Origin of the sequence: Rhizobium sp. BK418, assembly GCF_004341105.1 — a bacterium.
GTDB lineage: Bacteria > Pseudomonadota > Alphaproteobacteria > Rhizobiales > Rhizobiaceae > Rhizobium.
Genome location: NZ_SLZK01000004.1, coordinates 57,672 through 115,342, shown reverse-complemented (window position 1 = coordinate 115,342; position 57,671 = coordinate 57,672). Strand labels below are relative to the sequence as shown.

Below are 57,671 nucleotides of genomic sequence, written 5' to 3'. Positions count from 1 at the left end.
GTGCGAAAGTCTCGATATCGCAGGCCGGCTACAATACGGTCGGCGATCTCCTGCGCAGCGACTGCCGCTCGATCCTGATTCCGTTCGTGGCAGCGGGAGAGACGGAACAGACCGTGCGCGCCGAACGACTGAAAGCGCTCGGTCTTGCCTATATCCTGCCGGAAAAGGGGCTGACACTCGAAGCCGTCAAGACTGCTATCGAAAAGGCGCTTGCCGCGCCACGGCGCCCAGCCGTTTCCCTCGATCTCGATGGAGCAAAAAAAACTGCAGCCATCATTCGCTCAATGATCGGCTGAAACCCTCGCCTATTCCAAAATTCATGTGATATAACACAATTTCCGGCGAGAATCGGCGTTTCGACATTAGTCCGCTCCGCCTTGTTTTCGTTGCGATATCGGCGGTCTGACTGCATGATCCTGTACTCGGAGATTTCCCCTTCCTCAGCATCAGGATCGCTGTATGGACTTTCCCCCACAGTCTGATGGTTAGCCATGGAAAAAAGCCTCGCGCGCTACATCTGGAAGAACACGCGGCTGCAGCAGCTTTGGATTCTGCTGGTCGTCGCAGCCTCCATGGTACCCTACTTCCTGTCCTTCGACCTGCCGAAGCAGATCGTCAACGGACCCATTCAGGGTGACGGCTTCGAAGGACCGGGCGCAAGACAGACGTTCATGCACATAGCCTACGACATCCCGCTGATCGGGCATGTCGAATTCTTCAAGGGCCTGGAACTCAACCGCTTGCAGATGCTGATGGCGCTGAGCCTCGTCTTCCTGGCGCTCGTCGTGCTGAACGGCCTCTTCAAATTCTACATCAACACCTACAAGGGCCGGCTCGGCGAGCGCATGTTGCGTCGCATCCGCTTCGAACTCATCGATCGCGTGCTGCGCTTTCCGCCCGCCCATTTCAAGCGGGTGAAATCCGCCGAGATCGCCACGATGATCAAGGACGAGGTGGAGCCGATGGGCGGCTTCACAGGCGACGCCTTCGTCTCGCCCGCCCTGCTCGGCGGCCAGGCGATCACCGCGCTTGCCTTCATCATCATCCAGAATTTCTGGCTGGGCATGATTGCGGCTGCAATCGTCGGCGTTCAGGCGGTGGTCATCCCCCGCATGCGCAAGCGCCTGCTGGAGCTCGGCCGTCAGCGCCAGCTGACTGCCCGCGAACTTTCTGGCCGCGTCGGCGAAATCGTCGACGGTATCGGCACGATCCATGGCAACGACACGTCAAACCTCGAGCGTGCCGATATCGCCACCCGCCTCGGCCGCATCTTCTCGATCCGATACGATCTCTACCAGTGGAAGTTCCTGGTGAAGTTCATCAACAACTTCCTCGCCCAGGTCACACCATTCCTCTTCTACGCAATAGGCGGTTATCTGGCGCTGCAGGGCCGGCTCGACATCGGTCAGCTCGTCGCCGTCATTTCGGCCTATAAGGACCTTCCCGGCCCACTGAAGGAACTGATCGATTGGGACCAGATGCGTCAGGACGTGCAGGTCAAGTATGCGCAGGTCTACGAGCAGTTCAATGTCGAGCCCTTGATCGATAGCCGCATCCAGGAGCTTGCGACGACGCCGATCGCGCCGCTGACCAGCGCGCTGGTCGTTACCAATCTTTCAGTCAGCGACGACAGCGGGGCACGCCTCGTCGACCATGTCTCGGTGGAGATCAAGCCGAACGAGACAGTAGCGATCGTCGGGCCGAACGGCAGCGGCGCGGAAGCTTTCGCGGAAGCGCTTGGGCGCCTCGTCTGGCCGGATTCCGGCCGCATCACCATCGACGGACAAGATCTTCTGGAGCTGCCGGAAGCGATCACCGGACGACGCATCTCCTATGCCTCCGCCGACAGTTATTTCTTCCACGGCACGCTTCGCGACAACCTGCTCTACGGGCTCAAGCATGCGCCGATGAAAGAACCGGAATATGACGGCAAGGCGGCTCAAGAATATAAATGGTACGTCACAGAATCGCAAAAGGCCGGTAATCCGACGCTCGACCTCAACAGCGACTGGGTGGACTACAAGGCAGCCGGCGCGAACGGACCTGAAGACTTGCTGAAGGCGATCCGGCCGGTGCTCGACGCGGTCATGATGTCGCAGGATATTCTGGATCTGGCGCTACGCTCCACCGTCAATACGGAGGTTCACACCGCGCTCGGCAGCCATATCGTGGAACTTCGAAGGTCACTGCGCGAGCGGCTCGCCAAGGAAAACCTCGACGCCATCGTCGTGCCTTTCGATTTCGACACTTATAACGCACAGGCGACCGTCGGCGAGAACCTGCTGTTCGGCACGATGAAGCGGCCGCTGATGAACAATCGCAGGCTTGCCGGCCATCCCTATTTTCAGCAACTCTTCCGCGACACCGGTCTGAGTACCGATCTCTATGCAATGGGTCTGGAGATTGCGGAGAACGCGGTGGAACTCTTCCACGACCTGCCGCCGGACCACCCTTTCTTCCAGCAGCTCACCTTCATGACGGCGGATGACATTCCGACCTACCAAGCGTTGCTGCAGAAGCTGCAGGGCAAGCGTTTCGAGGACGCGACGCCGGAAGACCGGGCAAGTATCATTCGCCTGAGTTTCGCCTATATCGAGCCACGACACCGATTCGGCCTCTTGACCCAGGCGCTGATGGACAAGATCGTCGATGCTCGCAAGCAGTTCCACGAGAACATTCCCAGCGACCTCGCCGAACTGATAGAACGTTATGACATCAACCGCTTCACGGCCTCCGCGAGCCTGATGGACAATGTGCTTTTCGGCCGCATCGCCTATCAGCAGGCCGATGCCTCGGACCGCATCCGCATCATCATGGGTGAGCTCTTCGATGCGCTCGATCTCTACGACGACGTACTGTCGATCGGGCTGGAGTTCGATGTGGGTTCCGGCGGCAAACGCCTGACGGGGGTGCAGCGACAGAAGCTCAATCTCGCTCGCGCCCTGCTCAAGCGCTCCGACTACTTCATCTTCAACCGGCCGATCCCGGCGCTCGACCAGCGCATCCAGGACCAGATCACCCACAACATCATTGAAGGCCTGCACCAGGAAGGCAAGCGCCCGGCGATCATCTGGGTACTGTCCAACGCCAAGCTTGCGGAAATCTTCGATCGTATTCTGCTCTTCGATCGCGGCGATCTTGCCGAGGCGGGCAACTATCCGGAACTTTCCGAGAAAAACGGGATGTTCAAGGAACTGTTATCGTAATATTCTATTGGGGCGGCAGAGACGGCGCCCGCAAGGCGTTTGGAGTTGGTTTAGCGCATGATCAAAGACCATGCGGTAGGAGGTTATAGCGCTCATGCTGTTAAGAGATGAAGTCGAAATGCTGCGGCGGGTGCCGATCTTCTCAAGGATTGCACCAGCAAAACTCAAGCTCTTGGCCTTCACCTCCGATCGTATGACCTACCGCGCTGGTCAAAACCTGTTTCGCCAGGGTGATGTCGGCGACGCTGCCTATGTCGTTCTGTCAGGCACGGCAGATATCATCGTTTCTTCGCCCGCCGGCGAGATCAAGGTCGCCGATGTCGAGGTCAATTCTATCGTCGGCGAAATCGCCATTCTCTGTGACGTCTCGCGAACAGCGACGGTGCGAGCCACCTCACCGCTCGAAGTGCTGCGCATCAGCAAGGAGCATTTCCTCAAGCTTCTGAGCGATTTCCCGGAAATGGCCGTGGAGATCATGCGCGTGCTCGCCGACCGCCTCAATCACACGACCGCCGAACTGACCGCCGCGCGCGCTGCCAAGCAGCCACAGATGGCGCAGTAAAGCCCAACATAACATCCCAAACAAAAGGCCCGCCAGGTTTCCCAGGCGGGCCTTTTCCGTGTGCCGCTGTGTGCGCTATTCGCGCTGTTCCAGCGCCCTGCTGAAGGCAAGCGCCGCCAGCGTGCAGATCGCGCCCGAGAGCAGGTAGTATCCGACGAAGGCCAGACCGAACTGGCTCGACAGACTGAGCGCCACCAGCGGTGCAAAGCCGGCGCCGACCAGCCAGGCAAGGTCGGAGGTGAACGCCGCCCCGGTATAGCGATAGCCGCGGCCGAAGCGCGACGAGATCGAGCCGGTCGCCTGACCGAAGGAAAGACCGAGTACGCCGAAGCCGATAATGACGTAGGCGTCATGCCCTGTATTATCGGCGCCGATCAGCAGCGGTCCGATGAAGCTGAAGATCGCAATCAGCACCGCACAGATCGCCAGCTGCGCGCGGCGGCCGATGCGGTCCGCGATCATGCCCGAGGCTATGATGGCGACGACGCCGACGATGGCACCGATAACCTGCACCACCATGAAGGCGCCGATCGGCCGATCGCTGTGAAGGCTCACCCAGCCAAGCGGGAAAATGGTGACGAGGTGGAACATGGCAAAGCTTGCCAGCGGCACGAAAGCGCCGATCAGAATATCGCGGCCGTGGACGCGCAGCACGTCGAGGATCGGCGCAGCTTCAAGCTCATGCTGTTCCAGCAGCGTACCGAATTCCTTGGTCATGACGAGACGAAGGCGGGCAAAGAGTGCGACGACGTTGATCGCGAAGGCGACGAAGAACGGATAACGCCAGCCCCACGACAGGAAATCTTCCGCAGAGAGGTTGGCGACGAAGTAGCCGAACAGGATGCTTGCCAGCGCGAAGCCGATCGGCGCGCCGAGCTGCGGGATCATCGCATACCAGCCGCGATGGTTCGGCGGCGCATTGAGTGCAAGCAGCGAGGCGAGACCGTCCCAAGCGCCGCCGAGCGCAAAACCCTGGCCGAGCCGGAAGAGCGCAAGCAGCGCGATCGACCAGTAGCCGATTTCATCAAAGCCCGGCAGGAAGGCGATTGACGCCGTCGAGCCACCGAGCAGGAAGAGAGCGATGGTCAGCTTCGTGCCGCGCCCATACAGGCGGTCGATGGTCATGAAAACGACCGAACCGACGGGGCGGGCAAGGAAAGCGAGCGAAAAGATCGCAAAGGAATAGAGCGTCCCCGTCAGCCGGTCCGGGGCGAAGGGAAAGACGAGCTGGGGAAAGACGAGTACGGATGCAAGGCCGTATACGAAGAAATCAAAAAACTCGGACATGCGACCGATCACCACGCCGACGGCGATGCTGCCGGGCGAAACCGGCTTGTCATCGTGGATGCGCCGCGCATCCCGTTCCAGCGATGACGATGATGGTCCTAAATGTGTGGCAGTAGCCATATGAAACGCCTCCCTCGTTCAAGATGCTTTTTACAAAGCACCTCGGAGCTGATCTTGTTCCATCTTTGCAGCTTATCAAGTCCTGATTGGGCAAATAGTTACGTCGAATTCCCAAAAATCAATGTGGCCGGAAAAATCGCGTGACGCATCAGCCAACCTATTACAGAGTTTTATTGGGCAAAGCTGTGCGTTTCGGATATAAAAAGGCGGCGTCGCCAAAATTCCTTCGACTTTTTGTCAGGATTCCGAGGCGTCGTGGACGCTGACTGCTCCCGCGGTGCAAAATGCATGTTGCACTGCGACCAAAGACCTCATATCGCTGCCCGTGCCAGTGCTTTAGTCGGCAATCGAACGAAACAAAAAGAGCTTAGAGACGTGCAAAAACTGTCAAAGTTTTCCCGCCTTCTATTAGTCTTGCCGCTGTTTTTTTTGGCAGGATGCAACATGGTGGTCATGTCGCCCTCTGGCGATATCGCCGTCCAGCAGCGCGACCTCATCGTCGTCTCCACGGTGTTGATGCTGTTGATCATCATACCAGTGATCTTCCTCACGCTGCTTTTCGCCTGGCGCTACCGGCGCTCAAATACGGCTGCGAACTACGCGCCCGAATGGCATCACTCCACGCGCCTTGAAATCGTGATCTGGGCAGCGCCTCTTGCCATCATCATTGCGCTCGGCGCGGTTACCTGGATCTCCACACATAAGCTTGATCCCTTCCGTCCGCTCGACCGTCTTGATGCCGACCGCGCCGTTCCGAGAGATACCAAGCCTTTGACTGTCGAGGTGGTGGCGCTCGACTGGAAGTGGCTGTTCTTCTACCCCGACCTCGGCATCGCGACCGTCAACGAACTCGCAGCCCCGGTCGACGTGCCGATCAATTTCAAGATCACGTCCTCTTCGGTGATGAACTCCTTCTTCATCCCTGCGCTCGCCGGCCAGATCTACGCCATGCCTGGCATGGAAACGAAGCTGCATGCCGTCATCAACAGGGAAGGCGAATTTGATGGTTTCTCCGCCAATTACAGCGGCGCAGGCTTCTCGAACATGCGCTTCAAGTTCCATGGCCTGAACCAGCAGGGTTTCGACGCCTGGGTGGCGCAGGTGAAGCAGCGGGGCACGATGCTGAACCGTGACGCCTATCTGAAGCTGGAAAAGCCAAGCGAGAGAGAACCGGTGCGTTATTATGCCAGCGCCGATGCCGACCTCTACAACGCGATCCTCAACCTGTGTGCCACGCCTGGAAAGATGTGCATGAACGAGATGATGCACATCGACATGATGGGCGGCGGCGGCAAGGAAAGCAAAGGAAACCGCGAAAAGCTGACCTACGACAACCGTTATACGGACGAAGGCGTTGTCGCCCCCGGCGCGACAGTGCCCGCTACCGGCGCTCCTTCCCGCGCCGAACCTCCTCGCGAGGGCGATGGCAATGGCGCGCAGCACGATATGCAGAACATGCCCGGAATGGACATGCAGCATGACGGCCATACCACGCCCGGCATGAGCAATGGCGGCGATGCGGCGCCGGCGCAGCTCAACAATGACAATTAACCTGGCGCTTTGCGTCGCAAGACATAATGAACGGGTTGTTCCATGTTTTCCAATCCTGACCTCCTGAAGTTCATCTTCGGCCGGTTGACCCTAGACGCGATCCCCTATCACGAGCCGATCCTGGTCGTGACCTTCATCGGCGTCGTCATCGGCGCCATCGCGGTGCTCGGTATCATCACCTATTTCAAGTTCTGGGGTCCGCTTTGGCGCGACTGGATCTGCAGCGTCGATCACAAGAAGATCGGCATCATGTATGTGATCCTGGCCGTCATCATGCTTTTGCGTGGCTTTTCCGACGCTCTTCTGATGCGCGGCCAGCAGGCGATCGCCTTCAATGGCAATGAGGGCTATCTGCCGCCGCACCATTACGACCAGATCTTCACGGCGCATGGCGTCATCATGATCTTCTTCGTGGCGATGCCCTTCGTCACCGGCCTCATGAACTTCGTGGTGCCGCTGCAGATCGGCGCGCGCGACGTCTCTTTTCCGTTCCTCAACAACTTCTCGTTCTGGATGACGACGGCGGGTGCGATCATCATCATGCTCTCGCTCTTCATTGGCGAATTCGCCCAGACCGGCTGGCTCGCCTACCCGCCGCTGTCGGGTGCCGCCTATAGTCCTGGCGTCGGCGTCGACTATTATATCTGGGGCTTGCAGGTTGCCGGTGTCGGGACGACGCTGTCGGGCATCAACCTGATCGCGACCATCGTGAAGATGCGCGCGCCGGGCATGACCTTCATGAAGATGCCGGTCTTCACCTGGACATCACTCTGCACCAACATCTTGATCGTCGCGTCCTTCCCGATCCTGACGGCGACGCTCGCTCTCCTGTCGCTCGACCGTTATGTCGGTACGAACTTCTTCACGAACGACCTCGGCGGCAATCCGATGATGTATGTTAACCTCATCTGGATCTGGGGCCACCCGGAAGTCTACATCCTCGTGCTGCCCGCCTTTGGCATCTTCTCGGAAGTGGTCGCGACCTTCTGCGGCAAGCGCCTGTTCGGTTACGCTTCCATGGTCTACGCCACCTGCGTTATCATGATCCTGTCCTATCTCGTGTGGCTGCACCACTTCTTCACGATGGGTTCGGGTGCCTCCGTCAATTCCTTCTTCGGCATCACCACGATGATCATCTCAATCCCGACCGGGGCGAAGATGTTCAACTGGCTCTTCACCATGTATCGCGGCCGCATCCGCTATGAAGTGCCGATGCTATGGACCGTCGGCTTCATGGTGACCTTCGTCATCGGCGGCATGACCGGGGTGATGCTTGCCGTTCCGCCAGCCGATTTCGTGCTGCACAACTCGCTGTTCCTGATCGCGCATTTCCATAACGTGATCATCGGCGGCGTTCTGTTCGGCATGTTCGCCGGCGTGAACTACTGGTTCCCGAAGGCCTTCGGCTTCAAGCTCGATCCCTTCTGGGGCAAGATGAGCTTCTGGTTCTGGCAGATCGGCTTCTGGTTCGCCTTCATGCCGCTCTATGTGCTTGGTCTGATGGGCATCACTCGCCGCATGAGCCAGTTCGATGATCCGTCGCTGCAGATCTGGTTCATCATCGCTGCCTTCGGTGTCGGCCTAATCGCGCTCGGGATCGCCTCTTTCCTGATCCAGATCGTCGTCTCCTTCATGAGGCGCGAAGAGCTGCGTGACGACAGCGGCGACCCCTGGGACGGTCGTACGCTGGAATGGTCGACCTCCTCGCCGCCGCCGGACTATAATTTCGCCTTCACGCCGGTCGTGCATGATCATGACAGCTGGTACGACATGAAGAACCGCGGCTTTGAACGCCCGCTTGGCGGCTTCAAGCCGATCCACATGCCGAAGAACACCGGCACCGGGGCGATCCTGGCCGCCATCAGCGTAGCACTTGCCTTCGGCCTGATCTGGTACATGTGGTGGCTGGTCGTCCTGTCCGCCGTCGCCATGTTTGTCGTCGCGATTGGTCATACCTTCAACTATAAGCGCGACTTCTACATTCCCGCGGAAGAAGTCACCGAAACGGAAGGCAAGCGAACCCGGCTGCTTGCGGAGCAGGTGTAAGAGACCATGAGCGATCATACTGTCGACACGGCCGAAAAGCCTGAATTCTACCTCACGGAAGACCATCATCCGGACAACAGCACCAATCTCGGCTTCTGGCTCTATCTGATGAGCGACTGCCTGATCTTCTGCGTGCTGTTTGCCACACATGCCGTGCTCGGACGCAGCTATGCGGCCGGCCCGTCGCCGGCCGATCTCTTCGATCTGACGCTGGTAGCGATCAACACGTCGATGCTGCTGCTCTCCTCCATCACCTACGGTTTTGCGATGCTGCAGATGGAGCGCAATGCAAAAGCGGAAACGCTGTTCTGGCTGGCCGTGACCGGCCTTTTCGGCGCAGCCTTCATCGGCCTCGAACTCTATGAGTTCGTGCACCTCATCCGTGAGGGTGCAGGACCACAGCGCAGCGCCTTCCTGTCGTCCTTCTTCACCCTGGTCGGCACGCACGGCCTGCACGTCACCTTTGGCATCATCTGGCTGATCACGCTGATGGTACAGGTGTCCATGCACGGCCTGATCGAAGCCAATCGCCGCCGCCTGATGTGCCTTTCGATGTTCTGGCATTTCCTCGACGTCGTCTGGATCGGCGTCTTTTCCTTCGTTTACCTGATGGGAGTTCTTGGATGACTTCGCAAGCACCCGCACATGAGGATGCCCACGAGGCTCACCACGGCCACAGCCATGGGCATCAGGCCGGCCACGGTACTTTCAAGAGCTACATGACTGGCTTCGTTCTGTCCGTCATCCTGACCGCCATTCCTTTCTGGCTGGTCATGGCAGGCGTCTTCGAAAGCCGCGTCGTTACCGCCATTATCGTTATGGCGCTCGCCGCCGTACAGATCGTCGTTCACATGATCTTCTTCCTGCACATGAACACGAAGTCGGAAGGCGGCTGGACGATCATGGCGTTGATCTTCACAATCGTCATCGTGGCGATCGCTCTTTCGGGTTCGCTCTGGGTCATGTACCACCTGAATACGAACATGATGCCGATGAGCCCCGAAATGATGAAGAACATGCCTTAACGGCAAAGGAGCGGGCGGCGGCGACATCGCCCGTTGCGGTTTATCCATGACCGACGTCTCTTCCGCCCAAAAAGACAAACCACGTTCGGCGATAGCACTTGCGATCCTCGGGCTCGGCCTCCTGGCTCTGACAGTTGCGCTGATCGCACTCGGCACTTGGCAGGTTTATCGTCTTTCCTGGAAGCTCGATCTCATCGCCCGCGTCGATGGTCGCGTTCACGCCGAACCCGTCGCGCCACCCGCTCAGGCGGACTGGAGCAAGGTCAATGCCCAGAGCGACGAATACCGGCGGGTAACGGCATCTGGCACTTTCGAAAACGACAAGGAAACGCTGGTAACGGCATCGACTGCGCTTGGCCCAGGCTATTGGGTGCTGACGCCGCTCAGGCTCGCGGATGGCAGTGCGATCCTCGTCAATCGCGGTTTCGTGCCGATCGACCGCCGCAGCCCGGCTTCACGGCAGGTCGGTCAGATTGATGGACCGGTCGATGTCACAGGGTTGCTGCGCATGAGCGAGCCTAACGGCATGCTGCTGCGCTCCAACGATCCGGCGGGCGACCTCTGGTATTCACGCGATATTGGGGCAATAATCCAGAAACGAGGCATTGCTGATGCAGCGCCATTCTTCATCGACGCAGACGCGACGCCCAATGCCGGCGGCTTTCCCGTGGGCGGATTAACCGTGCTCGATTTCCCGAACAACCACCTTGTTTACGCATTCACCTGGTATGTGCTGGCGATCACAGTGGCGGGGCTTCTTGTCTATATCGTGCGAAGCGAGATCAGGATACGGCGGAGAACATGAGCGGACCTCTCAAAGGGCACAGGCTTTCGACTTTTATGGTGAAGGCCAGAAGTCAAACTCCGTTCCGGCCATCTCTCGTCGATCCTGAGTAGCTGCTCGTTATGGGACGGAAATGTCCTTTTGCTGCTTCCACACGTTAGGTTGTCTGCCTGCTCTCTCGTATTCGACTACCGCCCGACCGATCGCTTCAGCAAGCTGTGCCTGCGAGAAGGGTTTGCCGAGCCGCGGCAAGTCGACGATACCAGCTCCTTCCGGAATTTCAGCGAAACCTGTCGCAAGGATGATCGGCATTTCCGGCCAGTTGCTGCGGACCGCTGCAGCAAATTGCGAGCCGGTCATGTGCGGCATGGCATGGTCGGAAATAACGAGATCAACGCTTTCTCGGCGAAGGATGTCGAGCGCATCGGCGCCGGCCGTCGCCTCGAAGACGGTGTGGCCAAGATCCTCGAGCATCAGCGCCGTGTTCATCAAAACCAGTCCATCATCATCGACGGCAAGAATGCGCAGCGGCCGCGAACCGATTGCGGGTTCAGGCGCAGACTGTTCGAAGTGTTCGACCGGTTTTTGGGCTTCAATAACCGGAAGCCACAGCTCAGCGGTGGTGCCTTCACCGAGCCGGCTCTTCAACACCAGCCTGCCGCCCGACTGGGCGGCAAGCCCTTGCACCATGGAGAGCCCGAGACCTGTACCCTTGCCTACACCTTTGGTCGTGAAGAACGGCGTCACCGCCTGTTTCAACGTCTCTTCGTCCATGCCTTCACCCTCATCGGCGACGGCGAGGCGCACATAGTGGCCGGCGGGCAGGGGGTCGCCGTCAGGCACGACCTCTTCAGTGGCCTTGATCTTGATCAACCCACCGCCAGGCATGGCATCGCGGGCATTGAAGACGAGATTGAGCACCGCCGTCTCTAACTGGTTCGGGTCGGTAGCGATCGTCGGCAGGCTTTCGGGAAATTCAGTTTCAAGCGAGGCGATCGGGCCGAGGGAACGGGAGACCATGTCCATCATGCCGCGCAAGAGCTCGGAAACATCGATCCTCTCGACCTGCAGCTCCTGGCGGCGGGAAAAGGCGAGCATGCGCTGGGTCAGTGCAGCACCGCGCTGGGCGCCGAGCATGGCGTTGTCAACAAGAGGGGAGAGTGTCGGATCCTGCGGCATGCGTTTCTTGAGGATCTCGAGGCTACCCAGCACCGCCATCAGCAGATTGTTGAAGTCATGGGCGATCCCGCCGGTTAGCTGCCCGATTGCTTCCATCTTCTGCGCCTGAAAAAGCTCTTCGCGGGTCCGCTCGAGCGCTCGCTGCGTCTCCATCTTTTCGGTAATGTCGCGGGTAATCTTGGCAAAACCGATAATTTCACCGAAATCGTCCTTGATCACGTCGATAACGATGTGAGCCCAGAAACGCGAGCCGTCCTTGCGCACCCGCCAGCCTTCCCTCTCGAACCGCCCGTCACGGCTGGCGGTGGCCAGTGCTTGTTGAGGCAATCCGTTAGAGCGATCCTCATCTGTGTAAAAACTAGAAAAGTGTCGGCCGATGATCTCTTCCGAGCGATAACCCTTGATGCGCTCGGCGCCGGAATTCCAGCTCGTCACATTGCCCTCCGGGTCGAGCATGTAGATCGCATAATCGGAGACGCCCTGTACGAGAAGGCGAAACTGCTCCTCACGGCGCTTCAGCGCATTCTCGGCTGCCCTACGTTCCGTCAGGTCGCGGATGATCTTGGCAAAGCCGATCAACTCACCAGAAGCGTGGCGAATCGGATCGATGATGACATGGGCCCAGAAGCGCGTTCCGTCCTTGCGCTGGCACCAGCCTTCCCCCTCGAAGCGTCCTTCGGTGGCCGCAATCGCGAGCGCCCGGGCTGGCAGGCCGGCTTTCCTGTCGGCATCGAGATAGAAACGGGAGAAATGTTGGCCGAGGATTTCGGAAGCGAGGTACCCCTTGAAACGCTCGGCGCCGGAATTCCAGCTCGCCACATAGCCTTCGGGACTCAGCATATAGATCGCGTAATCGGTGATCGCATCGACGAGTACGCGAAAACGTCCCTCGTCCTGAAGAGACGTGTCGTATTGATCCAAGGCTTCCATCCGCCCCCCTAATGCTGCACCAGCGCAAAATAACGCAGGCTCGAGCTGATGGTTCCAGTCGAAAGGGCGAATTTTCCTCAGACGGCCTGGCTCTGCACGTAAAAGCGTTCCGCAATTCGTTCTGCGGCCGAGTAGGCTTGCGTGACAATCTCAGGAACGAGATCGATGTCCGGCAAGCTGCCGAGACCGAGCGGGCCAACCGCAAAGAGGCCATCGACCGCAGAACCGTCGTCGAGGAACGGTTCGCCGCAAGCATTGACCGCGAGTCCGAGCGCAAGCTCGTCGGGCATGACGAGACGCGCCGCAAGCAAGCTCTGGATCAGGGGAGCGGAAAGGTCTGGCGCATGGCAACGGCAATCGATGATACGCTCAGCATGGATGACTTCCTCGCTGGTCGAACCCGCCGGTGTGAAAAAAAGGCCGCTGAGACCCCGGCGCCCGGCGCGGCCGCGCCTTAGCACGGTATGGCCCTCTGCAAGCTCTTGCTTCAGCCGGAGATGCATCGCCTCCGGCAGACGGTTCCGATGGCTATCGTAGATGGCACGAAGATGCCTGTTGAACTGGCGCTTCTCGTGTGCCGGCAGCGAACGCCAGAGCGAGCGGGCGTGCCTGCGAAGGCCGTTCATGACCGACTGCCAGCTTCGCCCTTCCTCTTCCGCCTCGCGGCAGGCCTGGCGGATGAAGCGGACGATATCAGGCAGGCTTTGCGGCAGCGCCTCGGCCGGGAAAACCGGATCGGCGGAATTCGGCGTGTGGCTCTGCGGCAGGAAACCGTGGCGTGAAATGATCGTCACCTGCCCGGTATAGCCGGCGTCACGAAGCTGCAGCAGCTGATCCACGACGCGAATGCCGCTTCCGAGAAGCACCGTATGCGGCCGGGCGACGAGGCGCTGCGCCCTGACGGGTGAAACCTCCTGCTCTTCGGCATCCGGTCGAGGCAGGCCGTAACCCGTCGCGAGAATGACGGTATCGAAAAGCGGGTTGGAAGGATTGGCACTTTCCAGGAGGAAGCGGCTGCCATGGCTCCTGCGGATTGCCACGACCGGATCGTGGCAGACCTGGACGGTGATATCCCGGCGGGCGGCGAGCGCTTCGGAAAAGCGCTGATAGACATAATCGCTGAAAATTTCCCTGGGAACGAAGATCTGCCGGAAGCCGGGAATGGCGGCCGGCACAGCGGCGCGAAACTCGGCATTGCTACAGAGCCAATCGTTGAAATCGTCAGGTTCACCGAGCGAAACCGAGAGATCGCGAACACGCGTATTGAGAATGGTGGACGATCGCGCCGAGGAGAGAGCCTGACCACCGTTTACCGTGGAGTTCGGGTCGAAAAGCTGGAGGTGGAACGGCGCGCGTATGGTGCGCATCAGCGCGACCGCCATCATCATGCCGGAAAAACCGCGGCCGACGATCGCGATTCGGGGAACGGCGGAAATCTGTGCCGCCGCATTCGCCTTGCCGGAAAAAAGTCGCTGAACCGTCATCTCAACTCCCTTGCGGCTCATCCGCATGTGTCTCGATCAAGGTTTCAACGCAGAACATCTGAAGCCATGCGTTGGGCAGGTTCATGCGGCCGTGCAAACTTTCGCCGCCGGGCCGGGTTCCGTCACGGAACCGTGACAAGATGAAAGGCATCCTCGTCCAGCCCATAGTCTATTAAACTAGTCGTGTATGAAAGCGCGAAAAACGCGAGGTGGCAAGAAGTTTATTTTACCACCTGTCCAACTCGTTGATCCGATACGGAAAACTTGGCTATCTATGCGAGGATTTCGGCAGTGAAAGAAAAGCGTGCCGTTTCGCCTGCGGCAAGCATCATAGTGTAGGGACGCCCCTCCAGATCGTCCGAACCGCCATTTTCGGCGGCCGTCCCGTGCCAGGGCTCGACGCAGAGGAAGGGAGCGCCGGGCTTTGTCCAAAGGGCTAGGTTGGGCAGGTTCTCGAAGTTGAAATGAATGGCCGGGCCGGCTTCGGCCCCATATCGCAGGCCCGTGCCTGCCCCTTCGGGAAAGATCATCGCGTCCTGCTCGAACATCGAATGGTCGAGTACGAGACTGCCCGCTTTAAAGGGCGAAGCAAGTCTCTTCGGCGAGATCAGGCCGCCTTCGAGCCGGACGAGCGGCGGCTCGGCGCCGTTGTCCAGCGTGACGGTATGCTGCTTGTCTGCAGCACCAGGCAGCGGCCAGACGAATGCCGCGTGGAAGCCGAGACCGAAAGGCATCGGACGCCTGTCACGGTTGGTCACTTCAGCAGCAACGGTGAGCGCCTGGCCTTCGATGCTATGGATGACGGCCAGCAGGAAGTCGAAGGGGTAGACAGCCTTCGTCGTCTCCGAAGCGGCCAGTTCGTAGCGGCAGCTCGTCTCGGAGGAGGAAGCCAGTGCAAATTCGCTCCGGCGGGCAAAGCCGTGCTGGGCCATCGGTGCACTATGACCGGCAACCTTCAGCGTATCGTTCGGCGCCTTGCCGACCATTGGAAACAGAATGGGTGAACGGCCTGTCCAGAAGGCGGCATCGCCGTTCCAGACCCAGGAGCGGCCGTCGCCCGATGTCAGCGACTGCATTTCCGCCCCGAGAGAGGAAACGTCAACGGTGAGAAACTGATTTGCGATCCGGACCGTGGATGACATCGGGCGCCTCTTCGTGCTGGTTGGCGAGCGGACCTTACATGCCCGCCAGCCGGATTTCCACTGGCGATGCGGCGACGCGGCAATTTCGTTTTCGAGCTGAAGATTGCGCCTTTAACGTGTGCAGAGTGGGGCCGTACGGTAACGCTACCGTCCAAAGCGAGCAAGGCTCACGTAAAAATAACCAGCTGGTGAATTCTTTACTTGAACCCCCCGCCGGAATCGGCAAAAGTGAATGCGCTATCAATCCCTTCATGGATTTGCCGTCTTTTCGGGCCATCTGGTCCGAGCACACATCTATTGGAAAAATACCGTGAGCAGCGATGCGTCCATACGCGCGACGAAGCCTTCTGCTTCGATGGCGCTTGCAACCGCGGCAGGGTGGGGCAAGGGCCTCTACACACTGTTCCGCATTACCGTCATGGCTTTCCGCCATCCCTGGCAAGCAGGCCTCGCGATCGTCGCCACGCTGATCGCCTCGACCTTCCAGCTGCTGATCCCTCGTCTGCTTGGGCGGGCCGTCGATCATACGCAGGTGGCGCTTCACCGTGGCACGATCGGACAGCAGGCGCAGGACGCACTTCTGACGACAGCGTTGCTTCTGCTCGGCGCCAGCGTGCTGCGCGGCATCTTCACGATGATCCAGAACTATTACAGCGAGTCGGTCGGCCACCACATGGGCTACGAGCTGCGCCTTGCCTGTTACGAGAAGATCCAGCGCCTCTCGTTCTCCTTCCACGACACCGTGCATTCCGGCGACCTCATCACCGTCGGCCTGCTCGATCTGGAAGGGGTGCGCATGTATTTTTCGACCGCACTCGTGCGTGTCTTCCTGCTCTCGATGCTGATCGGTATCGGCGCCTACATGCTACTGACGACGGACGTCGTGCTCGGCCTGCTGGCGCTTTCCTTCGTGCCCTTCGTCGGCTGGCGATCATCCGTGACCCAGCTGCGGCTGCGCGCTACCTGGCTTGACCTCCAGCAGAGGCTGTCGGTGCTTACGCGCATCATGGAGGAAAATCTCGGCGGCATTCGCGTCGTGCGCGCCTTCGCCGCGCAGGAGCATGAACTTTCGAAATTCGAGGCTGCCTCGAAGAGCGCGCTGGAGCTTGCCCATCAGCGCGTCGGCATCCGTGTCACCAACACCAGCGCCATGACATTCTCCTTCTTTGCGGCGATGGGACTGGTCCTATGGATCGGCGGCGGCAAGGTGCATTCTGGGGAGATCACCGTCGGTACACTCGCCTCGTTCCTGACCTTCATGACCATCCTGCAGATGCCGGTGCGCCAGCTCGGTCTGATGGTAAACGCCTTTGCCCGCGCATCCACTTGCGGCACGCGCCTTTTCGAGCTGCTGGACCTTGAGATCGCCGTGCGTGATGCGCCCGATGCCAAAGAATTGAAGGTCACCGACGGCACCCTGCGTTTCGAAAATGTCAGCTTCGCCTATCCGAGCTCGCCGATGCACGAGGTGCTGCATGGCGTCAGCTTTGAAGCAAGGCGCGGCGAGACGATCGGCATCGTCGGTCCGCCTGGCAGCGGTAAGTCGACACTCGCGCACCTCATCCCGCGCTTCTATGATGCGACTGGCGGCAGGATCACCATCGATGGTCAGGATATTCGCAAGGCAACGCTGCAGTCGCTGCGCCGCTCCGTCGCCGTGGTGCAGCAGGATTCCTTCCTCTTCACCACGACGATCGAAAATAACATCGCCTATGGCGACCCCTGGGCCAAGGAAAGCCGCATCGAACGGGCCAGCGAAAGCGCCCAGCTTCACAACTACGTGCTCGGCCTGCCGACCGGTTACGGCACCGTCGTCGGGGAACGCGGCGTCTCGCTTTCAGGCGGCCAGCGCCAGAGGCTTTCGATTGCACGCGCGCTGATGCTCAAACCCGCCGTGATGGTGTTCGACGATTCGACCGCAGCCATTGACGCGGCCACCGAGCAGCGCATTCGCGGCGCCATGCGCCGCTATGCCGCCGACCGCGTGACAATCATCGTTGCCCACCGCCTGAGCTCACTGATGCATGCCGACAGGATCTTCTTCATCGAGGATGGCCGCATCGTCGAACAGGGCACGCATAACGAGCTTCTGGCGCTCGGTGGACGATACAAGGCGCTTTACGAATTGCAGGTGCGACCGGGCGACGACGCTTTGAGCGCGTAAGAAACCGGCGCAGGAGGAAACACGATGGCCGAGGAACTGGAAACCGAGCGTCCGGACGTGCGCGAGGATGGAAGACGCCCGCCGAGAGCGGTGGTCGGATCGCACCGCATCGAAGAGGAAATCTTCGGCAAAGTCTTCGATTCCAACATCGTCAAGCGTATCTGGGCCTTCGTGCATCCCTACCGGCGCGATGTCGTCCTGTCGGTCATTTCAGTGCTGATCTTCACTGGCATGCAGCTGCTCATTCCGCTGATCATTCGCTATGCCATCGACCACGGCATGCAGCCGGGCGGCAACAGCACCGCGCTCAGCTGGGCGATCATCGCCTTCCTGATCGCCATTCTCATCAACTATGGCGCCAGCTATGCCCAGGAGACGCTGGTAGGCGGAGTAGCCGAAAACGTGCTGTTCGATATGCGCAAGGCGATGTTCTCGCATCTGCAGCGCGTCTCGCTGTCCTTCATGGACAAGACCGAGGTCGGCCGATTGATGTCGCGTCTGCAGGGCGACGTCAACTCGATGCAGGAATTTCTGGAAACCTGCGTTCTATCGGTCGGCGATATCTTCCTTCTCTTCGGCATTGTCTTCGTGATGCTTTATCTCGACTTCAAGCTCGGGCTGCTGACGCTGTCGGCGCTCCCTGTGCTTTTCGTCGTGCGTCTCTTCTGGCTGCCGCTTGCACGCAAATCCTTCATGGCCGCGCATGAGACGAATTCGGTGGCAAACGGGGCGCTTGCCGAAGCGATCCACGGCGTGCGCGCCGTCCAGAGCATGGACAGGCAGGAGGTCAACTTCCAGCTCTATGATGACAAAGCACACGCCAACCTGCTGACGCATCTGACGGCGGCCCGCTATGCCCAGGTAATGGTGCCGATCGTCGATTCGCTGACCGGCATCGCGATGGCGCTCGTCATCGTCGTCGGCGGCTCGCGCGTCTTGAACCAGGCACTCGACGTCGGCGTGCTCGTCGCTTTCCTCTTTTACATCCAGCGCTTCTTCGACCCGATCCGCTCACTGACACTGCAATATTCCGTCATGCAGCGCGCCATGGCTTCCGGCCAGCGGCTGACCGACGTGCTCGATGTGCCGATTGAAATCAAGGACGCACCCGATGCAAAGATACTGTCGCCCGACATGGACGGCTCTGTCGAATTCCGCGATGTCGTCTTCGGCTACAATCCCAAACATCCGGTGCTCAAGCATGTGAGCTTCAGGGTCAATCCCGGCGAGACGGTCGCCCTTGTGGGCCCGACCGGCTCGGGCAAATCGAGCTGCATGTCGTTGATCCATCGCTTTTACGAGGTGCAGCAGGGACAGGTCTTGGTCGGCGGGCACGACGTGCGCGAGTTGACGCAGGATTCGCTCGGCCAGCAGATCGCCATGGTCCTGCAGGAGCCCTTCCTGTTCACCGGCACCGTCTTCGAAAACATCCGCTACCACAAGACGGAAGCCACCCGGGAACAGGTGATCGAAGCCGCCAAGGCCGTCGGCGCGCACGACTTCATCATGCGCCTGCCCCAGGGCTATGACAGCATGCTCGGCGAGCGCGGTGGCAATCTATCGCTTGGCCAGCGCCAGCTTCTCTCCTTCGCCCGTGCGCTGGTGGCAGATGCCAAAATCCTCGTGCTCGATGAGGCGACGGCGAATATCGACAGTTACACTGAAATGCTGATCCAGAAGGCACTGGTCAAACTGCTTGAGAACCGCACCGGCCTCGTCATCGCTCACCGTCTGGCGACGATCCGCGAAGCGGACCGCATCATCGTGCTGCAGAACGGCGAGATCGTCGAAAGCGGCAATCATCAGCAGCTGATGAAAAACGGCAAGCTTTATTCGAAGCTCTATAACCTCAACTACGCATCCTTCGATGACATTCCCGAGGATGTGCTTGTGGCGAGCGAGGTAGAAAGCCCCAACGCCACATAGCGTCCAAGACAGTTTTGATCCACAGAAGCTTTTCTTGGTCGGGAAACGTGAGGCGGAAGGGCTCGCGCGACGTATAGACGGAGAATTTCTCAGAACATGTAGACGGGTAATTTTTACTGTCTTTTATTGTACGTCAATTTTGCTCTTACACGCGAGTATTTATTTGTTGCCATCGTCGATTAATAGGTTAGAAATACAATTGATTAATCGAAAGGCCGGCTTCCCGTAGCCACTGACTTTCCAACGTGGCGTCGCGGCCGATCGCGACGCAGCACGCAGTCTTAGGTGAAATCGGCCACCGATGTGCTCGCGGTTTGCCGAGATCGTAGCCGTAAAGCCGAGACCGAAAAGACCACGCCGACCGCCCTCGCCGCCAAACAAACAGCTTCGGTCGGCACTGGATGAGAACGCTAATCGAGCGTGCCCAGAAGACCACCACGAATGACATCTAGCGTAGGAGGATGGATGTGGTGCGGCGGCATATGTTCAGATGCCGCCTCCAAATGGTCGAGCCGACGCCGGCGGTTTGGCCTGAAGATCGTATTCCGACCCTCAGGAGCGGGCCACTTTCTCGAAAATGCGTCCGAGACGCTCGGCAAACGCACGCGAATCCGCGGGCTTGTCACCATCAAGAATACGGGCCTGGTCGAAAAGCAGCCAGGCGGCATCTTCCTTGAGCGGCGAATTATCCTCCAAGCCAGCGATTGCCCTGACCATCGCGTGATCCGGATTGATTTCCAGAATCGGCTTGGCCGCGTCCTGAAGGCGCCCGGCGCTCTGTAGGAATTTCTCCATCTGCCGATCGTAGCTTCCTTCGGGGGCGACAAGGCAGACGGCGCTTTCGGTCAGACGGACCGATGCCCTGACATCCGCGACCTGGTCGGCAAGCTTGTCCTTGGCGAAGGCAATGAACGATTCAGCACCGGCGGTCGTCTCCGGCGATGAAGCCTTTTCGTTGTCCAGCAAGGAAAATTGCGACAATTCGGCCGCGCCCTGGGTGATCGACTTGAACGTCTTGCCCTGAAATTCGGGGGCGTTCATGACCCAGAAGCTGTCGATCTGGTCCGTCAGCAGCAACACCTCGATGCCTCGGGCGCGGAATCCTTCCAATTGCGGCGATGCCCTCAACTGTTCAAGGCTGGCGCCGGCGAGGTAGTAGATCGTATTCTGTCCATCCTTGGCATCCTTCACATAGTCGGCAAGCGAACGATAGCCCTCCCCCGAAGTAGTCGTGCGGAAACGCGAAAGAGCCAAAAGCTGGGCACGGCGCTCGAAATCTTCGTAGATGCCTTCCTTCAGAACGGCGCCGAAATTCTTCCAAAGCGTAAGGAAGGTGTCTTCTTCGTTTTCCGCAAGCTTTTCGATCGCGCTGATGATCCTGCTGGTGACACCTTTCCTTATGGACGACAGGACGGGGCTTTCCTGGATCATCTCGCGCGAGACGTTGAGCGGTAGGTCGGATGTGTCGACAAGGCCGCGCACGAAACGGAGATAACGCGGCAGGAGCCCGGCGTCGTCGGTAATGAAGACCCGCTTGACGTAGAGCTTCATCCGTCCGGTGCGCTCAGGGTCGAACAGGTCGAAGGGCTGTGAACCTGGAACGAACGCAAGGGCGCTATATTCATGCCTTCCCTCCGCCCGGAAGTGCACGGTCAGTGCAGGTTCGTCATACTGACCTGAGATCCCGCGATAAAAATCACGGTATTCGTCCTTGCTGACGTCATTTTTCGATTTTGTCCAAAGCGCGCTTCCGTCGGTGATCCGCACCGGTTCGCCTCCGGGCTTATCGACAATGCTTATTGCGACGGGCACATGACCTGACTGCTCCTTCACGATCTGCTCGATCGTCCAGCGGGACGTATACTTCTTCGCCTCCTGCGTTAGATGAAGCAGGATGCGCGTACCGCGCGGCGGCGCCTCGGCGATATCGGCCGGGCTGACGCTGTAGTTACCCTTGCCGTCGGAAGACCAGAGCCAGGCCTCGTCTGAACCGGCGCGACGCGAGATGACGTCGACACGCTCGGCTACCATGAAGCAGGAATAGAAACCGACGCCGAACTGGCCGATCAATTGTGCCCCTTCGCCGGCCTTGCCGGATTCCAGCCGTTCCATAAAGGCCCGCGTTCCAGACCGGGCGATGGTCCCGAGCGCTTCGATCAGTTCCTCTCGGCTCATCCCGATCCCGTTGTCTTCGACGGAAAGCTGCCGATGCTCTTCGTCGAGCGACAGAATAATGCGGCTTTCGGGATCGGATCCGGAAAGGGATGGCGTTTCGATCGATTCGTAGCGCAACTTTTCGCAGGCGTCGGCGGCGTTCGAAATCAGTTCGCGCAGGAAGACGTCTTTGTCCGAATAGACCGAGTGCACCATCATATGCAGAAGGCGGGCGACGTCGGCCTCGAAGACGTGGCTTTCGGCAGGCTTTTCTGCAGCGGTCGGCATGAGTGCAATTTCTCCTTCAGTTTTGAAAATGGCGTCGATGAGGTGGCAAAGTCCTGCGCGAAATTCAAGAGGAACATAATAGCTCGCCATCTGCATGTGGTCGGGCTGCCACTTCAGGAAAAACAGGTGACAGCTTGGGGCAAACATTGACTCGTCGAAACGGCGCTTACTCTATGGGCTTGCCGGTACCTATGGCTGCCGGCCCAGGGAAACTCGAAAACGAACCCACCATCCCTCTGCTAGCGACTGCAATGGCGGCCTCACATGCAACCCTTCGATCAGGCCCTCCGCTTGAGCGCCATGCTTGGCCCATTGCCTAACATATATTTTCACCCATCCGGGAACCTCGCGTCTTCCACCTTGTTCGAAAGTGCTTGATGACCGAGCGAGGGAAGAAATGAGCAGCGCTGATCGCAAAGCGGGATTCGGAATGATTAAATTCGTGGTAGCGATTTGTCTTGCCGCTCTCCTTCTTGCAGGAATCTATTTCTTCGCAGTGACACCCAAGGCACCATCGCAGGGACAGCCATCTCCACACGCGCTTGACCAGAGCAGATAGGCTTTAGGAACAAAACAGCCGCACCAAGGTTGCTCTCTCAATGCGCAGATGCCGGAGTTCATCCAGAGAAAACGGCTCGCTACTACGACGATGGCGAACGAAACCCCGCGCTGTGCCCCTCTTTGCTTCTTATCGCCCACCGGAGGATACCTTGAATACCGCTAATCTTCAGCTCGAAGGCATGGTCATGGCTGTCGCATCGCTCTGCGAAGCGTTGGTCGACAAGGGTTTGCTGAACCACAAAGAAGTGGGCGCCGCATTTGAACGAGCAATGCAGGCAGTCGAACAGGATGACGCCCACCAGCTATCCGAAGCCAATCTGGCGGCCGCCACCTTTCCGGTCCGTCTTCTCAGCCTGGCAAATCAGGCGCATGAACGTGGAAAGAAATTCACCTTCTCTGACTACGCGGCCATTGTGGGGAAACTGACGTGATGTCAGTTCTTTTAGCTCGGCGTGCGTAGCGCGCGCTTGTCCGACCGGCATCTCAGTCTCCGGTTCACATCGCCCGCGGATCATCAGCCAGAAGCCAGAATTAGATGCTCGTCTTCGCTTCCGCATGTCTTCTAATGCGAAGATCTTCCTTTTTGTACGCCGGAAGAAGAAGTGCCAGGGCCGATCGGCTCATGGCATCCTCAAATTCTTTGCTGAGGAGATGGCCGCTCGCGCCGTCCTCTTGTCACGGAGAGGATTTCGTGGGGCGCTTGCAGAGCGCCCTCTCCCGAGCACGGCGCGGAGTAGCCGCGGTCTGCAGCTCAATACCTGCAGGACAGTGCGTTAGTCGGCCTGAAGCCTTGGCTGCAGGCGGGGTTCCTCGAATTCCAAGGCTGATACTGGAAATCAGCGCCACTTGTTCTTTGGTGCGTCGTGCACGAAGTAGCCAGGGCCGCCAATCCGATAACCAGTCCAATTATTGTAAGTTTGCATACACTGCTCATCGTGGTCATCTTAATGCCAGCGACTTGCCGGAGAATGGCGTAAGTGGACCGCACCGCCGACTTTAGTGGGGTCAGGGCTTCAATCCCCCGGCTGCGCGGTCCGCGCGTCTAATTCGGACTGGAGACTTAAGTTCCACCGCCAGCTGAAAACGTGAGTCACGAATATCAACTGAAATACAAACGGCGTGAAACTGGGGGAGCATACGGTTCGGGACTTCTATTTGCCCCGCCAGAGATGAAGGCTACGCGGCGCGGCCTCAGCAGATGCGATCCGCATGATTCTGGAACCAAAACTTGACGCCGGCGTTGGACACAAGCCACGCACGCTTCGCCGTCCCGTGTGCCGAGGTTCAGTGAAGATGGCGGGCAAAGGCGCGAGCGGTTCCCAAACAACATCCAGCATACGACGCTATCCTGTCGGAGCCGAACGCGTTTGCGCCGCAGTTTCGTTCCGCATCTGGGCACCGTCGCATCAGCGCGTTTACCTCGTGCTCGACGATGGCGCCGAATACCCAATGCAAGCCGAAGGCGACGGCTATTTCCGGCTCGACCTTGCACATGGACAACCTGGGCTGCTCTACCGCTTTCGTCTGGGCGACGGCAGAGAGCTATATGCTGACCCGGCATCACGTTTTCAGCCGGAGGGCCCTTCCGGCTCCTCAATGGTGGTCGACCCTTTCCACTATGGCTGGCGCGACCATGACTGGCGCGGCGTGAAGGCAGACGGGCAGGTTCTCTACGAAATACATATCGGCACCTTCACGAAAGAGGGAACCTATGCCGCTGCGGTCAAGAAACTTCCGCTGCTGAGGGACATCGGGATCACTTGCTTGGAGATGATGCCTGTCAATGAGTTTTGCGGGACCTTCGGCTGGGGCTACGACGGGGTGCTGCCTTACGCGCCGACCCACCTTTATGGCACGGCCGATGACCTTAGGTCCTTCGTGGACGAGGCCCACACTGTCGGACTGGGCGTGATAATCGACGTCGTCTACAATCATTTCGGCGCAGGCGAGCGATATGCCGACTTCACGCCCGACTATTTTACCGATCGCTACGCCAATGAGTGGGGTAGGTCGATCAACTTCGATGGTAAGAACTGCCAGGGTGTGCGCACCTTCGTTGCCGGCAATGCGGCCTATTGGATCGACGAGTTTCACTTCGACGGGTTAAGAATCGATGCTACGCAGGCGCTCTTCGACAGCAGCGACGAGCACATCCTGGCGGCCATAGTGCACGAGGCTCGGGCGGCAGCGAATGGCAAATCCATCTATCTCGTCGGCGAAAATGAACCTCAGGACACGCGCCTGGTCAGACCGACAGGTCGCGGCGGCCTTGGACTGGACTCCGTCTGGAACGACGATTTCCACCATTCCGCAGTCGTTGCCCTGACGGGAAGGAATGACGCCTACTACCACGACCACCACGGAACGGCACAGGAGTTCGTTTCGGCAGCAAAATATGGCTACCTTTTCCAGGGGCAAAGGTACGACTGGCAAAACGCGAACCGTGGGCGGACGGGCCTCGGTTTGAAGGCGGCAAATTTCGTTCATTTCCTGCAGAACCACGATCAGATTGCCAACTCGGGCACCGGCGAGCGGATCGCAAGGCTCGCGTCGCCTTCGCGCATGCGGGCGATGACTGCGCTGTTCCTGCTCGGACCGCAGACTCCGATGCTGTTCCAGGGACAGGAATTTGGCGCTTCGAGCCCGTTCTTTTATTTCGCGGATCAAACTGGCGATCTCGAAGCGATCGTCCGAAACGGACGCCTGGACTTCCTCAGGCAGTTTCCGAACCTCCAAGATGAAGCTTTCAGGGTCGTCATGCCGAAGCCATGCGACCGTTCTACGTTCGAACGCTCAAAGCTGGACTGGAGTGCGTTCGACGGCAATAGCCATATCGTTTCCCTGCACCGCGATCTGCTGCGCCTGCGACGTGAGAGGGAAGCATTCGCGCGAAGTGCGAATGCTTCGAGGGTGTCGGTCGATGGAAGCGTGCTCAGCCGCTCGGCCTTCCTTTTGCGTTATTTCGCAGAGAGCGCGGCAGACGAACGTCTGCTGATCGTCAATTTCGGAGAGAACCTTCCGGTCTTCAGTCTGGCAGATCCGCTCTTTGCACCTCCTGAGGGCTGCCAATGGGTCGTTGAATGGTCAAGTGAAGACCTTACCTACGGAGGATCCGGCAAACGACCCATCGACGTTCAGCAGCGGTGGGTGCTCGATGCCGATACCGCGCTTGTCTTTGCGCCGCTTCAGGCCGCCCGACAAAAAGCGCCTGATGATAAATCGCTTCGTCGATGGCAGAAAGCGATATCGAACGTCTGAACAGGCTCGCCCCGCCAGCTTGCCGCGTCTTCATGTTTTCGGCCAGCGTGCCTCGAGTCCATCAAAGGTCTTCGCTTCGGAACGACGCCGCCTCTATCTGGAAACTCAGTTGCCGGCTCAGCCGAGAGCCGAAATCTCGCCGACATACAAGCGACAATTCCGATCGATGATTTCGCAATCGCCGCGCCGGTTGAGATGTGCAGCCCTGTCAATTCATTCTGTCTGACGCCGTCATCCGATTTCTCGGAATGTAATCGAATAGCGAAGCTTGTCGACGGGCGGGATGGAATGCTCCCATTCAGAGCGGGCCGGGCCGGAGAGGACGTAGGCGGAGCCGGGTTCGGCGACTATCGAGGCGCGCTCCCACTTGCTGCCAATGCGGCGTCTTAATCTAAAGGTGCAAGGCGACAGCAGCGAGATGCCGACCACCCTGCCGAACACCTTCTTGTCCTTGTGCCAGCCGATTGGTGCGCCCGGCGAATACTCGGTGACGAGCGCCTGTTGCAGCTGATCGGGCTCGATGCCGGCAAATGCTGCCGCAAGGCTGCGCACCCGCAGAAGGAACGGCGGGATGTCGTCCGTACGGTTCACCCGCTCCGTGTCGAAGTCATATTTCCAGCCGTAGGAGATCACTCTCCGCTTGCCCTCGAAACCGTGGAAATCGAACGGCTTCAGCGGCAATTGCGGTATTTCGCGAAGGAGGTCCGAGTGGTCGGCCTGCGGAACGATATCGGGTTCGTAGCGAAATCCCTCGGGCAGTGCCGGCGCGGCTACTGCAAACAGGTCACCTTGCGCAATAGCCATGATGGCTTCTCCTGACTATCTGCTGCCTCGTTTTCATGGCCGGTACCGCCTCCCACACTGTCGTTTCCGATGATGATGCAGTGTTATTTTTCATGTTTTCGTCGTTGATGGTCGTCAGCCAAGCTGCTCGAGGATGATCGCTTTCAGTTCGGCGCGCGTCAGCAGGCACGGGTACGGCTTCTGATTCTTGGCCAGCCGATCGGCGCCTTCGCGCTGATCGCGCGGCGCTCGCTCTGCCGAAGCAGTGGCGCTGTTTGATATGTTCAATTGGAATCCTTTGACGGCCACGCAAAACAAGAGCAGTCGAGCGATTATGCGCTCGATCGTCTGCACCTCAGGGGTCTGCAGTGGCGATGTCGTTATGTGAGTGATCTCCAATAAATAAGATGAGCCGGACGGATTACAAGGCGGGCTGCCCGTGCGAACGCGCCCCTGCAAATGAAAATGGCGCTCAACGCAATCGGCAAGCAGCCAGGATCAACCAACGCCACCCGGCCCAAACGGCAAAATGACCAGGTACATCCTGCGCGTCCTAACTGGAACATTCAAGCCGGAGGGCCGTTAGGCCCGAGTTCAACGGAGGACGCCGCATGTACCATCACGTCAAGAAGCTCATGTACACGGTCCGCGTGGATGAGCCCGATCCCCGATTCGGAAATATGCTCCTTGAGCAGTTCGGTGGCGCCAACGGGGAGTTGGCGGCAGCGATGCAATATTCGATCCAAGGCCTGAATTGCGAGGATGCCGGGCGTAAAGACCTCCTGATGGATATCGGCACGGAGGAGCTCAGTCATCTCGAAATCGTTGGCACGCTTGCAAGAATGCACCTCAAACCGTTGAAGTCGGTTCGCGAGGAGGCGGAAGCCGATCCTTTGATCGCTATTGCTGGCGGCGGCGGCGTAAACCTCTTCAATTCGATGGGTAACCCGTGGACGGCCGACTATCTCAAGATCACCGGTGAGTTGGACGTGGACTTGCGAAGCAACATCGCAGCTGAAGCCCGTGCGAAGATCGTTTATGAACGCCTCATCGACTTCTGCCGCGATCCTGGCACGAAGGATGCCCTGCAATTTCTCATGACAAGAGAAATCACCCATATTCGAGCCTTCCAGCTCGCCCTCGAAAGCTTAGGCAAACCTCCCCTCAGTGTCGGAAGAATTGCTCCCACACCAGGATTGGTCGACCAGTTCTTCAACGACTCGACTGGCGAAGGCGATCTGGGCGAGGTCGATACCCGTGGTCCGTGGAACGAGGGAGAACCCTGGAAATTCGTGGAGGCTCCAGCATTTCAAGGTTTCAAGGGTGCCGGGAACGCTGCATCGGCCATAGAAGCGAGAAGCGCACCGCCGGAAGGTTCCGAAGCGATCCAGGCGGTTCTCGTGGACGAGCTTCGCGACCTCCTGCACGCTGAAAAGCAGTTGCTGAAGGCCCTACCCAAGATGCAGAAGGCAGCGCGCTCGCAGCAACTCCGCACTTTGCTGCAGAAGCATCTTGCTGAGACTGAGGTCCAGGTCGAACGGCTGAACGAGTGCCTGCAAGTACTCGGGTCCGCGGCAAGGGCAAAACCTTGCAAGGGAATGGCGGGCCTCGTCGAGGAAGGCGAGGAGGTCATGGCAGAAGGCAAGAAGAAAGAAGACGCTCCTGCAGATCTCGCGCTCATTGGAGCGGCGTTGCGCGTCGAGCATTACGAAATCGCCGCCTATACCACTGCTCGCAATCTTGCCCTTCAGCTTGCACAGCCGACGGTCGCTCAATTGCTAACGTTGTCACTGGGCGAGGAAAAGAACGCGGGTCATCTGTTGGATCAAGTGGCCCAGCCGCTGATGTCGGCGGCAAGGATGCCTTCCACCGTCCGTTGATGTCGCGATCATTGGATATTCTCATGAGATCGACAGCCATCGCGATCATCGGCGCTGTCGTGCTTGGCGGCTGCACCGGCGTAAACTACGAAGGTGCAGGACTGACGCCTATTCCCGGAAGCATCACCTATCGTGGCCAGCCGCACGGCAGCCTCACGAAATCGCCGATCGGATGGACCTTTCCGCATGATTTTACCGACCAGTTTGGCCGCCAAATGGAGGAAACCTACATTATTCGCCCAGATCGGACGCTGGCAATCGTGGGCCGTCAATACCGGCCGGATATTTCTCGAAATGATTGAGGCTGCGATGACCATCGGAAAACCAATGGCGGAGCACTCCCTGCGCAGCAGCTTTATGCGGTCAGCCCCCCGCGGTTTGCCACGCCTTGCTTTCGGTCATCTTTTCCCGCCAGGAGCGCTCCTGCAGCTGCTCTCACCCGACCATTCAAGCTATGGCGGCCCTCTCACGAAGCGCACGATCAACTGCCATTCGTAATTGCTCCTGAGTGAATGGTTTCGTCATCCGCAACATACCGTAATGGGTTAGATCCTCCTGGAGATCAGCATAACCGGACGCAAGAATAACGGGAATGCCGGGATAGGACGTATAAATATGACGGGCCAGGTCGGCGCCTGTCATTCCCGGCATTGCGTGGTCGGTCAGCACGAGATCGCACGGATTATCATCTGCCAACAGAAGCATCGCCTGAGAAGCCGAAGCAGCCTCAATCGTGCGATGTCCCAAATCCTCCAGCATCGCGATCGTGCCTAGCCTGACGAGCGCGTCGTCATCGACCACGAGAACCGTAAGCTGGGCGGAGGTCGGTGAGACTGGTTGCGCAGCATTCTCGGGCGCTATCGGCAACACCTCCTCGACCGGTTCAGTTACAGGCAACCAAATGGAAACAGTCGTGCCTGATCCCTTACGGCTGAATAGCTGGAGCAGCCCCCCAGACTGGGCTGCCAATCCATGAACCATAGACAGGCCGAGGCCAGTCCCCTTCCCGATCCCTTTGGTTGTGAAGAAGGGCTCGGTTGCCCGAGAAAGGGTCACCTCGTCCATGCCTTCGCCGGTGTCGGATACTGAGATGCGCAAGTACCTGCCTCCCTTTAGCGAAGAAGGAAGGTCGTCATCAGCAACGGCAGCCTCCACCCTTACGCTGCCGCCGAACTCCATGGCATCTCGAGCATTGATGAATAAATTGAGCAAACCGAGCTCGAGCTGGTTGCGGTCGATCAGGATCAACGGCAGCGAAAATGGAATCTTCTTTTGGATGGCAATACGAGGTCCCACGGCCTTGCTCAAAAGGTCTTCTATACCATCGAAGAGGCTCGCGAAGTCGATTGCCTCGGGCTTTAGATCCTGCCGGCGCGCGAATGACAGAAGCCGTTGCGTCAAAGCCGCGCCACGCTCTGCGGCCTGAAGAGCGTTGGCGATGAGACGCTCGCTTCGCTCGTCGTCAGGTATTCGCTTTTTCAACAGATTGAGGCTTCCGAGGATAGCCATCAGGAGATTGTTGAAATCATGCGCCACCCCACCAGTCAGTTGCCCGATCGTATCGAGCTTTTGGGCTTCAAACAGCTGCGCAAGCGCCTCTTCCCGCTCGTGTGTCTTTTGCTCGATCCGCTGCTCGAGCTCGTCGTTCAGCTGACGCAGTTGCGCCGACGATGCCTCGAGCTCGGCCGTACGCTGGTGCACCCGCGCCTCGAGGTCTGCATTCAGACGCTCGAGCTCCCGTGTTTTGCGGTAAAGATCAGCGAAGACCCTGACTTTGGCGCGCAGGACCTCCGGAACGATCGGAACCGAGACGTAATCGACGGCGCCGGCCTCGTATCCGCGCAACCGGTCGGGCTCCGCCATCATGACGGCAGAGACGAAAATGATCGCGGTATTCTGAAAGCGCGGATGCTCTCTGATCATGCTCACGAGCTCGAACCCGTCCTGTTCGGGCATGCAGACGTCGACCAGGATGACCGCGATTTCGTTGCGCAACAGATGCTCAAGCGCCTCTCGGCCGGATTGCGCCTTGATAAGGTTCTCTCCGAGTTCTTGGAGGACGACCTCGTAACTCAAGAGTTTCGCCGGCTGGTCATCCACCAAAAGGATATTGACTGGATTCATGACCAGATCCTCAGCGATGCAGCCACATGCGGAGCGCCGACAGGAGTTGCTCCGTGTTGACCGGCTTGGCGAGATAGTCCGATGCACCGGCTTCCAGACATTTTTCCCGGTCGCCCTTCATCGCCTTGGCGGTTAGCGCCAGGATCGGCAGCCGTTGAAATCTGGGATCCGCCCGAATGATCTTCATTGTTTCATAGCCGTCCATGCCTGGCATCATGATATCCATCAGGACGATCGCCACCGACGGCTGGCTATTGATCACCTCGATCGCCTCGTTGCCTGTCGTCGCAGTGAGTATTTTCATGCCGCGTCGTTCCAGCACGCTGCTGAGCGCAAAGATGTTACGTGCGTCATCGTCGACCAGCAGAACCGTTTCACCCAAGAGGTTCTCATCGGAGCTGTGCAGTTCTTCCAGCATTGCCTGCTTGGCGGCCGGCATGTCGGCGACGACGCGATGCAGAAAGAGCGCCGTCTCATCCAGCAGGCGTTCGGGCGACTCCACCCCTTTGACCACAACGCTGCGAGCCATGCTGTGGAGCCGTGTGTCTTCCTCGGGAGAAAGTTCGCGACCCGTAAATACGACAACCGGCACCTCACCGATCTCGTGGTCGTCACGCATCCGTTCCAGCACGTCAAATCCCGACATATCGGGCAGTGACAAATCGAGCACGACGCAATCAACAGGCTCCGCCCTGAGGGCCGCGAGCGCCTCCGACCCTGAGCCGACGCTTGCAATGTCAACGTCTTCATTGCCGAGAAGTGCCGTAACGCTAATCCGCTCGGCCTCGTCGTCTTCAACAAGAAGAAGACGCTTGCGCCGCTGCCGCGTATAGGATCTCAATCGCGACAAAGCCGTGACGAGTCCTTCAGGCGTCGTCGGCTTGGTCATGAACGCGAACGCACCTTGCGTCAGCCCATGCTGTCGGTCCTCGTCGAGACTGATGATCTGCACGGGGATATGCCTTGTCTGAGCGTTCTGTTTGAGCTGGCTCAATACCGACCATCCCAGCATGTCGGGAAGGAAAATGTCGAGCGAGACAGCGGTCGGTTTGTATTGCTGCGCCAAAGCAAGGGCGTCGGCGCCGCGCGACGCGACCAGCACCTTGAAGCCGCTGTCGCGTGCCAGGTCCACCAGAACCCGCGCATAATGAGGATCGTCCTCCACAATCAGAAGAACCATGTCGTTCGGCGCAATGTGGTCCCGGTCATCGTCCACATGCTCACCGGATTTTTCAGCGCGCCGGGTTGCAGCGGCTTCTGCAAGCTGCACGACATTGCTCGTGCTTGGAAGTTCCGTCCGGGCGACCCCGCCGCCCACATAGGTCAAAGGAAGGTAGAGGACGAAGGTACTTCCCACGCCGGGCGCGCTGCGGAGTTGGATCTCGCCTCCGAGCAGGTTCGCAAGCTCTCGACTGATGGCTAGACCAAGTCCCGTGCCGCCATACTTGCGGCTCGTCGAAGCATCGGCCTGCTGGAAGGCTTCAAAAATGATGCGCTGCTTCTCGGGCGGGATACCGATGCCCGTATCTGCGACCTCAAACGCTATGACGGACGGCGCGTGCTTCAGCGATTGATGATCCGCAGACCATCCGCCTTTCACGACGTTCACGCGAAGCGTTACCCCTCCCTCGGCAGTAAACTTGAACGCATTCGATAGCAGGTTCTTCAGTATCTGCTGAAGTCTCTTGGAATCGGTGATGATACTCTTGGCGACATCGTCTCCGACCTCTACTCCAAATGTGAGGCCGCGATTGTCCGCCTCGTGGCGGAATGGCCGCGCCATCACTTCGAGCAGGCTTCGGATGAAGATTTCCTCTGCATCGACAGAGACTGTGCCTGATTCGATCTTCGACAGGTCGAGGATGTCGCTGATGAGGTTGAGCAGATCGGTGCCCGCCCCATGGATGGTCTTGGCGAACTCTACCTGTTTGCTCGACAGATTCCCCTCCGGATTGTCGCCGAGCTGTTGCCCGAGGATCAGGATGGAGTTGAGCGGTGTGCGAAGCTCGTGCGACATGTTGGCGAGGAATTCGGACTTGTATTTTGAAGTCAGCGCAAGCTCAGCTGCTTTCTCCTCAAGCGCCCGGCGGGCCCGCTCGATTTCCTGGTTCTTCGCTTCGACCTCGACATTGCGTTCTTCGAGCTGCTGGGCCTTCTGCTCGAGCTGCTCGTTCGTCTGCTGAAGTTCGCGCTGCTGGGCCTGCAGCTCGGCAGCGAGTTGCTGCGACTGTTTGAGGAGGCCTTCTGTCTGCATCGTCGCCTCGATTGAATTGAGGACGATGCCGATGGAGGTCGTCAACTGGTCGAGGAACGATACCTGCAGCTCCGAGAAACTGCCTGCGGACGCAAGTTCGATCACCGCCTTGACCTGCCCCTCGAAGTGGACGGGAAGGACGATGGCGCTCCTCGGCAGGGTCGAAAACACGCCCGAACTTATTGGAACGACGTTGTCGGGCAGGTTCGTGATCAGGATGCGGCGAGCGTCGCTTGCGCATTGTCCGACCAGTCCCTGACCGAATTCGAGGCGGTCCGGGTGCGCGGCCTCGATCCCTTGCGCATAGACCGAGAGCAACGAGAGCATCGGCCGAGACCCGTCAACGTCGTCCACCTGGTAGATGACGCCCTGATGGGCCCCTACCAGCGGAGCAAGTTCCGAAAGCAGCATTTTTCCGACCCGCGTGAGGTCGCGCTGGCCCTGCAGCATGTTCGTGAACCGGGCCAGATTGGTCTTCAGCCAGTCCTGCTCCGTGTTGCGCTCCGTTGTCAGGCGCAGGTTGTCGATCATCGTATTGATGTTGTCCTTCAACTCCGCCACCTCACCGCGTGCCTCGACCTGGATCGAACGGGTCAGATCCCCCTTGGTGACTGCGGTGGCGACCTCGGCGATCGCGCGAACCTGCGTAGTGAGATTAGCAGCCAGAAGGTTGACGTTGCCGGTGAGATCTTTCCAGGTGCCGGCGGTGCCTGGCACGTTCGCCTGCCCGCCGAGGCGACCTTCGACCCCCACCTCGCGCGCCACCGTCGTCACCTGGTCGGCAAAAGTGGCGAGCGTATTGGTCATGTTGTTGATGGTTACGGCAAGTGCTGCGACTTCGCCCTTGGAGGCGACGGTGAGATTCTGCTTGAGATCGCCATTCGCAACGGCCGTCACGACCTTGACGATGCCGCGCACCTGTTCGGTCAGGTTTGCGGCCATGACGTTGACGGTATCCGTCAGGTCCTTCCAGGTGCCGGCGACGCCAGGCACCTGCGCCTGACCGCCGAGCTTGCCTTCGGTGCCGACTTCACGCGCGACGCGGGTCACTTCGCCGGCAAATGCGTTCAACTGGTCCACCATCGTGTTGATGGTGTTCTTGAGCTCGAGAATTTCGCCTTTGACGTCGACGGTGATTTTGCGCGACAGGTCGCCTCGCGCGACGGCAGTCGTCACTTCCGCGATATTGCGCACCTGGGTCGTCAGATTGGCGGCAAGCAAGTTGACGTTGTCAGTCAAGTCCTTCCAGGTGCCGGCGACGCCAGGAACGACGGCCTGTCCTCCGAGCCGGCCGTCGGTGCCGACTTCGCGCGCCACGCGCGTCACTTCGCCTGCGAAGGACCGCAGCTGATCGACCATCGTGTTGAGCGTGTCCTTGAGGAGCAGGATTTCCCCGCGCACGTCAACGGTGATCTTGCGCGACAGGTCGCCATTAGCAATTGCGGTGGCGACCTCGGCTATATTGCGCACCTGCGCGGTGAGGTTGCCGGCCATGGAGTTGACGCTGTCGGTCAGGTCCTTCCACGTCCCGGCGACACCGGGTACCTGCGCCTGGCCACCAAGTTTGCCCTCCGTCCCGACTTCCCGGGCAACGCGCGTCACTTCGCCGGCAAAGGCATTCAGTTGGTCGACCATCGTATTGATGGTATTCTTGAGCTCGAGGATTTCGCCTTTCACGTCGACCGTGATTTTACGCGACAGGTCACCTCGCGCCACCGCCGTCGTCACTTCCGCAATGTTACGCACCTGGCCAGTCAGGTTCGACGCCATCGAATTGACGTTTTCCGTCAAATCCTTCCAGGTGCCGGCAACACCCGGCACCTGGGCCTGGCCGCCGAGCTTGCCTTCCGTGCCCACCTCGCGTGCCACGCGGGTCACTTCCGAGGCGAACCGGTTGAGCTGGTCCACCATGGTATTCAAGGTTTCCTTGAGCTCCAGGATTTCGCCGGACACGGTCACGGTGATTTTTTTCGACAGATCGCCGTTGGCGATCGCTGTCGAGACTTCAGCGATGTTGCGCACCTGCGCGGTCAGGTTACCGGCCATGAAATTCACGCTGTCGGTCAAGTCCTTCCAGGTGCCTGCAACACCAAGGACGTTCGCCTGGCCACCGAGCCGGCCTTCCGTGCCGACCTCGCGTGCGACGCGCGTCACCTCGCCGGCAAAACCGTTCAGCTGATCGACCATCGTATTGATGGTTTCCTTCAGTCCAAGGATCTCGCCCGAGACCGTGACGGTGATCTTCTTCGACAGGTCTCCCTGTGCAACCGCGGTGGCGACCTCTGCGATATTGCGCACCTGCGCCGTGAGGTTGGATGCCATCGAGTTGACTGAATCCGTCAGGTCCTTCCACGTGCCGGCGACGCCGCGTACATTTGCCTGTCCGCCGAGCTGCCCCTCCGTCCCGACTTCGCGCGCGACACGCGTGACCTCGGACGCAAACGCGTTCAGCTGGTCGACCATCGTATTGATCGTTTCCTTCAGTTCCAGAATCTCGCCCTTGACGTCGACGGTGATCTTTTTGGACAGGTCGCCGTTGGCGATCGCGGTCGAGACCTCGGCAATGTTACGGACCTGGGATGTGAGGTTACCCGCCATCGAGTTGACGTTTTCGGTTAGGTCTTTCCAAGTGCCCGCAACGCCCGTGACGTTGGCCTGCCCGCCGAGCCGGCCTTCCGTACCGACCTCGCGGGCGACGCGCGTCACTTCCGACGCAAAGGCGTTCAGCTGGTCGACCATCGTGTTGATCGTTTCCTTGAGCTCGAGGATTTCGCCCGAAACGGTCACGGTAATCTTCTTCGACAAGTCGCCGTTGGCGATCGCGGTCGAGACCTCGGCAATATTGCGGACCTGGGCGGTGAGGTTCGATGCCATCGAATTGACGTTATCGGTCAAGTCCTTCCATGTGCCCGCCACCCCTGGCACCTGGGCCTGCCCGCCGAGGCGACCTTCCGTTCCGACCTCGCGGGCGACGCGCGTCACCTCGCCGGCAAAACCGTTCAACTGGTCGACCATCGTATTGATGGTCTCCTTCAGTTCCAGTATTTCGCCCGAGACGTTCACGGTGATCTTGCGGGAAAGGTCACCGCGCGCCACAGCGGTCGTGACCTGGGCGATGTTTCGCACCTGGGCCGTCAAGTTTCCGCACATAGCGTTGACCGAGTCAGTCAAATCCTTCCAGGTGCCAGCGACGCCCGGCACCAGCGCTTGACCACCGAGTTTGCCTTCCGTTCCGACCTCGCGGGCGACGCGGGTGACTTCGGAGGCGAACGAGCGGAGCTGGTCCACCATTGTGTTGATGGCCTCCTTGAGCTGCAGGATTTCGCCGCGAACGTCGACAGTGATCTTCTTGGAAAGGTCGCCATTCGCCACCGCGATGGTGACGTCGGCAATGTTTCGCACCTGGGCTGTCAGGTTCGAGGCCATTGAATTGACACTCTCAGTCAAGTCCTTCCAGACGCCGGTCACCTCCCGCACCTGGGCTTGTCCTCCGAGCTTACCATCAGTGCCGACCTCGCGAGCCACGCGGGTGACTTCGGAGGTGAAGACGCTGAGCTGTTTGATCATCGTGTTGACGATATCGGCGGAGCGCAGAAACTCTCCTTTCAGCGGCCGGCCATCGACATCAAGCGGCACCGTCTGCAGAAGATCGCCTTTGGCGACGGCAGTAATCGTGCGGGTGACGGCGGTCGTCGGCCAGAGAAGATCTGCGATCAACTGGTTGATCGATCCTTCCATATCCGACCACGATCCATCCGAGAGACCAAATCGGACCCGTGTACTTGTCTGCCCGTCCCGGCCGACGACCTGGCCAACATGCTCCAGTTGCTGCGCCATTCGCTGGTTGGCTGCTATGATGTCGTTGAGCGCATCGGCGACCTTTCCCGTCACACCTGTCAGGTCCGACCGCATTCGAACCGAGAAATCCCCGCGGCGAACTGCCGAAAGGATCTCTAGTAGCGCACCTGCCTCGCGAGCCTCGATCCCGCTCGCCGGAGGCTCTTTTTCATCGACGCTCGCATACTGGTCACGCTCTCGCTCAGCGGTTTGATTGCTCATGGAATTTTCCCTTCAACGATGACGAAGATCTAGAGCGGCGCCTTCAAATTGCCACGGTCCGAGTGACCCTCGCTCGGTGGAAATTCTGCCGGAACACCATTGCGCCGACTTCGAGAGTGCAAATCTTAAGGGCAATGACGAGACGACCGCTTTTGAGCGGCTGGGGTCGCCTCAGACGGCCCATGACCTCTAGGAGGCGACGGCTGGCGCATTCATGGCGACTTCAGCACGGCGTTGCGGGGTGCTGTTGGAACAGCCACCCGCGTCCACCTCATTGCCGACGCCTCGCCGCAACAGGTGATGTTGTTCGCCTAGCCGGACCGGATGACCAGTTAGTGCGTGGGCAAAGTCTCGGTCGAGCGGCTTGCGCGAACGACTTGGCTTTCGGCATTTTGATTTCACGAAGGGAACAAAAAAGCAGCACATACGCTATGCTGCTGCTAACATCCTGGAACGGAACAACAAACGAGTATTCTACGTTTGACAAAAGCATTGATGGCCGCAGATTTTGCGCCGCCTTCGACGTGACATGGAACGGAGATGAACGCATGGAATTTTCATCGGATCTGGAACGACAGCTGAATGGCTACGGGCTAACCACCGCACATATCCTCTACCGCATTCCCGATTTCGAATCCGTGCTGCAGACATATGTCTGGCAGGATTATGACCTGGCTCCCGATTTTCCCGAGATGCATAGGTTTCTCGATTTCTGGCAGTCCAATCTGGACGGCCCGCTGCATTCCGTCCGATATACCCATCAGCGCCTGATCGGGCCGAACGAATGGCGCCGTGTGGACGGTGAGTTCAAGTTGCATTGAGGTCTTGAAACGGAATTTTCCCCTTCCTAGCTCTTTGCGTGACGGGGGTTCCGGCGAACTCGTTCACTATCGCACGTCTATTCGGAGTGAGATTGAGAATGGAAGAGAAGATCAAAATCATCAAAGATCTTAGCATCGAGGAACGCGAAGAGATCTTTGTCGATATCGCGCGTATCCTAGAAGGAACCGCACGCGAAGCCTTTGTCGAAGGCGACCGACGCTTTGCCGCGCTTTCTGCCAACATGGCCGAGGCGATCCGTATCAATGCCGACGAGTTGGCCCGTGACGATGTACGGAACGCTGAGCGCGTGCTGCAGCAGGCGTCCACGATGATCTCGCATTTCAACGCGGTGCATCCCTATCGCATGATGAGCCACGCGCTCCACTAGGTGCGTCGCATCTATGCGGCAGGCAAGCGCGGCATGGTTTTCGGCGGGCAGCTCAAGCTCCACGGCAAACCGGCGTTGCGGCGCAACGTCGGTCACCTCGGCACAGAGACAGCCGTCAGGATCGTGAAGGCTTGCAGGCATTCAAGTGCATCAAAAACGCGCCGCGGCGGCCCTTACGACCGGAACCGGTCGAATGCGATCATTCTGACACGCGCGGCCAGTTTCCGCGTCGGCCTTCTTGCAAGCGCCGGCGCTCTTTTGACAGGCTCCTTCCTGCCCTCCCATCTCACCTCATGGCTCTGCCCGCCTGCGACGCGTCCACGATCCTGGGCGCGGCCGCGGGAGGTGGTCGCCATACCTCCTGTCGATAACATCCAGCAAAAATGGACGTCGATTGGAGAAGTCCCCGCCGAACGAGGGCGCCAGGCACTCCTCGCAGATGCCGCAGCCGTCCTCATCCATGGTGGATTGCGGCCGGCCGCAACACAGGCAAAGGATGCCGTCTCCGAGGCAGCCCTCGCGCTCCGGCGGCAGGATTTCGATATCGTGCGTGACGATTACTTCGGCTGACTGGTCTTCCATCTCGAGTGCTCCAGTTCTCCCTTTTATGAGATGGTGAATCCTGTGCACCGGAACAAGATGTCGTGAGTTCCATGAAGAACTCAGCACATATTGCGACATCTCTCGGGATTGTTCGATCCGTGCGTAAAACAAAGTCAAATCCGCTCGGCCCTCTTTCCGGCGCTCGAAGAATTCACATCATCGTCGTTCGTTCCGGATACCCAGGCTGTACGACCGTGCAAACTAGATCACGACGGCGGCTTCTCCACAACCCGCAGGAATCCATCTCTGCCCTACCTCCACAAGCATGAGCCGCGCTTCGCGCAACAGGAACGGCGAAAGCTTCTCAGTCGCCGTCGTGTCGTGGCAACGCTCGAAGGTCCTGAACCCATGGAAGTTCAGACGAACACCAAAACTGCGCCCGTGGCTTGAGATCCCGCCGTTGATTTATTGTTCCGAGGCGTATACCAACCCGGTCGGCGTCCTTCAGCTCGCCGGTCGTGTAGATCGGCGACCCGCAGTTGGAGCAGAAGTATTGCATTCTTCGACGACCGTTGTCGGCGATCTTAACATAGAGCTTCGGCTCTCCGGCCATGATGTGGAATCTCTCGCGCGGCGCGCTCACCGTGACGCGATATGCGGCGCCAGTCAGCCTTTGACAGTCCGTACAATGGCAGATCGCCACTGCGCCGGGGTCGATGTTGGCCTCATATCTAACTTGCCCGCACTGACACTGGCCATCGATGTGCATGCCCTGTCTCCTTCCGCAACAGTCTCTTGAGATAGCGGTGGAAGCAGCTAGTGCAAGAAGGATTTTGCGGCCATTTCTTCGAACTCTGCCATTCATCGAAAACAGCGATGCCTATCGTAAGCTGCTCGCCCGCGCAGATTGACGGATCGATAACGTCACCGACGTTTGCGAATCTGTCTGTACCATTGGTGAACTGCAGCTCTCATCCCCACATGGCAGCACCGCTCGAGCGTGCGACATCCGTTGAGTTAGTGGTTTCGCCCATTTTTGCTGCGGGTCGCCTTCAGTCTGCTCTCCGCTTCACGGATTGCCTCGTCGATCAACTCGACCACTCTGCCGAGTGTCGGGCTCTTCTCGGCAATCGGCCTGGCAGACTTCAGATATCGAAGAACACGCTCCAATCGTTCCGACATGGTATCTCCATCAGAAATGGAAACCTGGTCGGATTGTAACATTTCCCGATATTGCCGAGACCCTATGCTTTCGATGGTGGTGCCGAGATCATGGGTCTACTATCTCGGCAGGGGCATTCCCATGAATGGGAGCTATGTCTGCCCGCAGTCCAAGGTGAGGTCATCATCTGCAGAATTTTCCGGCGCCCTCCGCCCGCCCGGCCGCACCAGCGACCAGGCGATATCGATGATGTCGTCACGCGAGCTTCGTAACCCGTCCAATCGCCGAACAAAAGCAAGGCAATCGCGAAGACCTCAAAACAACGAACATAATCTCAGAGCGTCATAAATAGCGGCGTGGATGTTGCGGCTCGAAATCGCATCACCGATCCGCACGAGATCGAAGCGTCCCTGATTACCGAGCTTCGGCAGGGCCGCCCGACGATTGATCAGGGCGGCATAATCAACGGTTCCAAGATTTCGCGAAAGGGGTTTCAGCTCGCGATAGAGACCATCATTGGGAAGCGTGCCATGCTCGACAACGACCTGGGAAACGCGTCGCTCCCACTGCGCGCCGTCTGCAAAATCCGATCCGAGCACAGCGACAAGGACGTTGCCGTTGCGCCGCACAGATTTGAGGCGCGTGTTGATGGTAACCCTGACATTGTGTTCTGCGAAGGTTCGGGCGTAGGGCACGTGGTTCATGCCTCCCAACTCGGGCGCGAAAAACCGCTCGGGCGATACGAGTTCGAGCTCGGCGCCGCTTCTAGCGATCACTTCGGCGGCCGACATGCCCGGATGTCCACCGTTATCATCGAAAAGCAGGACCGCGTCCGCAATCCTGACGCCGCCTGAAAGGATATCCCATGAGGAGGTCACGAGTTCATCGCCGGCATCGAGTTCGGGTTGTTGCGCAATGCCTCCGGTCGCAATGACAACGAGGTCGGGTTCAAGGCCGAGAACATCACCTGCCTCCGCATAGACATCATAGTGCATGTTGACACCCAGCCGCTCCAACTCCGATAGCCGCCAATCGATGATGCCTATCATCTCCTTGCGCCGGGGATTGCGGATGAGAAGATTGACCTGTCCGCCTGCCCTTCCGGTCGCTTCCAGAACATCCACTGCATGCCCACGTTCCGCAAGCACGCGTGCGGCCTCAAGACCGGCCGGTCCGGCACCGACCACGACGGCCTTGCGACGGAGAGGCGCCTTGGCAATCTCATGCGGGATCTGCCCTTCGCGACCAGTCGCGGCATTATGAATACACAGCGCCTCTCCGCCTTCATAGATCCGGTCGAGACAGTAGGTAGCGCCAACACAGGGTCGGATGCGCGCCTCCTCGCCAGCCACGATCTTGCGCACGATATGCGGGTCGGCGATATGGGCGCGTGTCATACCGACCATGTCGAGCTTTCCCTCGGCGATCGCATGACGGGCTGTCGCCACGTCGCCGATGCGCCCGGCATGAAAGACCGGGAACCTGGTTGCCGCCCTCACCTCGCCGGCAAAGTCCAGATGGGGAGCAGATGCCATGCCCTGAATCGGAATGACCTCGTTGAGTGCGGCATCGTGGTCGATATGACCGCGAATGATGTTCAGGAAATCGATGTCACCGGATCGCGCAAATCGTGAGGCGATTTCCACGCCTTCCTCGCGTGTCAATCCCTTCTCCCAGTCCTCATCTGCGACGAGACGCATGCCGACAATGAAATCTGGCCCGACCGCCTCGCGGATCGCCTGTGTGACCATGACGGAAAAGCGCATGCGGTTGTCGAGCGACCCGCCGAATTCATCTTCACGCCGATTGGTCGCCGGCGACCAGAAACTATCCAGTAGATGTCCATAGGCCTCGATCTCGATGCCGTCGAGGCCGGCTTCCTGCATGCGCTGTGCAGCGCTCGCATAGTCGGCAACGATACGCTTTATGTCCCAGTCTTCGGCCTCTTTCGGAAAGGCACGGTGCGCCGGTTCGCGGATCGGCGAAGCCGACAGCACCGGCAGCCAATCGCCCCGGCTCCAGCCCGTACGCCGACCGAGATGCGTGAGCTGAATCATGACCGCCGTACCGTATTCGTGACAATCGTCGGCGAGTCTCTTCAGCCAGGGCACGATCTCGTCTCGATAGGCATGGAGATTGCCGAAGGACGGCGGGGAATCGGACGAGACGACCGCCGATCCCGCTGTCATCGTGAGCGCAATACCGCCTTTCGCCTTTTCCCTGTGATAGAGCCGGTAGCGATCCGTCGGCATGCCATTTTCGGAGTAGGCCGGCTCATGAGCGGTCGACATGACGCGGTTTTTCAACGTCAGATGCTTGAGTTGAAACGGCTGCAGAAGGGGGTCTTTGGAGGACATGTCCGCACTCGTTGCGTGGGTGGGAGTGGCAATCGAACCACTATTCTGACCTATGCCGGCTGAAATGACGATCCGATCGGCGTCGCTTTCTAGCCGACGTGCGCCCGTCGGCTACAGCTGAGGTCGACGAGGTGCGATCAGTTGTTATAAACTGACGCAGCTTTCGCCGCTGGGCCTGCAAGCAGATCGAACTTAAATCGGGCGCAATTTCAGCTGATTCACGTTAAATGACCTCCAGGGCCTCTGCACGCCGAACCTCTCGAGCAATTCTGGTTGCCGCCGTAGCGATGCCCGCTGTTGCCTTGGCGCATCCCCATATCTTCGTGGATGCCAAGTTCGAGGCAGTGGCGGGCGCCGACGGAGGCTTGAGCGAAGTGCGCGACGTTTGGCATTTCGACGAGGTTTTCTCCTCGTCCGTGCTTCTCGATTTCGACAAGAATGGCAATTCGACCCTTGATCCACCCGAGCTTGCCGCCGTCGCCAAGACGGTTCAAAAATCGCTCGCGCAGTATAATTACTACACCAGTATCACAATCGGCGGCAAAGCCGTTACGCTCGAGAAACCGGAGGTTATGCACGCAGCTTATGAAGACGGAATGCTGACCCTGTCTTTCGTGCAGAAGCCGACTGTTAAAACTCCCTTGAAGGGGCTGATCGTTTTCGGGGTCTACGACCCCACGCTGTATACCGCTCTCGATTTCGCTGATGACAGCGATTTGAAGACGACGGGGACGGGCTTCGATCGCTGCACGCGCAAGATCGTCAGGCCCGATTCGAAGGAAATTCTCGCGGAAAACCAGGCGATGCTGACCACCCTGTTCTTCAATGACCCAACCGGTACGGATTATTCGCAACTCGTTGCCACGCGATTAGAGGTGCGCTGTTAAGCCTTTCGAAACCATGATGCATGAGCGTATTCGTGGATTGCCGGTCATACGCGGTTCCGTGGCCCGCTCGCCGCAAATCCTTTATGCTTTTCAGGAGGAACTCCAGTGATATCCGGATCTCGGCTTGTAACCATAGTCAGGTCTTTTGCTATCTTCGGCATCGCGTCAGCATCGGCACATGCTGCGACCGCCGAGCGAGCGCCCCAAGTTCCGGACTGGCTTAGCGCCCACGTCGGCGAAGGCAACGGCCAGATCGCCCTTCCCGTCCTGCAGCGGGCGCGCGCCCTTTATCTGTCGAAAGTCGCCGATGGGAAGGTGAAGAACTCCTGCTATTTCGCAATGGACGCCACCCGCCCGAACGATCTGACCGGCGGCGAGTCAGGCGGCCGTTTTTATATGATCTGCGAGGCTGATCAGACATTTCGGGTGATTTCGTCCGGCCATGGCAGCGGACGCAACCTGCCGGGCGTGGCAGACTTTTCCAACGGGCGCGAATGCGCGAAGAATTTCGGCAATGCGCTGGGTTCCAATCTGACGGCGGGCGGCGCCTATCTCACCAGCGAAATCAAAACCTCCTTTAAAGGTTACTATCGCTCCTCATCCGGTCAGCAGTCCTTTCTGACACGTTCCTTTGTGCAATTCGAGGGTATCGGAGAGACGGCAAATGCCAGAGAGCGTGCCATCGGGGGGCATCCGGCAGCTCTGGTTTCAGGCATATGCATGCAGAAGAAGCCAAATAGCCCCTATGCGAACAACCAGGGCTACGTGCCGCTTGGTAAATTCGTCAACTATGCCGGCGGCCGCAGCAACGGCTGCACAACCTGGTCTCCGGCAGAAGCTCCGCAGGTACTATCCGCCGTCAAGGACAATCCGACCACTCTCTACATCTATCCTGAATCCCGCGACATTCTGGCGATTTCAAAGGTCAAGTCCTCCAGCCAAGCTGGGCCTTATTGGAATGCTGCTTGCTTGAAGCAAATCGGTACACCTCGGTTCTGGAGCCAGGAAAAGCTTGGGCCGTTGATCGTCCGATACGAAAAGGACCATCCTGCTCCGCCGCCCAAGCCAATCCCGCTCTGCGAGGCGCAGTCGAACTGACGAACCTGCAAGCCGTTCTCATATCGGTCAGCGGCGGGGATTGGGCTTTGTCGACCGGGGTGACTTCAGGGATAATATCGACAGGCGAAGCCGCATCGGCTTGTCCGGTATCAAACGTAACGAGCCGTCTTTGATACTCGCTTCAAACGACACCGATCGGTCATCTCCCCGACCATCGCCGCGATCACGTCCATTCGGTAGGGCTTGGGAACGAAGACGGCGTCACCCGGCAGGTCCTCGGCCCGGAGACAATGTCCGCCCGACGTTATGATCACTGGCACGTTCACATGGATGGACGAGATCATCCTGGCGAGATCGAGCCCGCTGGGGCCTCCGGGCATGTCGACGTCCGTCACGACGGCGTCGATCCTCCGCTGCCCCAGGATGGCCACCGCCTCAAGGGCGTTTCCAGCCTCGATCACATCGTAGCCCTTGTCCGTGTCTGCGAGCACCATTCGGATGAGAAACTCGTCTTCGACGATGAGAACCGTACGCTGATACATGGCAGTCTCCGCTTCGTGGTCACGAGATGAACTCGCTTGTCCAGATTTAGATCGCCCTCGAAGCGGAGTATTTCCCGACATATTTAATAAAATGCGAACTTCTCGAGCAAGGCGTTCAGGGAGACGCGGTCTGGTTGCCGTCTACAGCGTTCGGTCGGCTCCATAGTTCTGTGACCTGATGCTCAATCAGTATTCCTCGATCATTGCTCGTCTCCTCCGCCCTTAAGCGAACTTATCATTCGCAAGTGCCGGATCGATATCGGTTCTCTGAGCATTCTATCGAGCTGGCTTAGCAGCGGCGCCAGATGCGGCATGTTCATATGGGCATCAAGGTCGGCTTGACTGGACCAGTTCTCATAGAAGACGAACGTGCATTCGTCTTCCTCGTCAACATGGAAATCATAGTTGATGCAGCCCGGCTCATTGCGCGTCGGCTCCACCTGGGCGGCCAGAAGCCTCTCCAGTTCGTCGCGCGTCTCCGGACGACTGACGACTGTTCCGATGATGGTGATGGTCATGATCAGCTCCGTTTCTGGCTGAGGGCGACCGCCAGGATGATAATGGCGCCGCGGGCAATCAGCTGCTGGCTGAATTCGAGACCCATTAGGATCAGGCCATTGTTGATAAGGCCGATCATCAATGCGCCGACGACCGTCCCGACGACCGTTCCCCTGCCCCCGAACAGGCTGGTGCCGCCGAGAACAGCTGCAGCGATCACCGAGAGTTCGTCGCCTTCGCCGAGCTGGAACCGTCCCGACTGCAGGCGCCCCGCATAAAGCATGCCGGCAAGCGCTGCAGCGCAGGACGAGATGACCAGAACCTTGAACTTGATGTCGCGGGTGTTGATGCCAGAATAGCGCGCTGCCATCTCGCCTCCCCCCGTCGCCAGAACTCGCCGCCCGAAGCCGGTACGGCGTAGGACGATGTGGCCGATTACGGCGAGAATGACCATCCAGAATAGCAGGACCGGGATACGGCCGATATTGCCGCCGCCGAAGAACCAGGAATAGCCGGGCGACAGGATCGGCACGGCCGCCGTCGCCGAGATCCACATGGCAATGCCCTTAGCGATCCCCATCATCGCGAGGGTCGTGAGGAAGGAGGGAATGCCGACGCGCGTCGTCAGCCATCCATTGAAGACGCCAACAGCGAGCCCTGTTCCAATGCCCGCCAGAATGCCTGCGAAAGGGCCGCCGACGGCAATCGCCATCGCGACCGTGACCGTCGCCAGACCTGCCACCGCGCCGATGGACAAGTCGATCTCTCCGGCCGACAGCACAAAGGTGATCGCGATTGCCATCACCGCGATCATCGCAGTCTGCCGGACGATGTTGAGCAGGTTGTTGATGTTGAGGAAGCCTTTGTCGTTCAGCGCGACCGCAAACACGATGAAGATGACGACGAAGCCGATATAGATGATGTTCTGGCGCCAGTTCGACAGGAAGGCGTTAGGCATTAGAAGTCTCCTGGAGCCTCAAGGCCCGCTGAATCTCGATTTGAAGGCGCTGTTCGGCGGCCTGGAGCCGGTGTGCTAGGTCCGTGACCGAGACGGATGGATCGTCGAAGGCCTCGCGCGGCAGATCCTGATGGACGCGCCCGTCGGCCATGATGAGGATCCGGTCGCATGCGGTCAGCAGTTCCGACAATTCGGATGAGATCATGATGATGGCTTTGCCTGCGCCTGCGAGTTCGCGGACAAGCCGGATGATCTCGGCCTTGGAGCCGATATCAATGCCGGCGGTCGGCTCGTCCAGGATCAGGATATCGGGATCGGTCGCCAGCCATTTGCCGATGACCACCTTTTGCTGGTTACCGCCAGACAGCGTCGAAACCGCGTGCTCGCGGCTTGCCGTCTTGACCGCCAGCCGCCGGATCTGCTCGTCAGTGAGTTTCCGTTCGGCTGCTGCATCCATGAAGCCAAGCCGCGACAACCGTGAGATCATCGACATCGCCATGTTCGAGGAGACGGAATGGGCAGGGATGACACCCTGCGTAGCGCGCGCTTCCGGAACGAGCGCCAGTCCGGCGTCGATCGCCTGCGTTGGAGTCCTGATGGAAACGGTCGAACCCTTGACGCGGATGGTGCCGCGCCGCGCCGGATCAATGCCGGCAAGAAGGCGGGCGAGCGAGGATCGGCCAGAACCCAGCAAACCTGCCAATCCCAGAACCTCGCCGCGATGCAGCCTGAAGGATATGTCCCGCGGCTTATCAATGCCGCTGACGTCAGCAAGCTCCAGAACCGCGTCTCCGTAGGTGGATGTCCCACGCACTACGTCGGACAGTCCCATGGAACGCCGGCCGACAATATGCTCGATCATCGTATCGATGGGCAGTTCGCTGATCGGCGCCGTGATCACATGCCGGCCATCGCGCAGAATCGTGGCGCGATCGGAAATGCGAGCGATCTCGTCCATGCGATGGCTGACGTAGATGATCGCGACTCCCCTGCCCTTGAGCTTTCTCAGGAAGGCGAAGAGCCGCTCGACATCCGAAACCGCAAGCGCAGTCGACGGCTCGTCGAGAACCAGGATCTTGGCATCCTGCGAAATTGCCTTGGCGATCTCGGTCAGCTGTTTCTGCCCCGCGCCTAGATCGGCGACGGTTGCGCGCGGATCGACAGACACTTCCAGCATCGCAAAGAGCTCGGCCGCCTTGCGTTCCGCCTCGCTGTCGTCAATCAGACCCATGCCGTTGCGGCTTTCGCGCGTCAGGAAAATGTTCTGTGCCACGGTCAATGTCGGTATCAGGCTCATTTCCTGATAATTCATCGCAATGCCGGCCGCACGCGACTCTTCAGGCGTATGGGCGCTGAGAGCACGGCCTGCCACCACGATCATTCCGCTATCGGGCCTGTGCACGCCGTTGAGGATCTTGAGGATGGTGGATTTTCCCGCGCCATTGCCGCCGAGAAGTGCGTGGACCTCGCCAGGCAGAAGTTCGAAATCGACACCTTCAAGGGCGCGCACGCCACCGAAGGCCTTCGAAATCCCGGTCATCCGGACCGCGGACAAGCCGCTGTTCATCCCACCTTCTCCCAGGTTCCGCTTTCACCGGAGCGCAGAAAAGCATCGGCCACGAGTTCCGTCAGCAGGCCATCTTCGAAGTTCGGGCTCGGCTGTCGGCCCTTGGCAATAGCGGAGAAGAAGTCGTAGCATTCGACGATCTTCGTCTCCGAATAGCCGATACCGAGGCCGGGGATCGGCCAGAGGCCACCGCCATAGGGATGGGCCGGGCCGGTATAGACCGTTCTAAATCCGCGCGCATCGGCCGGGTCGTCGGCAAACATGACCTGCAGTTCGTCGCGACGTTCATAATTGAAGTGGATCGATCCTCTGGTGCCGTGGATCTCGAGGGTTATGAAGTTGTTGCGGCCATAGGCGTTGCGCGTGGCTTCCAAACTGCCGATCGCGCCATTTGAAAACTTCAGCATCGACACCACTTCGTCGTCTACATCGACCTCGCCACGTTCAGCATCGGTCGCCTTTTCCGCCGCACCCAGCTTGTCGATGCCGCCCTGCTGCAGGGGCCGCGTTTTGTTGTAGGTCGATGTCAGGGCGATAACTTCTGCGATCGGGCCGACGAGGTAATGCGCGAGATCGACGACATGGGTGCCGATGTCGCCAACCGTGCCTGAGCCGGCGATTTTCTTCTGGAAACGCCAGGAAAGCGGCGAATCTGGATCGGCCGACCAATCCTGCAGATAGGTGCCACGGAAATTCAGGATGCGGCCGATACGGCCTTCCTCGATATATTTCCTGGCCAGCGCTACGGCCGGCGTGCGCCGATAGTTGAAGGCCACCATGTTGATCACGCCGGCTTTCTTGGCGGCGTCTGCCATGGCGCGCGCCTCGTCCACCGTGCGGGCGAGCGGCTTCTCGCAGATGATGTGCTTGCCGGCCTTTGCTGCTTCGATGGCAATTTCGGCGTGGACATTGTTTGGCGTGCAGATGTCCACGACATCGATATCGGGGCGGTTGACGACGGAACGCCAGTCCGAAGACGCTTCTTCGAAGCCAAATCGTTCGCGGGCCTCACCGGCCATGCCGTCGGTCACGTCAACCACCACCTTTCGATGGGGAATGGCCGGCGCGGGCCAGAAGAACATGGGCATCGACGCATAGGCCATGGCATGCGCCTTGCCCATGAAGCCACCGCCGATCATGGCGACGTTCATAAGTTTCGTCATCTATCTCTCTCCTGAATACTGGCGCACAGGCGCCACGTCGTTGTCACGACCGGTGCGGAGGAAACCTCCGCACCGCCAGTCCGACTATTGCCCGAGGCTGGTCTCGATATTGGCCGTCGCTTCGGTGGAGTAGACGCTCTTCCAGGCGTCGAGCAGGTTGTCGCGCGTGACGGGAAGGGCCGGAAGAGCCACGAAGGCTGGTGCGTCCTTGCCGACAAGCGCGTAGCCCGCAAGCTTTGCCTCGACAACACCCGCATCGAACGGACGCTGTGCGCCGAGACCCTTGACGAAGCTGCCCTGTGCCATGGAAATCGCGACGTTCTCGCCGAGATCGATCGTGGTGATGACGAGATCGTCACGACCGGCGTTGCGAGCTGCGGCAATCACGCCTTCGGCCGGTACGTCCCAGACGGCCCAAATGCCTTTAACGTTAGGATTTGACGTCAGAATTGCGGAAGCCGCCTTCTCTGCGTCACCGGAGAAATCCGGTCCGCCAATGCCCTGCTCGGCAACAATCTTGATCTTCGGATAATCTGAAGCGATGGTTGCCTTGAAAGCGTCGTAGCGCTGTTTCGTGACGAAGAAGTCGGCTGCGTGGAAGACTACGCCGATCTCGCCTTCGCCATTCAGAGCTTTCGCCATCAGATGAGCGGAGGCGACGCCATTGCCGTAATTGTCGGCGGAGACGACGGACACGTAGTCGGTTCCTGCCTTGAAACCTGCCGGAACGTTGTCCATGAACACGAGCTTGGCGCCGGCGTCGGCGGCAGCCTTATAGGCCTTCGCGGTCGCTGTCGGGTCGGTCGGGATCGAAACGATGATATTAGGCTTCTGCGCCATGATCGTTTCCAGATCGGCCACCTGCTTTTCCGGTTTGAAGCCCGCATCGGTGACGGCGATGACTTTGATGCCCATAGCCTTGAATTGCGTCTGCAGACCGTTGATCTGGGCCCGCGACCAGTCGTTGCCGCCATAATGCATAACGATGGCGGCCGTCGCGTTCAGCGACTTGATCTTGCCGAGATCTTCATCCGAGAGTTTGATATCCGCTGCAGGCGACGGGCTTTCGCCCGAGGGACCTTTCGATAAAACGGTTTCCTGCAGCTTTGCCAGCGCCGAGTCCGGATCGGCAAAAACCGGGCCGCTCAGGCCGATCGTCAAAAGGGCGGCGGCACCACATATCAGCATGCGTCTATTGATCATGTTCTCCTCCCAGAGTTTGGGGCCTGTGCCCGATCGTGGCCCTCAGGCCGATTTGAGATAGGTGATGCTGGCCGTTGCGCCCTCCAGCGGATCGGCCCAGGCATCGAGTTCTGTGCAGACCCAGCCATTGAAGTCGACATCGCGCATAGCGGCTATGATCTCGTCGGTCGGGACATCGCCGCGATCAAGTGGCGTGAACGCGAACGGGTCCCTCTGAAATCCCTTCAGGTGGATGTAGCTGATGCGGGAAGCGTGGTCGCGGATGAGCTTGGCAGGATCGCCGCCAGCGGCAGCGAGATGCGCTGTGTCAGGGCAGAAATCGATCGAGGTCATGGAGAATATCTTTGCCACCTCATCCGGACCCTCGACGATCGTCGACAGGTGGGGGTGATAGTGGGCGCGAAGACCCCTGCTATCGGCGATTTCCTTGACGCGATCGAGTGCCGCGGCGAGCTTGTGATAGTCGGGTTCACGCACGCCATCGAAGCGTTTTGCTCCGCCGCCAACGACAAGATGGGGAGCGCCGAGCTCGGCAGCCCGGTCGGCAGCACGCGTCACGCGCGCCAGCTCTTCAGGCAAAATGTCGTCGAAGATGAAGTTGCCACCGGCATAAGTCGCAACGAGCGCCAGTCCGTTATCTGCGAGGAGTGATCGCATCTCCCCGGCCCTGAAATCGAGGAGGTTTCCGTCGAAGAGTTCGACGCCTTCATAGCCAGCGCTGGCGATATCGTGGAATGCGCGGCGCATGTCGCCGAACGTGCGGTAGCTAAGCTGGGTGATGGACGTCACGCCGGCGGCGCTGCCACCAAGGTCTCCCCAGCAGTTCGCATGATATGCAAGCTTGAAATCCGTCATCCCTATTCCTCCCGATGCCAGCGATGCGACGAGGAATATGCGTAGAAAAAACGGATGTCAACCATATATCAACAAAACTTAGCATACTTTTGCTGATTTAATACAAAAGTTTGTTGTTGCACGCCTTAAAAGGGCGATCTATCAAGTTGCTCGACTAACTTCATAAGGAAGGCTGGATGTCCTCTATGGCAGACTTGGACGCCGGCGCGGCAGTACGAAAAAAGGGCCGTCCCAGGACATCCGAGACGGCGGCGCCAAGCTTGGTTGAAATTCTCAACCTGGTCCGCACGGAGCGCTCGACGACCCGTCAGGAGATCGAACGCGAGAGCGAGCTTGGCCGCGCCATTGTCTCCGACCGTCTTGGAACGTTGATCGATTTGGCCCTTGTCGATGAGAGCGAGCTCGGCGCCGCAACTGGTGGGCGCGCACCGCGTCTGGTTCGCTTTTCCGCCGATCGCGCCAACATCCTGGTCGCAACGCTTGATCAGACGGCGTTGGGGGTAGGAATTGCGAATCTTTCGGGGCGGCTCATCATGGAGCATCATGAAGAGGCGGACCTAACCGAGCCGGTATCCAGCCTGTGCGACCGCCTGACCTCCTTGTTTCGCTGGATCGTGGAACGTCAGGGCGATCAGCATGACCTCTGGGGGATATCTATTTCCACCCCCGGAGCCGTTGCCGATGGAAGCGAAACGTCCTTTCAGCTTTCGACACCTCCCGCCTTACCTGGTTGGGAGCGCTTTCCGATCGTCGAACGCCTCGTCGAAACCTTTGACGCGCCAGTTTGGCTGCGTTCCAGTGTCGAGACGATGACCATGGGTGAATTGCGCGCCGGTGCCGGCATCGGCCATAAAACGATGCTCGTCATCAAGGTCGGAAAACGCATCGGCGCTGGACTGGTCAGCGACGGCAGCTTGTTTCGCGGCGCGCAAGGGGCCGCAGGCTTGATCGGCTCCGTTCCTGTCAGCATCGGCGACAGAATCGGTACGCTCGAAGGAATGGCAGGATCGGATGCAATCGCCGAGGAAGGTCGGCGCGCAGCCGAACGAGGTCAAAGCCCGATCATTGCGGATCTTATTCGCCGCGGCCAACAGATCACCGCGATTGAAGTTGCCCAGGCGGCACAAATGGGCGATCGCGGCGCAATCGACATCCTCTCGCAAAGTGGCCGGTTGATCGGACAAGTCGTCGCCACGCTGGCAAATATGCTGAACCCTGAGATCATCGTTCTCTCAGGCTCGATCGCTCAGACGAACGACATTCTTCTCGCCGCCGCCCGCGAGGCAATTTACGGTGCCTGCCACCCCCTCGTCAGCCGCGACCTGCAGATCATCCGATCGCAGATGGGTAGCTCGTCAGGCCTGGTCGGCGCCGCGATCACAGCCGCCGAAGGCCTGTTTGCACCGTCGACCTTGCGGGAATGGATCATGGCGGGCAGACCGCAGGCCCACCCTCTCTTTGTCGATCTGAAAAGACGGATCTCTGCGAAAAAGACCAGCGGGGCCGAAGCACCTCACCCGCCTGAAACGAAAAAGGGGAAGCGATGACAATCACCGGTCTCGGACCCCATGGAGAGCGTGCGGCAGCACCCGAACGTGTCCTCCTCTTGCCGGAAGACGTGGCGCGCGCAAGAGCTGAAGGGCTCCGGGTCGCAATCGTCCTCCACACGACGTCCAGCGACTGGGCAAAGCAACTTCTTGCCGGCCTTGTCGGCACGCTTGGCGCTTGTGGGGTCGTTGTTATCGACGTCGCCGACTGCGCCTTTGCGCCGGATGCGCAGATCCAGGCGCTTGACCGGCTCGTCCGCGACCGGCCGGATGCAATCATTTCCCTGCCCGTCGCCAATGCCAAAGTCGCGGAAGCGCACAAGCGTGTTGCAGCCGCCGGCATCAAACTCGTACTGCTCGACAACGTGCCAACAGGCCTCTTGCCGAACAAGGACTACGTCTCACTCATTTCCGCCGATAATTTCGGGCTTGGCAAAATGGCTGCGGAGAGCTTGTCCCCCCATCTGCCTGAGGGGGCACAAGTAGGTGTGCTCGGCTACGACGCCGACTTCTTCGCGACAAACGAGCGGGAAATCGCCTTCGTCAAATGGATGGGGATCAATCGCCCGGACATGAAGATTACGATCCGCCGGTTCTCGGCCCTGTCAGACGCAGCATCCGTCACCGAAGCGCTTCTGAAGCAGGTCCCCGAGCTCGACGGTCTCTTTGTGGTCTGGGATACGCCGGCCACCGCGGCAGCCAAGGCCACTGTGAAAACCGGAATGACAATTCCGATCGCGACCATCGATCTTGGCCGAGAAGCGGCCATCGAGCTTGCCGCAGGCGGCCCCATCGTAGCGATCGCTGCCCAGCAACCCTTTCGGCAAGGCCAGATTGCGGCGTCGACGACGGTGACGGCGCTGCTCGGTCGGCTCCCACCGGCATGGGTGGCGCTACCGGGCGTGCCTGTCACGCCTGACAATGTCGTCGAGTCCTTCCAAACCGTCTGGCAGACCTCCGCACCGCGCGAGCTACTGCGTCGCAAGAAGCTGGTGCGATGAGTTTTGCGCGCCGCGCGGGTCACCGGCGGCGTCGGCCGATGCAGGCGCATCGCGACCCTCGCAACGCCGCGCCGGTTAGGGAGCCGCTGACAACAGCCGAGCTCTTTGCTCTTGATGAGATACGAACCGCCATAGCCCAATGGTGGTGAAGCCGTTCAAGCGAAAAACACGTCAGAACCAAATCGAAGCTTTGCCCCTTGAGCGCGCACCGAGGCGCATTCCGCCGGGCATGATGGCATCACTGAACAATAGTGCGGCGTCAGGATGTTGCTCCAGACGTTCCAGCGCCTCCCGACCGTTAGAGACGATCCCTCGAAAAATCTCAGATGGTATGTAGAGCTGGGCCGTTCGGGCCCGTCCGGCATACTGACCGACATGGAGAAGCATCGGCGACGTCTGAGACAGCATGTCGCCGGCAAGCCACGCGCGCTGCGTACCGGCTTGCCGACGTACGGGGCGAAAGCTTCGAGGAGGGTCGAGGCTTAGGCCGCTTTGGCGATGTCGTCGCTGTGGCGAATTTCGGTTCCCAGTACCTTCAGGCACTCCCTCATGAAGGCCGCGAGAGCCGTCCACCCCTTCGCCGAGACCATCGTGCCGTCGACATAGGCTTCGGTTGGCGATAGATCGATGTAGGTTCCTCCGGCAAGCGTGACTTCCGGCTCGCAGGCGCCGAGGGCACCAACTTTCTTGCCGCGAACGACGCCGTCGACGGCCACCAGGATCTGCACGCCATGGCAGATGGTAAAGATCGGCTTCTGCTTTTCGTGGAAATGCCGCACGATTGCCTGGACCCGTTTGTCGGTGCGGATATATTCGGGACCACGTCCGCCGGCTGCGTAGACGGCATGATACTGGTCAAGCTGCGCCTCGGCCTCTGAGAAGGTCTTGTTGATGGTGAAGAAGTGGCCAAGTTTTTCGGTATAGGTCTGGTCGCCTTCGAAGTCGTGAAGGGAGGTCTTGATCAGGTCCCCTGCCTTCTTGTCTGGGCAGATGACGTGGACCGTATGACCGACTGCCTCCATCGCCTGCTGATAGACGTAGATTTCATATTCCTCGGTGAACTCACCGGTCAGCATCAGTATCTTCTTGCCTGGCATGATTTTACTCCTCTTTGCTCATGCGGTGGGGCGGCGGACGCCGCCCCGTCTCAAGTTGTCAGAAGGGCGAATCCGGGAAGTAATATTCCTTCGCATTTGCCTGGGTGATAAGGGGGGCGTCCAGTTTGACGCTGCCTCTGATCGGGGCTTGGCCGATCAGATTGGCGACCGTCATGTAGATTGCAGTTTTGATCATTGCAGGCGGATAGGGTGTTTCGACCGGCGTCATGGCGTCACCGTCAATGACCTTCTTGACGATATCCTTCATCCCATTGCCGCCAAGCGCAAGCTTGATGTCCTTGCGCCCCGACTCCTTGACGGCTTCCAGCACGCCGAGAAGCATGTCGTCATCATTGGCCCAGACGGCATCGATCTGCGGGTACTTGGCAAGGTAATCCTGCATCAGTTTGAAGGCATCGTCGCTGTTCCAGTTCGCATACTGAATGTCGAGAACCTTCAGATCGGTGCCCTTGATCGCATCCTGGAAGCCCTGGATGCGCTCGTCGTCAATGACGGTCGGAATGCCGCGCAGCACGACGAGATTGCCCTTGCCGCCGAGTTTGTCGATCATGAACTTTGCAGTGTTACGGCCGACCGCGATATTATCTCCGGCAAGATAAAGGTCCTGGATCGTCGGGTCATTCAGACCGCGGTCAACGACCGTGATGAAGGTTCCCGCATCCTTGACCGCCTTGACAGGGGTCGTCAGCTCCTCGGACGTATAAGGCAGGATAACCAATGCATCGAGCTTGCGACCCGCTGAAAGGTCTTCGAGCGCACTGACCTGTGCCGTGGCCGAAGGCGACGTCTTTACCACGACTTCAACGTCCGGGAAGGCGGCATTGATTTCCTTGGCGGCAGCCTGCGCATGGTAGACGATCCCGGCCGTCCAGCCGTGGTCGGCCGCCGGGATCGAAACCGCGACGATCTTCTTTTCCGCGCCGAACGCATGACCCGCGAGCAGCACCGTGCTTACGGCAAACGCCGCAACCCATTTCCCTTTCAACATTCATTCCTCCCAGAATTGGACCGACAAGCTTCAAACCCCGCGCGGTCCGGACGCGGTTATTTCGACAGCCTCTGAATGAGCATGGCGATAATGATGATGACGCCCTGGACGCCTGCCACGAGATATTCGGAAACGAAATCCGAAAGCACCATGAGGTTCGCGATCAGTTCCAGGATCACCGCACCTGCGACCGTTCCCCAGACATGACCCTTGCCGCCGCGAAGCGCCGTCCCCCGATGACGACCGCGGTAATGACCTGCAGTTCCCAGAGGACGCCTGTGGTCGGGGTCGCGGCTCCTAGGCGGGGCACGTAGCAGATCGCAGCGATCGCAACGCAAGCGCCTTGGATCGCATAGGCGATGGTGCGGGTCTTGACGGTCGAAATTCCAGAATAGCGCGCGACGTCCTCATTGGCGCCGACTGCTGCGCACTTTCGGCCATACTTCATCTTGTAGAGAATGAAGGAAGCAACGACGGCGACGGCAAGCGAGATAAGGATCGGGATCGGTATGCCGGCGACGGTACCGAAATAGACTGGACGATAGGCATCGCGCAGGCTGCGGTCGATCGGGATCGTGCCGCCGTCGGACATGTAGGTGATGAGCGCCCTGAATATCCCCATCGTGCCGAGGGTGGCGATGAACGGCTCGATCTTGCCCACAGTGACGATCAGGCCGTTCATCAATCCGCAGAAAAGGCCGACGACGATCGCCACCACCATTCCTGCCGGGATTGCGGACACACCCCAGTCGGGCGCCATCCGGTTCATGAACATGATCGTGATCCCGGTGATGAACGCCGCCATGGAGCCGACGGAAAGATCGAGGCCACCCGAGGAGATGACGAACGTTGCCCCGACTGCGATAATCGCGATGAAGGCGCTTCTGGTAATAACGTTGCTCAGATTTGTTGCCGAAAGAAAGTCCGGATTGATTGCAAAGCCGATCGCCATTAAGGTAACCAGGGCCACGAATGGCCCGACATCGGTCCATCCGATACTCCATTCACGCTCCGGTTTGATCGGGGTCGAACCCGTAATGACAGTCATTCTTTTCCTCCCTCATCGATTTCTGGCGCGATGTCGCTTGTTGCCAGAAGCGCGACGTTGTGTTCCGTCATGTCATCGCCTGAGACCTCACCCGTGATACGCCCCTCCCGCATCACGAGGATCCGATCGCAAATGCCGATCAGCTCCTGCATTTCGGACGAGATGACGACGCACGCCTTGCCCTGCGCCACCAGCCTCTGGATGAAGGCGTAGATCTGAGCCTTGTTGGCGATGTCGATACCGCGGGTCGGCTCGTCGATGACGACGACGGATGGCGTTGTCAGCAACACCTTTGCCAGCAGCAGTTTCTGCTGGTTGCCGCCCGACAGTTGTCCCGCCTTAACCCCCAGGCTCCTCAGGCGAATATCGTATTGATCGATCGCCTCGGTCAGGGCCATCCGCTCGCGCCACCGCCGCATCATGAGACCCGGATGAAACCGCTGAAGCGCGGAAAGGGTAAGGTTGGGGGCCAGCCGCTCCTGGAGCAGAAGACCTTTTCCCTTGCGGTCTTCCGTCAGATAGCCGATCCCGGCATCAATTGCCGCCCGGGCAGAACGGACATTGATCGGCTTTCCGTCGAGTTCCACCTCGCCGGAAGCCTGCCTCAATCCGACGATTCCCTCGAAGAGCTCTGTGCGTCCGGCGCCGATCATACCGGCAAATCCAAGGATTTCGGATCTGCGAACGTCGAAGCTGATATCCCTTGCGAAGCCTGGCACCGACAGGTTCCGGACTGAAAGCAGTTTTTCTCCGGCAACGGCGCCGCTCTTTTCCGGATAGAGCGCTGCAAGCTCGCGGCCGACCATGAGACGGGCCATGTCCATCTGGCTGAGGGTATGGCCGGGATGTGTGCCAACCATCTTGCCGTCGCGCAGCACCGTCACTCTGTCGGCGAGGCGTTGCACCTCGTCAAGGCGGTGGCTGATGTAGAGAATGGCGATACCCTTCGCTTTCAGCTGCAGGATGATCGAGAGAAGTCGTTCCACCTCGCCGCCGGTGAGAACGGCGGTCGGCTCGTCAAAGATCACTATCCTGTGATCGTCGAGCAGGGCGCGTGCGATCTGCACGAGCTGCCGATCGGCAAGCGAGATCGTCCGCACCAGCGCGTTCGGCGACACAAGGCACCCGAGTTCCTTCAGTTTCTCGACGGCCAGACGACGCATGGTGCGGTCGTCGACGATGCCGTTGCGCATCAATT

Annotated in this window: 43 protein-coding genes and 2 pseudogenes (2 of these 45 cut by a window edge); 21 read left to right on the top strand and 24 right to left on the bottom strand. The window is 59.2% G+C overall.

Annotation, left to right across the window (positions count from 1 at the left end; translation table 11 throughout):
- The 3 genes from EV281_RS17490 to EV281_RS17480 all read left to right on the top strand — a co-directional run.
- Positions 1–296 carry the final stretch of a glycosyltransferase gene (locus EV281_RS17490; protein ID WP_132655415.1) on the top strand. 838 nt of this gene lie to the left of the window's left edge, so the window shows 296 of its 1,134 coding nt (coding positions 839–1,134); its start codon lies beyond the left edge, outside the window; its stop codon occupies positions 294–296.
- Positions 297–491: 195 nt separating this feature from the next.
- A complete protein-coding gene (locus EV281_RS17485; RefSeq protein ID WP_132654557.1) occupies positions 492–3,206 on the top strand; it encodes an ABC transporter ATP-binding protein in 2,715 nt (904 codons plus the stop codon).
- 94 nt (positions 3,207–3,300) lie between these two features.
- Complete coding sequence (locus EV281_RS17480; RefSeq protein WP_132654555.1) at positions 3,301–3,768, top strand: cyclic nucleotide-binding domain-containing protein; 468 nt, start codon at positions 3,301–3,303, stop codon at positions 3,766–3,768.
- Positions 3,769–3,843: 75 nt separating this feature from the next.
- On the opposite strand, the gene EV281_RS17475 is transcribed toward EV281_RS17480, so the two are convergent.
- Positions 3,844–5,175, bottom strand: a complete 1,332-nt coding sequence (locus EV281_RS17475) for an MFS transporter (RefSeq protein ID WP_132654553.1) — start codon at positions 5,173–5,175, stop codon at positions 3,844–3,846.
- A gap of 375 nt (positions 5,176–5,550) precedes the next feature.
- Between EV281_RS17475 and cyoA the strand changes: the two genes are divergently transcribed.
- The 5 genes from cyoA to EV281_RS17450 are packed head-to-tail and all read left to right on the top strand — an operon-like array spanning position 5,551 to position 10,602.
- Positions 5,551–6,726 carry a ubiquinol oxidase subunit II gene (gene cyoA, locus EV281_RS17470; protein ID WP_132654551.1) on the top strand — a complete coding sequence of 392 codons (1,176 nt, stop codon included), beginning with the start codon at positions 5,551–5,553 and terminating at the stop codon, positions 6,724–6,726.
- Between the two features lie 42 nt (positions 6,727–6,768).
- Entirely contained in the window at positions 6,769–8,772 is a 2,004-nt protein-coding gene (gene cyoB / locus EV281_RS17465; RefSeq protein ID WP_132654549.1) for a cytochrome o ubiquinol oxidase subunit I, read from the top strand.
- Between the two features lie 6 nt (positions 8,773–8,778).
- A complete protein-coding gene (gene cyoC, locus EV281_RS17460) occupies positions 8,779–9,399 on the top strand; it encodes a cytochrome o ubiquinol oxidase subunit III (protein WP_132654547.1) in 621 nt (206 codons plus the stop codon).
- Positions 9,396–9,797, top strand: a complete 402-nt coding sequence (gene cyoD / locus EV281_RS17455; RefSeq protein ID WP_132654545.1) for a cytochrome o ubiquinol oxidase subunit IV — start codon at positions 9,396–9,398, stop codon at positions 9,795–9,797. The genes cyoC and cyoD overlap by 4 nt, the downstream gene beginning before the upstream one ends.
- A 46-nt stretch (positions 9,798–9,843) precedes the next feature.
- Positions 9,844–10,602 carry an SURF1 family protein gene (locus EV281_RS17450; RefSeq protein ID WP_132654543.1) on the top strand — a complete coding sequence of 253 codons (759 nt, stop codon included), beginning with the start codon at positions 9,844–9,846 and terminating at the stop codon, positions 10,600–10,602.
- Positions 10,603–10,701: 99 nt separating this feature from the next.
- Here the strand turns inward: EV281_RS17450 and EV281_RS17445 are convergent, their stop codons facing one another.
- The 3 genes from EV281_RS17445 to EV281_RS17435 all read right to left on the bottom strand — a co-directional run bounded on the left by EV281_RS17445 (position 10,702) and on the right by EV281_RS17435 (position 15,316).
- Positions 10,702–12,690 (bottom strand): PAS domain-containing sensor histidine kinase, encoded by a 1,989-nt coding sequence (locus EV281_RS17445; protein ID WP_245508300.1) that lies wholly within the window; start codon positions 12,688–12,690, stop codon positions 10,702–10,704.
- 77 nt (positions 12,691–12,767) lie between these two features.
- Entirely contained in the window at positions 12,768–14,174 is a 1,407-nt protein-coding gene (locus tag EV281_RS17440; protein WP_132654541.1) for an FAD/NAD(P)-binding protein, read from the bottom strand.
- Positions 14,175–14,446: 272 nt separating this feature from the next.
- Positions 14,447–15,316, bottom strand: coding sequence for an aldose 1-epimerase family protein (locus EV281_RS17435; RefSeq protein ID WP_132654539.1), 870 nt, complete (start codon positions 15,314–15,316; stop codon positions 14,447–14,449).
- Between the two features lie 310 nt (positions 15,317–15,626).
- On the opposite strand from EV281_RS17435, the gene EV281_RS17430 reads away from it, so the two are divergent.
- Both EV281_RS17430 and EV281_RS17425 read left to right on the top strand, forming a co-directional pair.
- On the top strand, positions 15,627–17,480 hold the full coding sequence (locus tag EV281_RS17430; protein WP_184327391.1) for an ABC transporter ATP-binding protein: 1,854 nt from the start codon (positions 15,627–15,629) through the stop codon (positions 17,478–17,480).
- A gap of 24 nt (positions 17,481–17,504) precedes the next feature.
- Positions 17,505–19,406: an ABC transporter ATP-binding protein gene (locus tag EV281_RS17425; protein WP_132654537.1), complete on the top strand. Its 1,902-nt coding sequence runs from the start codon at positions 17,505–17,507 to the stop codon at positions 19,404–19,406.
- Between the two features lie 552 nt (positions 19,407–19,958).
- Here the strand turns inward: EV281_RS17425 and htpG are convergent.
- On the bottom strand, positions 19,959–21,848 hold the full coding sequence (gene htpG / locus EV281_RS17420) for a molecular chaperone HtpG (protein WP_132654535.1): 1,890 nt from the start codon (positions 21,846–21,848) through the stop codon (positions 19,959–19,961).
- 710 nt (positions 21,849–22,558) lie between these two features.
- Here htpG and EV281_RS17415 point away from each other — a divergent pair.
- Positions 22,559–22,840, top strand: coding sequence for a hypothetical protein (locus EV281_RS17415; RefSeq protein WP_132654533.1), 282 nt, complete (start codon positions 22,559–22,561; stop codon positions 22,838–22,840).
- A gap of 862 nt (positions 22,841–23,702) precedes the next feature.
- On the top strand, positions 23,703–25,667 hold the full coding sequence (treZ, locus tag EV281_RS17405; protein WP_132654529.1) for a malto-oligosyltrehalose trehalohydrolase: 1,965 nt from the start codon (positions 23,703–23,705) through the stop codon (positions 25,665–25,667).
- A 231-nt stretch (positions 25,668–25,898) separates the two neighbouring features.
- On the opposite strand, the gene EV281_RS17400 is transcribed toward treZ, so the two are convergent.
- Both EV281_RS17400 and EV281_RS17395 read right to left on the bottom strand, forming a co-directional pair.
- Complete coding sequence (locus EV281_RS17400) at positions 25,899–26,471, bottom strand: alpha-ketoglutarate-dependent dioxygenase AlkB (protein ID WP_132654527.1); 573 nt, start codon at positions 26,469–26,471, stop codon at positions 25,899–25,901.
- Between the two features lie 114 nt (positions 26,472–26,585).
- Positions 26,586–26,804, bottom strand: coding sequence for a hypothetical protein (locus tag EV281_RS17395; RefSeq protein ID WP_132654525.1), 219 nt, complete (start codon positions 26,802–26,804; stop codon positions 26,586–26,588).
- 257 nt (positions 26,805–27,061) lie between these two features.
- On the opposite strand from EV281_RS17395, the gene EV281_RS17390 reads away from it, so the two are divergent.
- Entirely contained in the window at positions 27,062–28,330 is a 1,269-nt protein-coding gene (locus EV281_RS17390; RefSeq protein ID WP_132654523.1) for a DUF892 family protein, read from the top strand.
- A gap of 23 nt (positions 28,331–28,353) precedes the next feature.
- Positions 28,354–28,632 carry a hypothetical protein gene (locus EV281_RS17385; RefSeq protein ID WP_132654521.1) on the top strand — a complete coding sequence of 93 codons (279 nt, stop codon included), beginning with the start codon at positions 28,354–28,356 and terminating at the stop codon, positions 28,630–28,632.
- 145 nt (positions 28,633–28,777) lie between these two features.
- On the opposite strand, the gene EV281_RS17380 is transcribed toward EV281_RS17385, so the two are convergent.
- Positions 28,778–30,454: a response regulator gene (locus EV281_RS17380; RefSeq protein WP_132654519.1), complete on the bottom strand. Its 1,677-nt coding sequence runs from the start codon at positions 30,452–30,454 to the stop codon at positions 28,778–28,780.
- A gap of 10 nt (positions 30,455–30,464) precedes the next feature.
- Positions 30,465–36,767 (bottom strand): HAMP domain-containing protein, encoded by a 6,303-nt coding sequence (locus EV281_RS17375; protein ID WP_132654517.1) that lies wholly within the window; start codon positions 36,765–36,767, stop codon positions 30,465–30,467.
- Between the two features lie 548 nt (positions 36,768–37,315).
- Here EV281_RS17375 and EV281_RS17370 point away from each other — a divergent pair.
- A complete protein-coding gene (locus EV281_RS17370) occupies positions 37,316–37,588 on the top strand; it encodes an usg protein (protein WP_132654515.1) in 273 nt (90 codons plus the stop codon).
- A 98-nt stretch (positions 37,589–37,686) separates the two neighbouring features.
- Positions 37,687–37,977 (top strand): hypothetical protein, encoded by a 291-nt coding sequence (locus EV281_RS17365; protein ID WP_132654513.1) that lies wholly within the window; start codon positions 37,687–37,689, stop codon positions 37,975–37,977.
- 266 nt (positions 37,978–38,243) lie between these two features.
- On the opposite strand, the pseudogene EV281_RS31675 reads toward EV281_RS17365, so the two are convergent.
- A pseudogene (locus EV281_RS31675) lies at positions 38,244–38,333 on the bottom strand (DUF3606 domain-containing protein); the annotation flags it as partial.
- Here EV281_RS31675 and EV281_RS31670 point away from each other — a divergent pair.
- A complete protein-coding gene (locus tag EV281_RS31670) occupies positions 38,323–38,547 on the top strand; it encodes a hypothetical protein (RefSeq protein ID WP_165911917.1) in 225 nt (74 codons plus the stop codon). The pseudogene EV281_RS31675 and the gene EV281_RS31670 sit on opposite strands and share 11 nt — an antisense overlap.
- A 337-nt stretch (positions 38,548–38,884) precedes the next feature.
- Here EV281_RS31670 and EV281_RS17355 read toward each other — a convergent pair whose 3' ends face one another.
- The 3 genes from EV281_RS17355 to EV281_RS17350 all read right to left on the bottom strand — a co-directional run bounded on the left by EV281_RS17355 (position 38,885) and on the right by EV281_RS17350 (position 42,039).
- Complete coding sequence (locus EV281_RS17355; RefSeq protein ID WP_132654511.1) at positions 38,885–39,289, bottom strand: GFA family protein; 405 nt, start codon at positions 39,287–39,289, stop codon at positions 38,885–38,887.
- Between the two features lie 248 nt (positions 39,290–39,537).
- Positions 39,538–39,702 (bottom strand): hypothetical protein, encoded by a 165-nt coding sequence (locus tag EV281_RS31195; protein WP_165911916.1) that lies wholly within the window; start codon positions 39,700–39,702, stop codon positions 39,538–39,540.
- Between the two features lie 294 nt (positions 39,703–39,996).
- Positions 39,997–42,039: an NADH:flavin oxidoreductase gene (locus EV281_RS17350; RefSeq protein WP_132654509.1), complete on the bottom strand. Its 2,043-nt coding sequence runs from the start codon at positions 42,037–42,039 to the stop codon at positions 39,997–39,999.
- Positions 42,040–42,266: 227 nt separating this feature from the next.
- Here EV281_RS17350 and EV281_RS17345 point away from each other — a divergent pair, with 227 nt between their 5' ends.
- Both EV281_RS17345 and EV281_RS17340 read left to right on the top strand, forming a co-directional pair.
- Positions 42,267–42,926, top strand: coding sequence for a DUF1007 family protein (locus tag EV281_RS17345; protein ID WP_132654507.1), 660 nt, complete (start codon positions 42,267–42,269; stop codon positions 42,924–42,926).
- Positions 42,927–43,034: 108 nt separating this feature from the next.
- Complete coding sequence (locus EV281_RS17340) at positions 43,035–44,024, top strand: murein L,D-transpeptidase catalytic domain family protein (RefSeq protein ID WP_245508317.1); 990 nt, start codon at positions 43,035–43,037, stop codon at positions 44,022–44,024.
- 110 nt (positions 44,025–44,134) lie between these two features.
- Here EV281_RS17340 and EV281_RS17335 read toward each other — a convergent pair whose 3' ends face one another.
- The 7 genes from EV281_RS17335 to EV281_RS17305 all read right to left on the bottom strand — a co-directional run bounded on the left by EV281_RS17335 (position 44,135) and on the right by EV281_RS17305 (position 50,771).
- Positions 44,135–44,527: a response regulator gene (locus EV281_RS17335; RefSeq protein WP_132654503.1), complete on the bottom strand. Its 393-nt coding sequence runs from the start codon at positions 44,525–44,527 to the stop codon at positions 44,135–44,137.
- Positions 44,528–44,727: 200 nt separating this feature from the next.
- Entirely contained in the window at positions 44,728–45,045 is a 318-nt protein-coding gene (locus tag EV281_RS17330; RefSeq protein ID WP_132654501.1) for a putative quinol monooxygenase, read from the bottom strand.
- 2 nt (positions 45,046–45,047) lie between these two features.
- Complete coding sequence (locus tag EV281_RS17325) at positions 45,048–45,983, bottom strand: ABC transporter permease (RefSeq protein WP_132654499.1); 936 nt, start codon at positions 45,981–45,983, stop codon at positions 45,048–45,050.
- Positions 45,976–47,550 carry a sugar ABC transporter ATP-binding protein gene (locus tag EV281_RS17320; RefSeq protein WP_132654497.1) on the bottom strand — a complete coding sequence of 525 codons (1,575 nt, stop codon included), beginning with the start codon at positions 47,548–47,550 and terminating at the stop codon, positions 45,976–45,978. The genes EV281_RS17325 and EV281_RS17320 overlap by 8 nt, the downstream gene beginning before the upstream one ends.
- Complete coding sequence (locus EV281_RS17315) at positions 47,547–48,713, bottom strand: Gfo/Idh/MocA family oxidoreductase (protein ID WP_132654495.1); 1,167 nt, start codon at positions 48,711–48,713, stop codon at positions 47,547–47,549. The genes EV281_RS17320 and EV281_RS17315 overlap by 4 nt, the downstream gene beginning before the upstream one ends.
- An 84-nt stretch (positions 48,714–48,797) precedes the next feature.
- Positions 48,798–49,916 (bottom strand): substrate-binding domain-containing protein, encoded by a 1,119-nt coding sequence (locus EV281_RS17310; RefSeq protein ID WP_132654493.1) that lies wholly within the window; start codon positions 49,914–49,916, stop codon positions 48,798–48,800.
- 42 nt (positions 49,917–49,958) lie between these two features.
- Complete coding sequence (locus EV281_RS17305) at positions 49,959–50,771, bottom strand: sugar phosphate isomerase/epimerase family protein (RefSeq protein WP_132654491.1); 813 nt, start codon at positions 50,769–50,771, stop codon at positions 49,959–49,961.
- Positions 50,772–50,956: 185 nt separating this feature from the next.
- On the opposite strand from EV281_RS17305, the gene EV281_RS17300 reads away from it, so the two are divergent.
- Complete coding sequence (locus EV281_RS17300; RefSeq protein ID WP_245508297.1) at positions 50,957–52,318, top strand: ROK family protein; 1,362 nt, start codon at positions 50,957–50,959, stop codon at positions 52,316–52,318.
- Positions 52,315–53,319, top strand: a complete 1,005-nt coding sequence (locus EV281_RS17295) for a substrate-binding domain-containing protein (RefSeq protein WP_132654487.1) — start codon at positions 52,315–52,317, stop codon at positions 53,317–53,319. The genes EV281_RS17300 and EV281_RS17295 overlap by 4 nt, the downstream gene beginning before the upstream one ends.
- 482 nt (positions 53,320–53,801) lie before the next feature.
- Here EV281_RS17295 and EV281_RS17290 read toward each other — a convergent pair whose 3' ends face one another.
- From EV281_RS17290 to EV281_RS17275, 4 genes and pseudogenes are all read right to left on the bottom strand, one after another.
- Positions 53,802–54,416 (bottom strand): DJ-1/PfpI family protein, encoded by a 615-nt coding sequence (locus EV281_RS17290; protein WP_132654485.1) that lies wholly within the window; start codon positions 54,414–54,416, stop codon positions 53,802–53,804.
- 58 nt (positions 54,417–54,474) lie between these two features.
- Complete coding sequence (locus EV281_RS17285; protein WP_132654483.1) at positions 54,475–55,425, bottom strand: substrate-binding domain-containing protein; 951 nt, start codon at positions 55,423–55,425, stop codon at positions 54,475–54,477.
- Positions 55,426–55,481: 56 nt separating this feature from the next.
- Positions 55,482–56,473: pseudogene (locus EV281_RS17280) on the bottom strand (ABC transporter permease).
- Positions 56,470–57,671: the 3' portion of a sugar ABC transporter ATP-binding protein gene (locus EV281_RS17275; protein ID WP_165911930.1), read on the bottom strand. The gene runs 337 nt beyond the window's last position; only the last 1,202 of its 1,539 coding nucleotides appear in the window; its start codon lies off the right edge, out of view — the gene reads right to left on this strand; its stop codon occupies positions 56,470–56,472. Before EV281_RS17275 ends, EV281_RS17280 begins: the two are co-directional and overlap by 4 nt.

Excerpts from the sequence above, each read along its gene's own strand:
- EV281_RS17355 (WP_132654511.1), bottom strand. The coding sequence starts at position 39,289 with ATGCACATCGATGGCCAGTGTCAGTGCGGGCAAGTTAGATATGAGGCC.
- EV281_RS17385 (WP_132654521.1), top strand. The coding sequence starts at position 28,354 with ATGAGATCGACAGCCATCGCGATCATCGGCGCTGTCGTGCTTGGCGGC.
- cyoD (WP_132654545.1), top strand. The coding sequence starts at position 9,396 with ATGACTTCGCAAGCACCCGCACATGAGGATGCCCACGAGGCTCACCAC.
- EV281_RS17365 (WP_132654513.1), top strand. The coding sequence starts at position 37,687 with ATGGAAGAGAAGATCAAAATCATCAAAGATCTTAGCATCGAGGAACGC.
- EV281_RS17450 (WP_132654543.1), top strand. The coding sequence starts at position 9,844 with ATGACCGACGTCTCTTCCGCCCAAAAAGACAAACCACGTTCGGCGATA.
- EV281_RS17440 (WP_132654541.1), bottom strand. The coding sequence starts at position 14,174 with ATGACGGTTCAGCGACTTTTTTCCGGCAAGGCGAATGCGGCGGCACAG.
- EV281_RS31195 (WP_165911916.1), bottom strand. The coding sequence starts at position 39,702 with ATGTCGGAACGATTGGAGCGTGTTCTTCGATATCTGAAGTCTGCCAGG.
- EV281_RS17285 (WP_132654483.1), bottom strand. The coding sequence starts at position 55,425 with ATGTTGAAAGGGAAATGGGTTGCGGCGTTTGCCGTAAGCACGGTGCTG.
- EV281_RS17375 (WP_132654517.1), bottom strand. The coding sequence starts at position 36,767 with ATGAGCAATCAAACCGCTGAGCGAGAGCGTGACCAGTATGCGAGCGTC.
- EV281_RS17425 (WP_132654537.1), top strand. The coding sequence starts at position 17,505 with ATGGCCGAGGAACTGGAAACCGAGCGTCCGGACGTGCGCGAGGATGGA.
- EV281_RS17480 (WP_132654555.1), top strand. The coding sequence starts at position 3,301 with ATGCTGTTAAGAGATGAAGTCGAAATGCTGCGGCGGGTGCCGATCTTC.
- cyoC (WP_132654547.1), top strand. The coding sequence starts at position 8,779 with ATGAGCGATCATACTGTCGACACGGCCGAAAAGCCTGAATTCTACCTC.
- EV281_RS17315 (WP_132654495.1), bottom strand. The coding sequence starts at position 48,713 with ATGACGAAACTTATGAACGTCGCCATGATCGGCGGTGGCTTCATGGGC.
- cyoB (WP_132654549.1), top strand. The coding sequence starts at position 6,769 with ATGTTTTCCAATCCTGACCTCCTGAAGTTCATCTTCGGCCGGTTGACC.
- EV281_RS17445 (WP_245508300.1), bottom strand. The coding sequence starts at position 12,690 with ATGGAAGCCTTGGATCAATACGACACGTCTCTTCAGGACGAGGGACGT.
- EV281_RS17305 (WP_132654491.1), bottom strand. The coding sequence starts at position 50,771 with ATGACGGATTTCAAGCTTGCATATCATGCGAACTGCTGGGGAGACCTT.
- EV281_RS17290 (WP_132654485.1), bottom strand. The coding sequence starts at position 54,416 with ATGCCAGGCAAGAAGATACTGATGCTGACCGGTGAGTTCACCGAGGAA.
- EV281_RS17350 (WP_132654509.1), bottom strand. The coding sequence starts at position 42,039 with ATGTCCTCCAAAGACCCCCTTCTGCAGCCGTTTCAACTCAAGCATCTG.
- EV281_RS17400 (WP_132654527.1), bottom strand. The coding sequence starts at position 26,471 with ATGGCTATTGCGCAAGGTGACCTGTTTGCAGTAGCCGCGCCGGCACTG.
- EV281_RS17435 (WP_132654539.1), bottom strand. The coding sequence starts at position 15,316 with ATGTCATCCACGGTCCGGATCGCAAATCAGTTTCTCACCGTTGACGTT.
- EV281_RS17295 (WP_132654487.1), top strand. The coding sequence starts at position 52,315 with ATGACAATCACCGGTCTCGGACCCCATGGAGAGCGTGCGGCAGCACCC.
- treZ (WP_132654529.1), top strand. The coding sequence starts at position 23,703 with ATGGCGGGCAAAGGCGCGAGCGGTTCCCAAACAACATCCAGCATACGA.
- EV281_RS17345 (WP_132654507.1), top strand. The coding sequence starts at position 42,267 with ATGACCTCCAGGGCCTCTGCACGCCGAACCTCTCGAGCAATTCTGGTT.
- EV281_RS17330 (WP_132654501.1), bottom strand. The coding sequence starts at position 45,045 with ATGACCATCACCATCATCGGAACAGTCGTCAGTCGTCCGGAGACGCGC.
- EV281_RS17300 (WP_245508297.1), top strand. The coding sequence starts at position 50,957 with ATGGCAGACTTGGACGCCGGCGCGGCAGTACGAAAAAAGGGCCGTCCC.
- EV281_RS17485 (WP_132654557.1), top strand. The coding sequence starts at position 492 with ATGGAAAAAAGCCTCGCGCGCTACATCTGGAAGAACACGCGGCTGCAG.
- EV281_RS17370 (WP_132654515.1), top strand. The coding sequence starts at position 37,316 with ATGGAATTTTCATCGGATCTGGAACGACAGCTGAATGGCTACGGGCTA.
- EV281_RS17320 (WP_132654497.1), bottom strand. The coding sequence starts at position 47,550 with ATGAACAGCGGCTTGTCCGCGGTCCGGATGACCGGGATTTCGAAGGCC.
- EV281_RS17390 (WP_132654523.1), top strand. The coding sequence starts at position 27,062 with ATGTACCATCACGTCAAGAAGCTCATGTACACGGTCCGCGTGGATGAG.
- EV281_RS17325 (WP_132654499.1), bottom strand. The coding sequence starts at position 45,983 with ATGCCTAACGCCTTCCTGTCGAACTGGCGCCAGAACATCATCTATATC.
- EV281_RS17335 (WP_132654503.1), bottom strand. The coding sequence starts at position 44,527 with ATGTATCAGCGTACGGTTCTCATCGTCGAAGACGAGTTTCTCATCCGA.
- htpG (WP_132654535.1), bottom strand. The coding sequence starts at position 21,848 with ATGCCGACCGCTGCAGAAAAGCCTGCCGAAAGCCACGTCTTCGAGGCC.
- EV281_RS17380 (WP_132654519.1), bottom strand. The coding sequence starts at position 30,454 with ATGAATCCAGTCAATATCCTTTTGGTGGATGACCAGCCGGCGAAACTC.
- EV281_RS17310 (WP_132654493.1), bottom strand. The coding sequence starts at position 49,916 with ATGATCAATAGACGCATGCTGATATGTGGTGCCGCCGCCCTTTTGACG.
- EV281_RS17475 (WP_132654553.1), bottom strand. The coding sequence starts at position 5,175 with ATGGCTACTGCCACACATTTAGGACCATCATCGTCATCGCTGGAACGG.